This is a genomic window from Streptomyces sp. NPDC002574 (assembly GCF_042889545.1).
Taxonomy (GTDB): Bacteria; Actinomycetota; Actinomycetes; order Streptomycetales; family Streptomycetaceae; genus Actinacidiphila.
The window spans coordinates 243,666-296,735 of the sequence record NZ_JBIARB010000011.1 but is presented as its reverse complement, the minus strand read 5'-3'; the positions used below and the strand labels follow the sequence as shown (position 1 = coordinate 296,735).

General features: G+C 72.9%; 58 protein-coding genes and 1 riboswitch (2 of these 59 running past the window's edge). Of the genes, 31 read left to right on the top strand and 27 right to left on the bottom strand.

Annotated features, from left to right (window positions below; translation table 11 throughout):
- A protein-coding gene (locus tag ACFYXS_RS27615; protein ID WP_389252880.1) for an ArnT family glycosyltransferase crosses the window boundary here: on the bottom strand, positions 1-169 show its 5' portion. Its footprint begins 1,508 nt before the window's first position; 169 of the gene's 1,677 nt are visible here — the first part of the coding sequence; it begins with the start codon at positions 167-169; its stop codon lies off the left edge, out of view.
- A gap of 247 nt (positions 170-416) precedes the next feature.
- On the opposite strand from ACFYXS_RS27615, the gene ACFYXS_RS27610 reads away from it, so the two are divergent.
- From ACFYXS_RS27610 to ACFYXS_RS27600, 3 genes are all read left to right on the top strand, one after another.
- The gene (locus tag ACFYXS_RS27610) at positions 417-665 is read left to right on the top strand and encodes a hypothetical protein (protein WP_389252878.1); all 249 of its coding nucleotides are present in this window, start codon (positions 417-419) and stop codon (positions 663-665) included.
- A gap of 159 nt (positions 666-824) precedes the next feature.
- A complete protein-coding gene (locus ACFYXS_RS27605) occupies positions 825-1,172 on the top strand; it encodes a hypothetical protein (RefSeq protein ID WP_389252876.1) in 348 nt (115 codons plus the stop codon).
- 10 nt (positions 1,173-1,182) lie between these two features.
- Entirely contained in the window at positions 1,183-1,449 is a 267-nt protein-coding gene (locus tag ACFYXS_RS27600; RefSeq protein ID WP_389252874.1) for a DUF4235 domain-containing protein, read from the top strand.
- 46 nt (positions 1,450-1,495) lie between these two features.
- Here ACFYXS_RS27600 and ACFYXS_RS27595 read toward each other — a convergent pair whose 3' ends face one another.
- Positions 1,496-2,254, bottom strand: coding sequence for an MBL fold metallo-hydrolase (locus ACFYXS_RS27595; protein ID WP_389252872.1), 759 nt, complete (start codon positions 2,252-2,254; stop codon positions 1,496-1,498).
- Positions 2,255-2,398: 144 nt separating this feature from the next.
- Here ACFYXS_RS27595 and ACFYXS_RS27590 point away from each other — a divergent pair, with 144 nt between their 5' ends.
- Positions 2,399-3,670, top strand: a complete 1,272-nt coding sequence (locus ACFYXS_RS27590; RefSeq protein ID WP_389252870.1) for a heparan-alpha-glucosaminide N-acetyltransferase domain-containing protein — start codon at positions 2,399-2,401, stop codon at positions 3,668-3,670.
- 88 nt (positions 3,671-3,758) lie between these two features.
- On the opposite strand, the gene ACFYXS_RS27585 is transcribed toward ACFYXS_RS27590, so the two are convergent.
- A complete protein-coding gene (locus ACFYXS_RS27585; protein ID WP_319663955.1) occupies positions 3,759-4,427 on the bottom strand; it encodes a response regulator transcription factor in 669 nt (222 codons plus the stop codon).
- A 147-nt stretch (positions 4,428-4,574) separates the two neighbouring features.
- On the opposite strand from ACFYXS_RS27585, the gene ACFYXS_RS27580 reads away from it, so the two are divergent.
- A complete protein-coding gene (locus ACFYXS_RS27580; protein WP_389252867.1) occupies positions 4,575-5,708 on the top strand; it encodes a PP2C family protein-serine/threonine phosphatase in 1,134 nt (377 codons plus the stop codon).
- Positions 5,709-5,733: 25 nt separating this feature from the next.
- Here the strand turns inward: ACFYXS_RS27580 and ACFYXS_RS27575 are convergent, their stop codons facing one another.
- Positions 5,734-7,194 (bottom strand): dihydrolipoyl dehydrogenase family protein, encoded by a 1,461-nt coding sequence (locus ACFYXS_RS27575; RefSeq protein WP_389252865.1) that lies wholly within the window; start codon positions 7,192-7,194, stop codon positions 5,734-5,736.
- Between the two features lie 222 nt (positions 7,195-7,416).
- Between ACFYXS_RS27575 and ACFYXS_RS27570 the strand changes: the two genes are divergently transcribed.
- Entirely contained in the window at positions 7,417-7,869 is a 453-nt protein-coding gene (locus ACFYXS_RS27570; protein ID WP_389252863.1) for a DUF3662 domain-containing protein, read from the top strand.
- Here ACFYXS_RS27570 and ACFYXS_RS27565 read toward each other — a convergent pair.
- A complete protein-coding gene (locus ACFYXS_RS27565) occupies positions 7,787-8,644 on the bottom strand; it encodes a YihY/virulence factor BrkB family protein (RefSeq protein WP_389252861.1) in 858 nt (285 codons plus the stop codon). The two genes, ACFYXS_RS27570 and ACFYXS_RS27565, sit on opposite strands and share 83 nt — an antisense overlap.
- 332 nt (positions 8,645-8,976) lie before the next feature.
- Between ACFYXS_RS27565 and ACFYXS_RS27560 the strand changes: the two genes are divergently transcribed.
- Together ACFYXS_RS27560 and ACFYXS_RS27555 are read left to right on the top strand one after the other, a co-directional pair.
- Positions 8,977-9,246 carry a hypothetical protein gene (locus ACFYXS_RS27560; protein ID WP_389252859.1) on the top strand — a complete coding sequence of 90 codons (270 nt, stop codon included), beginning with the start codon at positions 8,977-8,979 and terminating at the stop codon, positions 9,244-9,246.
- A 157-nt stretch (positions 9,247-9,403) separates the two neighbouring features.
- Complete coding sequence (locus ACFYXS_RS27555) at positions 9,404-9,583, top strand: hypothetical protein (protein WP_389252857.1); 180 nt, start codon at positions 9,404-9,406, stop codon at positions 9,581-9,583.
- Here the strand turns inward: ACFYXS_RS27555 and ACFYXS_RS27550 are convergent.
- On the bottom strand, positions 9,576-10,403 hold the full coding sequence (locus ACFYXS_RS27550) for an aldo/keto reductase (RefSeq protein ID WP_389252855.1): 828 nt from the start codon (positions 10,401-10,403) through the stop codon (positions 9,576-9,578). The genes ACFYXS_RS27555 and ACFYXS_RS27550 overlap by 8 nt on opposite strands.
- Before the next feature lie 299 nt (positions 10,404-10,702).
- Here ACFYXS_RS27550 and ACFYXS_RS27545 point away from each other — a divergent pair, with 299 nt between their 5' ends.
- Positions 10,703-11,923, top strand: coding sequence for an MFS transporter (locus ACFYXS_RS27545; RefSeq protein WP_389252853.1), 1,221 nt, complete (start codon positions 10,703-10,705; stop codon positions 11,921-11,923).
- Positions 11,924-11,988: 65 nt separating this feature from the next.
- Positions 11,989-12,996, top strand: a complete 1,008-nt coding sequence (locus tag ACFYXS_RS27540; protein WP_389252851.1) for an aldo/keto reductase — start codon at positions 11,989-11,991, stop codon at positions 12,994-12,996.
- Positions 12,997-13,071: 75 nt separating this feature from the next.
- Here the strand turns inward: ACFYXS_RS27540 and ACFYXS_RS27535 are convergent, their stop codons facing one another.
- The 4 genes from ACFYXS_RS27535 to ACFYXS_RS27520 all read right to left on the bottom strand — a co-directional run bounded on the left by ACFYXS_RS27535 (position 13,072) and on the right by ACFYXS_RS27520 (position 15,872).
- Complete coding sequence (locus ACFYXS_RS27535) at positions 13,072-13,491, bottom strand: SRPBCC family protein (RefSeq protein WP_389252849.1); 420 nt, start codon at positions 13,489-13,491, stop codon at positions 13,072-13,074.
- 65 nt (positions 13,492-13,556) lie between these two features.
- Positions 13,557-14,576, bottom strand: coding sequence for an aldo/keto reductase (locus ACFYXS_RS27530; RefSeq protein ID WP_389252847.1), 1,020 nt, complete (start codon positions 14,574-14,576; stop codon positions 13,557-13,559).
- 161 nt (positions 14,577-14,737) lie between these two features.
- Complete coding sequence (locus ACFYXS_RS27525; protein WP_389252845.1) at positions 14,738-15,202, bottom strand: MarR family winged helix-turn-helix transcriptional regulator; 465 nt, start codon at positions 15,200-15,202, stop codon at positions 14,738-14,740.
- Between the two features lie 85 nt (positions 15,203-15,287).
- Complete coding sequence (locus ACFYXS_RS27520) at positions 15,288-15,872, bottom strand: ester cyclase (protein ID WP_389252843.1); 585 nt, start codon at positions 15,870-15,872, stop codon at positions 15,288-15,290.
- A 128-nt stretch (positions 15,873-16,000) separates the two neighbouring features.
- Between ACFYXS_RS27520 and ACFYXS_RS27515 the strand changes: the two genes are divergently transcribed.
- A complete protein-coding gene (locus ACFYXS_RS27515) occupies positions 16,001-16,615 on the top strand; it encodes a TetR/AcrR family transcriptional regulator (protein WP_389252841.1) in 615 nt (204 codons plus the stop codon).
- Positions 16,616-16,783: 168 nt separating this feature from the next.
- Positions 16,784-17,884: an NADH:flavin oxidoreductase/NADH oxidase gene (locus tag ACFYXS_RS27510; RefSeq protein ID WP_389252839.1), complete on the top strand. Its 1,101-nt coding sequence runs from the start codon at positions 16,784-16,786 to the stop codon at positions 17,882-17,884.
- Positions 17,885-18,192: 308 nt separating this feature from the next.
- On the opposite strand, the gene ACFYXS_RS27505 is transcribed toward ACFYXS_RS27510, so the two are convergent.
- Complete coding sequence (locus ACFYXS_RS27505; protein ID WP_389252837.1) at positions 18,193-18,987, bottom strand: SDR family NAD(P)-dependent oxidoreductase; 795 nt, start codon at positions 18,985-18,987, stop codon at positions 18,193-18,195.
- 306 nt (positions 18,988-19,293) lie between these two features.
- Here ACFYXS_RS27505 and ACFYXS_RS27500 point away from each other — a divergent pair, with 306 nt between their 5' ends.
- The 8 genes from ACFYXS_RS27500 to ACFYXS_RS27465 all read left to right on the top strand — a co-directional run bounded on the left by ACFYXS_RS27500 (position 19,294) and on the right by ACFYXS_RS27465 (position 28,388).
- Positions 19,294-20,589, top strand: coding sequence for an extracellular solute-binding protein (locus ACFYXS_RS27500; protein WP_389252834.1), 1,296 nt, complete (start codon positions 19,294-19,296; stop codon positions 20,587-20,589).
- Entirely contained in the window at positions 20,586-21,488 is a 903-nt protein-coding gene (locus ACFYXS_RS27495; protein ID WP_389252832.1) for a carbohydrate ABC transporter permease, read from the top strand. Before ACFYXS_RS27500 ends, ACFYXS_RS27495 begins: the two co-directional genes overlap by 4 nt.
- A gap of 53 nt (positions 21,489-21,541) precedes the next feature.
- A complete protein-coding gene (locus ACFYXS_RS27490) occupies positions 21,542-22,306 on the top strand; it encodes a carbohydrate ABC transporter permease (protein ID WP_389252926.1) in 765 nt (254 codons plus the stop codon).
- A 175-nt stretch (positions 22,307-22,481) separates the two neighbouring features.
- A complete protein-coding gene (gene yicI, locus ACFYXS_RS27485) occupies positions 22,482-24,758 on the top strand; it encodes an alpha-xylosidase (protein ID WP_389252830.1) in 2,277 nt (758 codons plus the stop codon).
- Between the two features lie 47 nt (positions 24,759-24,805).
- Entirely contained in the window at positions 24,806-25,816 is a 1,011-nt protein-coding gene (locus tag ACFYXS_RS27480) for a LacI family DNA-binding transcriptional regulator (protein WP_389252828.1), read from the top strand.
- Positions 25,817-25,966: 150 nt separating this feature from the next.
- Positions 25,967-26,803 carry a polysaccharide deacetylase family protein gene (locus tag ACFYXS_RS27475; RefSeq protein ID WP_389252826.1) on the top strand — a complete coding sequence of 279 codons (837 nt, stop codon included), beginning with the start codon at positions 25,967-25,969 and terminating at the stop codon, positions 26,801-26,803.
- 134 nt (positions 26,804-26,937) lie between these two features.
- Positions 26,938-27,372, top strand: a complete 435-nt coding sequence (locus ACFYXS_RS27470) for a hypothetical protein (protein WP_389252824.1) — start codon at positions 26,938-26,940, stop codon at positions 27,370-27,372.
- Between the two features lie 23 nt (positions 27,373-27,395).
- Positions 27,396-28,388 carry an alpha/beta fold hydrolase gene (locus tag ACFYXS_RS27465; RefSeq protein ID WP_389252822.1) on the top strand — a complete coding sequence of 331 codons (993 nt, stop codon included), beginning with the start codon at positions 27,396-27,398 and terminating at the stop codon, positions 28,386-28,388.
- Between the two features lie 34 nt (positions 28,389-28,422).
- On the opposite strand, the gene ACFYXS_RS27460 is transcribed toward ACFYXS_RS27465, so the two are convergent.
- Positions 28,423-30,561 (bottom strand): SpoIIE family protein phosphatase, encoded by a 2,139-nt coding sequence (locus ACFYXS_RS27460; protein ID WP_389252820.1) that lies wholly within the window; start codon positions 30,559-30,561, stop codon positions 28,423-28,425.
- A 154-nt stretch (positions 30,562-30,715) separates the two neighbouring features.
- Positions 30,716-31,510 carry an FAD-dependent oxidoreductase gene (locus ACFYXS_RS27455; RefSeq protein ID WP_389252817.1) on the bottom strand — a complete coding sequence of 265 codons (795 nt, stop codon included), beginning with the start codon at positions 31,508-31,510 and terminating at the stop codon, positions 30,716-30,718.
- A gap of 20 nt (positions 31,511-31,530) precedes the next feature.
- Between ACFYXS_RS27455 and ACFYXS_RS27450 the strand changes: the two genes are divergently transcribed.
- Positions 31,531-31,728: a helix-turn-helix domain-containing protein gene (locus ACFYXS_RS27450; RefSeq protein ID WP_389252815.1), complete on the top strand. Its 198-nt coding sequence runs from the start codon at positions 31,531-31,533 to the stop codon at positions 31,726-31,728.
- A gap of 27 nt (positions 31,729-31,755) precedes the next feature.
- Here the strand turns inward: ACFYXS_RS27450 and ACFYXS_RS27445 are convergent, their stop codons facing one another.
- From ACFYXS_RS27445 to ACFYXS_RS27435, 3 genes are all read right to left on the bottom strand, one after another.
- Positions 31,756-32,226, bottom strand: a complete 471-nt coding sequence (locus ACFYXS_RS27445) for a Fur family transcriptional regulator (RefSeq protein WP_389252812.1) — start codon at positions 32,224-32,226, stop codon at positions 31,756-31,758.
- Positions 32,223-32,465, bottom strand: a complete 243-nt coding sequence (locus ACFYXS_RS27440; protein ID WP_389252810.1) for a DUF2180 family protein — start codon at positions 32,463-32,465, stop codon at positions 32,223-32,225. Before ACFYXS_RS27440 ends, ACFYXS_RS27445 begins: the two co-directional genes overlap by 4 nt.
- Before the next feature lie 99 nt (positions 32,466-32,564).
- Entirely contained in the window at positions 32,565-33,785 is a 1,221-nt protein-coding gene (locus tag ACFYXS_RS27435; protein ID WP_389252808.1) for a PucR family transcriptional regulator, read from the bottom strand.
- Positions 33,786-34,112: 327 nt separating this feature from the next.
- On the opposite strand from ACFYXS_RS27435, the gene ACFYXS_RS27430 reads away from it, so the two are divergent.
- On the top strand, positions 34,113-34,505 hold the full coding sequence (locus ACFYXS_RS27430; protein ID WP_389252806.1) for a hypothetical protein: 393 nt from the start codon (positions 34,113-34,115) through the stop codon (positions 34,503-34,505).
- A 26-nt stretch (positions 34,506-34,531) separates the two neighbouring features.
- Positions 34,532-35,401, top strand: coding sequence for an alpha/beta fold hydrolase (locus ACFYXS_RS27425; RefSeq protein WP_389252804.1), 870 nt, complete (start codon positions 34,532-34,534; stop codon positions 35,399-35,401).
- 104 nt (positions 35,402-35,505) lie between these two features.
- Here the strand turns inward: ACFYXS_RS27425 and ACFYXS_RS27420 are convergent, their stop codons facing one another.
- The 3 genes from ACFYXS_RS27420 to ACFYXS_RS27410 all read right to left on the bottom strand — a co-directional run bounded on the left by ACFYXS_RS27420 (position 35,506) and on the right by ACFYXS_RS27410 (position 37,202).
- On the bottom strand, positions 35,506-35,760 hold the full coding sequence (locus tag ACFYXS_RS27420) for a YciI family protein (RefSeq protein ID WP_389252802.1): 255 nt from the start codon (positions 35,758-35,760) through the stop codon (positions 35,506-35,508).
- 92 nt (positions 35,761-35,852) lie between these two features.
- On the bottom strand, positions 35,853-36,533 hold the full coding sequence (locus ACFYXS_RS27415; protein WP_389252800.1) for a flavodoxin family protein: 681 nt from the start codon (positions 36,531-36,533) through the stop codon (positions 35,853-35,855).
- Between the two features lie 51 nt (positions 36,534-36,584).
- Entirely contained in the window at positions 36,585-37,202 is a 618-nt protein-coding gene (locus ACFYXS_RS27410; protein ID WP_389252798.1) for a cysteine hydrolase family protein, read from the bottom strand.
- A 189-nt stretch (positions 37,203-37,391) separates the two neighbouring features.
- Between ACFYXS_RS27410 and ACFYXS_RS27405 the strand changes: the two genes are divergently transcribed.
- Both ACFYXS_RS27405 and ACFYXS_RS27400 read left to right on the top strand, forming a co-directional pair.
- Positions 37,392-37,997, top strand: a complete 606-nt coding sequence (locus ACFYXS_RS27405) for a TetR/AcrR family transcriptional regulator (protein ID WP_389252796.1) — start codon at positions 37,392-37,394, stop codon at positions 37,995-37,997.
- 121 nt (positions 37,998-38,118) lie between these two features.
- A complete protein-coding gene (locus tag ACFYXS_RS27400) occupies positions 38,119-39,093 on the top strand; it encodes an NAD(P)-dependent alcohol dehydrogenase (protein WP_389252794.1) in 975 nt (324 codons plus the stop codon).
- Between the two features lie 2 nt (positions 39,094-39,095).
- Here the strand turns inward: ACFYXS_RS27400 and ACFYXS_RS27395 are convergent, their stop codons facing one another.
- From ACFYXS_RS27395 to ACFYXS_RS27385, 3 genes are all read right to left on the bottom strand, one after another.
- The gene (locus tag ACFYXS_RS27395) at positions 39,096-39,611 is read right to left on the bottom strand and encodes a protein phosphatase (protein ID WP_389252792.1); all 516 of its coding nucleotides are present in this window, start codon (positions 39,609-39,611) and stop codon (positions 39,096-39,098) included.
- Between the two features lie 63 nt (positions 39,612-39,674).
- Positions 39,675-40,541, bottom strand: coding sequence for a hypothetical protein (locus ACFYXS_RS27390; protein WP_389252790.1), 867 nt, complete (start codon positions 40,539-40,541; stop codon positions 39,675-39,677).
- Positions 40,538-41,461, bottom strand: a complete 924-nt coding sequence (locus ACFYXS_RS27385; RefSeq protein WP_389252924.1) for an NAD(P)-dependent oxidoreductase — start codon at positions 41,459-41,461, stop codon at positions 40,538-40,540. The genes ACFYXS_RS27390 and ACFYXS_RS27385 overlap by 4 nt, the downstream gene beginning before the upstream one ends.
- Before the next feature lie 150 nt (positions 41,462-41,611).
- Here ACFYXS_RS27385 and ACFYXS_RS27380 point away from each other — a divergent pair, with 150 nt between their 5' ends.
- On the top strand, positions 41,612-42,202 hold the full coding sequence (locus tag ACFYXS_RS27380) for a TetR/AcrR family transcriptional regulator (RefSeq protein ID WP_389252788.1): 591 nt from the start codon (positions 41,612-41,614) through the stop codon (positions 42,200-42,202).
- Positions 42,203-42,798: 596 nt separating this feature from the next.
- Entirely contained in the window at positions 42,799-44,724 is a 1,926-nt protein-coding gene (locus ACFYXS_RS27375; RefSeq protein ID WP_389252786.1) for an FHA domain-containing protein, read from the top strand.
- 39 nt (positions 44,725-44,763) lie between these two features.
- Here ACFYXS_RS27375 and ACFYXS_RS27370 read toward each other — a convergent pair whose 3' ends face one another.
- The 4 genes from ACFYXS_RS27370 to ACFYXS_RS27355 form a co-directional block, all read right to left on the bottom strand.
- Entirely contained in the window at positions 44,764-45,537 is a 774-nt protein-coding gene (locus ACFYXS_RS27370) for an SDR family NAD(P)-dependent oxidoreductase (protein WP_389252784.1), read from the bottom strand.
- Positions 45,534-46,088 (bottom strand): cupin domain-containing protein, encoded by a 555-nt coding sequence (locus tag ACFYXS_RS27365; protein ID WP_389252782.1) that lies wholly within the window; start codon positions 46,086-46,088, stop codon positions 45,534-45,536. The genes ACFYXS_RS27370 and ACFYXS_RS27365 overlap by 4 nt, the downstream gene beginning before the upstream one ends.
- An 84-nt stretch (positions 46,089-46,172) precedes the next feature.
- Positions 46,173-47,051 carry a helix-turn-helix transcriptional regulator gene (locus ACFYXS_RS27360; RefSeq protein WP_389252780.1) on the bottom strand — a complete coding sequence of 293 codons (879 nt, stop codon included), beginning with the start codon at positions 47,049-47,051 and terminating at the stop codon, positions 46,173-46,175.
- 89 nt (positions 47,052-47,140) lie between these two features.
- Complete coding sequence (locus ACFYXS_RS27355) at positions 47,141-48,019, bottom strand: alpha/beta fold hydrolase (protein ID WP_389252778.1); 879 nt, start codon at positions 48,017-48,019, stop codon at positions 47,141-47,143.
- Positions 48,020-48,183: 164 nt separating this feature from the next.
- Positions 48,184-48,336, top strand: a riboswitch (cobalamin riboswitch).
- Between the two features lie 230 nt (positions 48,337-48,566).
- Between ACFYXS_RS27355 and ACFYXS_RS27350 the strand changes: the two genes are divergently transcribed.
- Complete coding sequence (locus tag ACFYXS_RS27350; RefSeq protein WP_389252776.1) at positions 48,567-49,061, top strand: acyl-CoA thioesterase; 495 nt, start codon at positions 48,567-48,569, stop codon at positions 49,059-49,061.
- Positions 49,062-49,122: 61 nt separating this feature from the next.
- Here ACFYXS_RS27350 and ACFYXS_RS27345 read toward each other — a convergent pair whose 3' ends face one another.
- A complete protein-coding gene (locus ACFYXS_RS27345) occupies positions 49,123-50,679 on the bottom strand; it encodes a N,N-dimethylformamidase beta subunit family domain-containing protein (RefSeq protein WP_389252774.1) in 1,557 nt (518 codons plus the stop codon).
- A 184-nt stretch (positions 50,680-50,863) separates the two neighbouring features.
- On the opposite strand from ACFYXS_RS27345, the gene ACFYXS_RS27340 reads away from it, so the two are divergent.
- The 3 genes from ACFYXS_RS27340 to ACFYXS_RS27330 form a co-directional block, all read left to right on the top strand.
- Complete coding sequence (locus ACFYXS_RS27340) at positions 50,864-52,177, top strand: PP2C family protein-serine/threonine phosphatase (RefSeq protein ID WP_389252772.1); 1,314 nt, start codon at positions 50,864-50,866, stop codon at positions 52,175-52,177.
- Between the two features lie 83 nt (positions 52,178-52,260).
- Positions 52,261-53,034: a hypothetical protein gene (locus ACFYXS_RS27335; protein WP_389252770.1), complete on the top strand. Its 774-nt coding sequence runs from the start codon at positions 52,261-52,263 to the stop codon at positions 53,032-53,034.
- Positions 53,031-53,070, top strand: the start of a protein-coding gene (locus tag ACFYXS_RS27330) for an NUDIX hydrolase (RefSeq protein ID WP_389252768.1). The gene runs 752 nt beyond the window's last position; 40 of the gene's 792 nt are visible here — the first part of the coding sequence; it begins with the start codon at positions 53,031-53,033; the stop codon falls past the right edge of the window. The genes ACFYXS_RS27335 and ACFYXS_RS27330 overlap by 4 nt, the downstream gene beginning before the upstream one ends.

Sequence of the window (53,070 nt, the reverse complement as noted above, 5' to 3'; positions counted from 1 at the left end):
TCACCATGGCGACCGCCATCTGCGCCAGCAGCGCGACCACGGCCAGGACGAACAGCCACTGGTACCGGGGCCGCGCGCGCTGCGCCGGTCCGGGCCCCGGTGCGGCAGCGGGCGCACCCGCCGCGCCCGGTGCGGTCAGGGGGTGGTGTGGTCCTGGCCCTGGTCTCATCGCTCCCGCACCCCGTGCCGTGCCGCGCGCACAAGGCCGTCCCTGTGCCTGTCCGCCCCGCATCATGGCACGCGGCCCGGCGGCGTACGCCGGCTTCTCAGCCGCGCAGCACCTTCCGGCCGAGCTCCCGGCGCGCCGGGTCGAGCCCCGCGTCGATCTCCTTGGCCCGTGCCAGGGCTCCGGTGCGGGCGCGAGGTTCACCCCGGGTTGGTTGTCCCGTCCCTGCCCCGCAACGGAACATGGGGGCATGAGCCGTGACGAACGCCCCGCCGAGGGACACCACGAGGGGGTCCGCGACCTTGTCGCGCGGATCGCCGAGCACCATTGGGACGCCGTACGACGCCATGACGAGGACGAGTTGACGCAGGCGGTCGACGAGGCCGCGTTCGACCTCGGAGCGGACATCGCCCACCCCGGCACCGGGCACGGGCCGGTCGGTTACGACGTGGAGACCGACCTCGGACGGGAGAAGGAGCCGCCCGAACTGCGCCCGTGACGCGGTGGCCCGGGCCGCGCCTCCCGCATGCCGTGCCCGCCCAGGGGTAGCCGCGCAATGAGGGCCGAGGGGCGGGGAACATCCGCTGACGATCCATCAGCATCGCGAAGCCCGCGCTGCGAGGGCCGGTTCGGCCGGGATCACGGAAAGGGCGGAGCGATGACGGACAAGGAAGAGGCGGGCGGGGCGGCGTCGACCCCGACGCCCGAGCAGCTGCGCGAGGACGTGGCGCGCGCCCGGGAGGAAGTCGGCCGTGCCGCGGCGGAGTCGGCGGCCCACGCGCACGAACGCGTGGCGGCCGCGCGGCAGCAGATCGACGAACGGACGGCGCAGGCCAGGGACAAGGCCGCCTGGGCGTTCAAGCGCGTCCAGGAGCACACCCCGGAGCGCTTCCGGCAGCAGGCCGAGGAGGCCGCCACGGCGGCGGGCCGCAACCGCGGGCAGATCCTCGCCGTCGTCTCGGGTTTCGTGCTGATCTACCTGGTCGTGCGCCGCACCAGGCGGTGAGCGCCGGGCCATGAGGAAGTCCAAGGTTCTGTACCGGCCGGTGGGGCTGGTCCTCGGCGCGCTCGGAGGCGCGGTGGCGGGTGCGCTGTTCACGAGGGCGTGGAAGCTCGTCGGAAGCGAGGGCGAGGCCCCCAGGGCCACCGACGAGGACCGTGCGTGGCGGGAGATCCTGATGGCCGCCGCGCTGCGCGGCGCGATCTTCGCCACCGTCAAGGCCGCCGTCGACCGGGGCGGCGCGGTCGGCGTGCGGCGGCTGACCGGCACCTGGCCCGGCTGACCGTGATCGCCCGGACGGCCCGGACGGCCACCCGGGCGCGGGCGCACTACGCCTCGTCCGCGGCCGTTCTGCGCAGGTAGGCCCGCGCGACGTCGCGCAGTCGCGCCCGGTCGAGACTGCGCCCGTGCCCCGGGTGCACGACGGACACGTCCAGTCCGCACAGGAACTCCAGGCTGCGCCGGTAGGCGGCAACGTCGGACTCGGGCAGATCGTCCACCAGGTACCCGTCGTAGACGACGTCACCGGAGTACAGCGCCCCGGTGTGCTCCTCCAGCAGCGCGACGGACCCGGGCGTGTGGCCCGGCAGATGCAGGACGGTGAGCGTCCGGCCGCCGAGATCGATGCGGTCACCGTCCTCCACCGGGTGGGTCAGCGTCACCCCGCCGAGGCGGTACGCCGCAGGGTCGTAGCCCGGTTCGGGGAGCGTGTCGATCATCAGGTCGGGGAAGTCCGCGCCCACGTCCTCGGTGCCGAGCAGACGGGCGAGTTCTGGCCCGTCCAGGCTGGCCGGGACACCCGCCGCCAGGGCGGCCGCGTCGGCGGGGTGCCCCGCCCGCTCGCGGAACTCGTACGCCCCGCCGACGTGGTCCAGGTGCGCGTGGCTGAGGACGACCAGCGGATCGCGCGCGAAGAGCGCCGGCACCGCCTCGCGCAGCGCGACCACGCCCAGCCCCGCGTCCACCACGACGTCGCGGTCCGTGCCCCGCAGCCACCACACGTTCGACCTGAGGATCTCGTGGACGTGCGGCTCGGAGAGGCGGACCAGGCCGTCCCCGAACCGCAGTTGCTCGAACCAGGGGCTCATGGCGGCCCATTGTGCCCGGTGCCCGGTGCCGCCCGCGGCGCCGGGTCCCGCCAGGCGGCGGGGGGTGGGCACCTCCGCCCGGCGGGGCAGGACCGGACGCCTGCCGGATACCCGTCGGCGGTCCCCGGCGGGGAGTATCGAGACATGGCGCACGATGTTCTCTTCACCGTGTCGGCCCCGGGGCGACCGGTAGCGGAGCGGGCGGCTCCCACCGGCGCCCCGGTAGGCACCGCCGGAAACACTTCGGTGGGCCGCATGGTGGGCGTGGACCTCGCGCGCGGGTTGGCGGTACTCGGAATGTACGCAGCCCACGTGGGTCCCGATCCTTCGGTGGGAGGGTTCCAGGGATGGCTGATGGAGGTGGCGCAGGGCCGGTCGTCGGCCCTCTTCGCTTTCCTGGCCGGTTTCTCGATCGTTCTCATCACCGGGCGGTATGCCCCCGCCACCGGCCGTGCCGGCCGGCAGGCGGTCGTCCGGGTGGTGGTCCGCGCGGTGATCCTGGTGGCCCTGGGTACCGCGCTGACCCTGCTGGGCACCTCGGTCGAGGTGATTCTCGCGTATTACGGCGTGTGCTTTCTGCTCGTTCTCCCGCTGTACCGGCTGCGCCCCGCCGTCCTCGCGGCGATCGCGGCGGGCAGTGTGCTGGTGCTGCCCCAGGCGCTCTTCGTGGTGCAGCGCTCGATCGATCAAGGCTCGTGGGCCGAGGTGGTCACGCGGCACGACCTCCTGGCCCACGTCGGCGGCACGGACGGCGTCATCGGGCTGATGTTCACCGGTGACTATCCCGTCCTCGCGTGGGTGCCGTTCCTCATCGCCGGCATGGCGGTTGCCCGTCTCGACCTCCGGTCGGCGGCCGTTCGTGCGCGGCTGGCGATGACAGGTGGAGCGCTGGCCCTGGTCGGCTACGGCGGATCATGGCTGGCGCTGCACTTGATTCCCGGCGTGGTGCCGGGAATCTCCACGTTCGGGGTGGATGCGGAACGCGGCGGAGCGCGGTCGGCCTGGTGGTCGGACGCCGCGGGCTTCCCGAGCGGCGACGGTGATTCCGCGTCGTGGCTGTGGGCGGCCTCCCCGCACAGCGAGACCACGCTCTCGGTGGTCGCCGGCACGGGTGTCGCCCTGCTGGTGCTCGTCGGGTGCACGGACGCCGTCGCCCGCGGGCGTACCGTCCGGCGGGTCGCGACGCCGGTGATCGCGGTCGGCTCCATGTCGCTGACGTTCTACGTCGGGCACATCCTCGCCATCAAGGCACTGGGCCTGAACCTCGACGACCTTCCCGGCCCGCCGATGGGGGTCCTTCTCGCGTTCGTCGCGGCGGCGCTGCTGCCGGCCTTCGTCTGGTCGTCCTTCTTCCGGCGGGGCCCCCTGGAGTACGCGCTGAACAGGGCGACCCTCATCAGCCGCTACGTGGCCTGAGCCCCGGCCCGGGCGCGCCGTTCACGTCCCGCGGGCCGGCAGCCCCACCCGCAGACGGAAGCCCCGGCCGGCGGTCGGCGCGCCGGGCTCACGGCGCGCGCCCGTCCCCGTGGCGGTGGCGCAACAGCCCCGCGCGTTCGGCGAGGAGCGCGGCCTGCACCCGACTGCCCACCCCCAGCTTGGTGAGGATGGCGCTGACGTGGTCCTTCACGGTGCCGGTGCTCAGGTGCACCCGGGTGCCGATGTCTGCGTTGGACAGCCCTTCGGCGACGAGAACGAGCACGTCGCGCTCCCGGTCGGTCAGCGCGGCCACCGCGTGCGCCGCGCTGACCTGCTCCTCGCCCTCCAGGTAGCCGTCCACGACGGTACGGGTGACCTCGGAGGCGAGCACGACCCCGCCCGCCGCCAGGTTCCGCACCAGGTACGCCAGCTGCTCGGGGTCGGTGTCCTTCAGCAGGAAGCCCGCCGCCCCGGCCCGGAGCGCGGCGGCGACGTACTCGTCGGTGTCGAACGTGGTCAGCATCGCCACCACCGGGGGCGCGGGCATCCGGCGGATCTCGGCGAGGATCGTGAGACCGTCCACGTCGGGCATCCGGATGTCGAGGAGCACGACGTCAGGACGCAGCTCCTCCACCGCCCGCAGCGCCCGTCCCCCGGGCACCGCGGCGACCGTCTCGATGTCGTCCGCCGCGTCGAGGATGTGCTGGAATCCCGTGCGGATCAGCGCCTCGTCGTCCACGACCAGTACCCGGATCATCCTCGATCCCTACCCCGCACCGCCGCGAGAGCTGCCGGGTATGGTGCTTTTGGTCGGGAAGAGAATGTTTGGTCTCTTTGTTGGATGCCCTGCACGATGGTGGGTGCGGCGCCCGGCCGGTCGGGTCCGGGGCGGAGAGGAGCCAGGATGTGGACGTGGTGGCGTGACGGACCCCGTGGCGCGGGGGACCGGGAGACCGCCGCCTGGCGCGCCCGTGACTACGTCATCACCGCCGTCGCCGCCCTGCTGATCGTGGCTGTTCCGGTGGCGGACCTGTTCCTGCCGATGAACATCCACGTCGCGCACGTCCTGGTGGTGCCGGTGGCCCTGGTCGCCGCCTTCGCCGGGCCCCTGCGCGGCTCCCTGGCCGCGCTGCTCGCCGTACTGGCGCTGATCGCCGCCGCCCTCGAACGCGACGCACTGACCACGGAGAACGTCCTGGTGCAGCTGGCGTCGCTGGTGCTGGTGTCGGTGCTGCTGGTGGTCTTCGCCCTGTCGAGCGAGCGGGGACGGCACGAACTCGCCGGTGAGCGCCGGATCTCGGAGGCGGCCCAGCGGGTCGTCCTGCGGCCGCTGCCCGGCCGCTCAGGACCGCTGACGATCGCCTCCGCCTACCGCTCGGCCGACGACGGAGCCCGGGTCGGCGGCGACCTGTACGCGGTCGCCCGCACCGCGAACGCCACGCGCCTGCTCATCGGGGACGTGCGCGGCAAGGGACTGAACTCGCTCGGCGAGACCGAGACCGTGCTCGGCGCCTTCCGTGCCGCCGCCCACCGCCAGGAACCGCTGCCGGAACTGGTCGCCTCGCTGGAGGGCAGCGTGCGCTGGGGCCTGGCGGAGTTCTGCGACACACCCGCCGAGGCCGACGTGGGGGAGCGCTTCGTGACGGCCGCGGTCGTCGAGATCCCCGACGACGAGCCGTACGTCCACGTGGTCAGCTGCGGCCACCTGCCGCCGCTCCTGCTGCACGAGGGCCGGGCGACGCTGCTCGACGTGGCCGATCCCGCGCCGCCGCTCGGCCTCGGCGCCCTGGCCGAGAGCACGTACGCCCCCAGCACCTTCCCCTTCGCCGGCGGCGACCAGCTGCTGCTCTACACCGACGGTCTCACCGAGGCCCGCGACGCCGAGGGCGGCTTCTACCCCCTGCTGGAACGCGCTGCCGGTCTGCCCGGCTCATGCCCGGCCACCCTGGTGCGGGAGGTGACCCGGGACCTGCTGGGCCACGCCCACGGGCCGCTGGGCGACGACATGGCCGTCGTCGCCCTCCAGCGCGCCCACTGAAGCCCGTGCGGCCGGACGCCCCGGCTCATTCCTCCGCGTAGGCCTCCAGCAGCCGCAGCCACACCTCGCTGATCGTGGGGAAGCACGGGACGGCGTGCCACAGCCGGTCGACCGGTACCTGCCCGGCGACGGCCACGGTCGCGGAGTACAGCAGTTCGCTGACATTGGGCCCCACGAAGGTCACGCCCAGCAGCCGGCCGCTGTCCTCGTCCACGACCATGCGGGCCCGGCCCGTGTAGCCGTCGGCGTACAGGTTCGCGCCCTGAACCGAACGGCCCGGGTCCACGTCCACCGCGCGCACCCGGTGCCCGGCACGCTCCGCCTCCGCCACGGACAGGCCCACCGCGCCGGCCTCGGGGTCGCAGAAGAACACCTGCGGCACGGCGTGCACGTCGGCGGTGGCCGCGTGCCGGCCCCACTCCGCGGTGTCCAGCTCCCGGCCGGCCGCCAGGGCGCCGATCGCGGCGCCTGCGATGCGCGCCTGGTACTTGCCCTGGTGGGTCAGCAGGGCGTGCCGGTTGATGTCGCCGAGCGCGTACAGCCACCCGCCGTCGACGCCGCGGACCCGGCAGCTCTCGTCGACGTCCAGCCACGCGCCGGGGGACAGGCCCACGGTGTCCAGGCCGATGTCGTCGGTCAGCGGCAGCCGGCCGGTGGCGTAGAGGACTTCGTCGACCTCCAGGGTGTCGCCGTCGTCCAGCGTCACGGTGACCGGCCCGGTACCGCCCGGCCGGGACAGCGCCTTCACCGCCACCCCGGTCCGGATCATCACGCCCGCCTCGGCCAGTCCGGCCGCGACCATCTCGCCGGCGAAGGGCTCCATGCGCGGCAGCAGACCGCTGCGGCGCACCAGGAGCGTCACCTGCGAACCGAGCCCCTGCCAGGCGGTGGCCATCTCCACCGCGACCCCGCCGCCGCCGACGATCGCCAGCCGCGGCGGCACCGTGTGGGAGTCCGTCGCCTCGCGGTTCGTCCACGGCTTCGCCTCGTCGAGCCCGGGGACGGCGGGAATCGCGGGTTTGCTGCCGGTGGCGACGGCGACGGCGTGCCGGGCGGTAAGAACGCGCCGCTCGCCCTCGGGGGTCTGCACGGCGACGCGCCGCGGGCCGTCCAGCCGCCCGTGGCCGCGCACCAGTTCCGCGCCGATGCCGTGGACCCAGTCGGCCTGTCCGTCGTCCTTCCAGCCCGTGACGAAGCCGTCACGGCGGGCGAACGCGCCGTCGGCGGCCACCGGCCCGGTCACGGCCTGCCGCGCGCCGTCGACCCGGCGGGCGTCCGAGACGGCGATCACCGGCCGCAGCAGCGCCTTGCTGGGAACGCACGCCCAGTACGAGCACTCGCCGCCGACCAGTTCGCGCTCCACCACCGCCACGCTCAGCCCCGCCGCCCGGGTCTTCTCGGCGACCGTCTGGCCGACCGGGCCCGAACCGACGACCACCACGTCGAAGGTGTCCTGAACCGCCGCGCCCTGTGCTGCTTCGCTCATTCGACTGCTCCCGGTGTCTGGTTCCGCCGCCCCGGCGATCGGGGCGCGGACGCACGCCCTGCCCGGGCCCTGCCCGCAGGTGCCGTCGCTTCCGCCGCTTCCATCGCAGCACACCTCCCACCGGGTCGCAGTTCCGGCTGTTCGTCCCGCCGCACCGCCCGTTTCCGGCCGCGGTCGCGGCGCGACGGCATCAGGCCCGGCACCCCGGGCAGGCGCGGTGACATGGGGATGCTGCGACGCTGGGAAAGGGCGATCGAGCGCTGGGAGCACGCGCTGTACGCCAAGGCCTTCGACCACGAGCCGGTGGAACTGCTCGACGCACTGCGACGCGAGTGCGACGACCGCGCCGTGGTGTGCAGTGCCCGCCGGGTGGTGGTGCCCAACGTCTACACCGTCGAGCTGGCCGTCACCGTCCACGAGGAACTCGGCCAGGACCGCGGCCGCGTGGGGGAGGCCCTCACGGACGCACTGCAACGCCACGCCGAACGCCGGGACTACGAGTGGGCGGGCCCGCTCACCGTGCACATCACCGGCGCCGCGGCCCGGCTGCCCAACGGCCGTTACCGGGTGGTCAGCAGCCCGATGCGGCAGATCAGGGCCGACGTGATCGCGCCACGTCCCGGCCGGCGGCGCACGGGCCCCCGCCCGTCCGGTGGCGCCGCAGCTCCGCGTTGAAGTGCGCGCCGCTGAGCAGCGCGAGGTTGGACACCCACAGCCACATCAGGAACACCACCGTGCCGGCCAGCGGCCCGTACAGCCGGCTGTACGTCCCGACGTGCGAGACGTACAGCGTCAGCACGGGAGTGGACGCGAGCCACAGCAGCACCGCGAGCACGCCGCCGGGCAGCATGGCCCGCACCGGGCGGACCTGCGGCGGCCCGGAACGGAAGAGGACCAGCACCAGCAGTGTCGTCAGGCCCAGCAGCAGCGGCCACTTGACGACGTTCCACGCGGTCACCGCCACCCCTGACACGCCGAGCAGTTCACCGGACCGACGGGCCAGCCGGCCCGTGAGCATCAGGGTCAGCGGGCCCAGCGCGAGCAGCGTCAGCAGCACCGAGGCCGTCGCCGCGATGCGCGGCGCGGTGCGCCAGGACGGCCGGTGGTCCCGCACCCGGTTCATCGCGTGCAACGCCCGCCGGAAGACGGCCAGATAGCTGACCGCCGACCACAACGCGGCCGTTCCACTGGTGACCGCCAGCACCCAGGCGGCCGACCGCTCCCGCGCCACACCCCGCATCGTGCGTGCCAGCATCTCGCCGGACCCGGCGGGGGCGAGGGCACTCACCCGCGCGATCAGGTCACCGGTGGCCGACGCGTCGGCCAGGCCGATGACCGACACCGTGAGCAGCATGCCGGGGAAGAGCGTCAGCACGCCGTAGTACGTGAGGGCGGCGGCTTTCTCCGACGCGTCCTCGTCCCAGAGCGCCACGGCGGTGCGGCGTGCCACCGTCAGCAACTCCGCGGCCAGGTAAGGGCGGTCCCGCGATCGCGGGCTCCCGGTCCCGCGGAGCCCGCCCGCCACACTTCGCTGCTCCGCCATGGTGTTCCCGTCCGCTCCCGCTCGGTTCCGTCCGTTTCCATCCGTTTCCGTCCGGCCGTGCCGTGTCCCGGGCGGGCCCGTCCCGCGTGACGCGTCTGCCCGGACCGGGGTGCGACATGCGCCGTTTCCCTCGGTTCGACCGGCGCCGCGGCGGGGTTCACCCATGGAGACCATCCTTGGAATAACCGGCGCACGAGCGGGGCAAGGGTGGTGACGAAAGCGAAAGGGAGTGACTCTTCGTGGATTTGAAGATTCGCAGGCTCGTTTTCTGCGCGGCACTGGGCGGCGGCGTGCTCGGGGCCCTCATCGGTGCCGTGTCGGCGGGCAATGTGTTCAACGCCTTCTTCGCCGCAGTGCTGTGCGCCACGACCGCGGTCGCCGGTGTTCTGCGCTGGAGCGAGCACGGCGGGTCGCGCGGCCGCCCGGCACGCCGCGCCCGGCGTCCCGATCAGATTCCGCACCAGCGTCGCGTCGGACACGTCGGCGGACAGGACGCGCTGCGCTGGTGACCCGGGACGAGGGACCGGCACGGATCGTGCCGGAAGACGCCTGACGACGGCCGGCCGCCGCGGGGGCGGGCGGCGGCCGGACATCGTCGGTGGGGGAGTGCCATGGATCGCGCGGCGGGGGAAGGCGCGAGGGCGACCCCACGTGGAGGAGGCCCCGATGATCGCCGCACTCGTGCTGGGACTGCCGGTGTTCCTGCCGGGTCTGCTGCTCGTGCTCTCCGCGGTGGAGGACCGGCTGTTCAGCCCGCCCGCCGCCCCGCCTCCGGCCGGGCCTCCCGCCGGCGTCCCGCCGACGCCCTGGGGGACGGCCGACCGGGCCGCGCGGGCGGTCAGTTGAAGGTGGCGGGGTCCGGTCCGATGCGGCCGCCGTCGTCGAGGGCGTCGATCGCCGCGATGTCGGAGTCGGTGAGGTCGAAGCCGAAGACGTCGAGGTTCTGACGGATGCGCTCGGGTGTCACGGACTTCGGGATGACGACATTGCCCTGCTGCAGGTGCCAGCGCAGGATCACCTGGGCCGGCGTCCTGCCCAGGCGGCCGGCGATGGAGGTGACGGCCGGGTCCCCGAGCAGAGCGCCCTGGGCGAGCGGGCTCCACGCCTCGGTCGCGATGCCGTGCCGCGCGTGGAAGGCGCGCAACTCGCGCTGCTGCAACCGCGGGTGCAGTTCGACCTGGTTGACCGCCGGGGTGACACCGCTCTCGTCCATCAGGCGCCGCAGGTGCTCGGGCTGGAAGTTGGAGACGCCGATGGCACGCGCCCGCCCCTCGGAGCGGATCTTCTCGAAGGCACGCCAGGTGGCCGGGTAGCGGTCGTGGGCGGGCGCCGGCCAGTGGATCAGGTACAGGTCCACATGGTCGAGGCCGAGCCGCGCCAGGGAGGCGTCGAAGGCGGCCAGGGTGCTGTCGTACCCCTGGTCGGCGTTCCACAGCTTGGTGGTGACGAAGAGCTCGTCGCGGGGGATGCCGGAGGCCGCCAGGGCCTGGCCGACGCCGGCCTCGTTGCCGTAGATCGCGGCGGTGTCGACGCTGCGGTAGCCGCTCTCCAGTGCGGTGGTGACGGCGGCGGCCGTCTCGTCGTCGGGCACCTGGAAGACGCCGAAACCGAGCTGCGGCATGGTGACGCCGTTGTTCAGCGTGAGGTGGGGGATGGGTGTCGTCATGGCGCTGATCCTTTCGCGTCACGGCCTGCCGGGGCCGTGGGAGCGAGTGCGGACGGGTGAACGTCCGGGCGGAGGGGGGGAACCTTCCGCGCTTCGGGCCGCACGCTAGTTGCGTCCGCCAGTATTTGCAAACGCGGCATACGTGAGAGGGTGGGCAGAGTGCGTCCGCCGTATATCGATACCCCGGGGGCGTCGAGGGGGGCCGGCCCGGATGGCCCGCGTTTGACGTTATGCAGCGTGTGCAAATATTGTGGACGCCAGCTAGGCGCCATCGCAATCTTTGAGAGGTCGTCCTCACCATGCCCATCGCGCTCCTGGCCCTCGCCATCGGGGCCTTCGGGATCGGAACCACCGAATTCGTGATCATGGGCCTGCTGCCGCAGGTCGCCTCCGACTTCGGCGTGTCCGTACCCACCGCCGGCCTCCTGGTCACGGGCTACGGCCTCGGCGTCATGATCGGCGCGCCGATCATGACGCTGCTGGGCACCAAGGTGTCCCGCAAGAACATGCTCATGCTGCTCATGGTCCTTTTCGTCCTCGGCAACCTGGTGTCCGCGTTCGCCCCGGTCTTCGGCGTCATGCTGGCCGGGCGCATCCTGGCCTCCTTCACCCATGGCGCCTTCTTCGGCATCGGCTCCGTGGTCGCCGCCGAACTGGTCGCGCCCGAGAAGAAGGCCCGCGCCATCGCGCTGATGTTCACCGGGCTGACCGTGGCGAACGTCGTCGGTGTGCCGCTGGGGACGCTCATCGGCCGGAGCGCCGGATGGCGGGTGACCTTCGTGCTCGTCGCCGCCCTCGGCGTCCTCGGGCTGGCCGGCGTCGCCAAGCTGGTGCCGGACCTGCCCAAGCCCGAAGGCGTGAGCCTGCGGCACGAACTGCGCGCCTTCCGCAACGCGCAGGTCGTGCTGGCGATGGCGATGACCGTGCTGGGCTTCGGCGGCGTCTTCGCGGCCATCACCTACATCGCGCCGATGATGACCGACGTGGCCGGCTTCGCCGGCTCCTCGATCACCTGGCTGCTCGTCCTGTTCGGCGCCGGCATGGTCGTCGGCAACCTGATCGGCGGCAGGTACGCCGACCGGGCCCTGATGCCCATGCTCTTCACCGCGCTCGGCTCGCTGGCCGCCGTGCTCGCCCTGTTCACCCTCACCGCGCACAGCCGGCCCGCCGCCGCCGTGACGGTCTTCCTGATCGGCGCCCTGGGCTTCGCCACCGTGCCGCCGCTGCAAAAGCGGGTCCTCGACCAGGCGTCCGGAGCCCCGACCCTGGCCTCGGCCGTGAACATCGGCGCCTTCAACCTCGGCAACGCCCTGTCCGCCTGGCTGGGCGGCATCGTCATCGCCGCGGGGCTCGGCTACACCGCGCCCAACGTGGTCGGCGCGGTGCTCACCGGCTCCGCCCTGGTGCTGGCCGTGATCTCCGCGGGACTCGACCGGCGCCGCGGCCACGGCGGCGGCCCCAGCCGGGTCGTCGCCGACTCCCGGGGCCCGGAGCGGCCCGCTCTCGCCGCCCGGCACTGACCCACCGAATCCGGCGGGCGCCGCGTCAGCGATCCCGCGATCCCGCAATCCGAGAAGGAACCCCCATGGACTTCACGCGCACCCTGCCCGACCGGATCGGCTTCGGCACCGCGCCGCTGGGCAACATGTTCCGGGCCATCCCCGAGGACGAGGCCGCCGCCACCGTGCAGGCGGCCTGGGACCAGGGCATCCGCTACTACGACACGGCGCCGCTGTACGGGGCGGGCCTGGCCGAGATCCGGCTGGGCGACGCCCTCGCGGACAAGCCGCGCGACGCGTACGTCCTGAGCACCAAGGTCGGCCGGATCATCCTCGACGAGGTCGACCCGGCGGCGCGTGAACTGGGCGAGAAGGGCAACCTCTTCGAGCACGGCCGCCCCAACACGATCGTGAACGACTACACCGCCGACGGCACGCTGCGCTCCGTCGAGGAGAGCCTGAAGCGCCTGCGCACCGACCGCGTCGACATCGTGTGGGTCCACGACATCGCGCAGGACTTCTACGGCGACGCGTGGCTGGAGAAGTTCGAGGAGGCCCGCACCGGCGCCTTCCGCGCCCTGTCCCGCCTCCGGGAGGAGGGCGTCATCAAGGCCTGGGGCATCGGCGTCAACCGCGTCGAGCCCCTGGAGACCACCCTCGACCTCGACGAACCGCGCCCGGACGCGTTCCTGCTGGCCGGCCGCTACACCCTGCTCGACCACGAGCGGGCCCTGCAGCGCCTGATGCCCGCCGCCGCGGCGGCCGGTGTGGGCGTCGTCGTCGGCGGCCCGTACAGCTCGGGCGTGCTGGCCGGTGGGCGGCACTTCGAGTACGCGGAGGCCTCCCCGGAGATCCTGGCCAGGGTCGGGCGGATCAGGGAGATCGCCGACCGGCACGGCATCGGCGTCAAGGCCGCGGCCCTGCAGTTCGTCCTCGCCAACCCGGCGGCCGCCGCCGTGATCCCGGGCGCCACGAAGCCCGGCCGCATCGCGGAGGACCTGGCCGCGCTGCGGGAGCCGGTCCCCGCCGGCTTCTGGCGGGAGTTGCGTGCGCAGGGCCTGGTCGCGCAGGACGCCCCGCTGCCCGCGGTCTGACCACGGGCGTACCGCGCGGCGGGCACACACCGCCGGTGCCGGCCGCGCTTCGGGGTGGTCCGTGGTGGTCGCGCGTCAGCCCGAGAGGGCCTTGAGGAGGCCGTCCAGGCCGTCGCGGTAGATCCCGGTGAAGAGAGCGATCACGTCGTCGTCCTCGACCCCCTGCGGGACGAACCGGCCGGACCACTGAACCTCGGCCGCGTCCTTCTCGCCGGGGACCTCGTGCACCCGCAGCGTGGACAGGTAGCCCGTGATGGGGAAGGGGCTCTCGTCGATGGTGTAGGCGTAGGACCGCTGCTGCGCGTCGAAGGCCACCAGGCGTTCGATGACGACCTCGCCCTGGGAGGTCGTGAGCCGGCGGACCCGGCCGCCTTCCAGGAGGACGCAGTCCGGGATGGTGGGGATCCAGTCGGGCAGGGAGCCGAAGCCGCCGATCAGCCGCCACACGTGCTCGGGGGAGGCGGGGACGACCTGGCTCGTCGAAGTCGATGCCATGGGGGTTCTCCTGGTGTCGTCGGCGGGTGCGCGCGGAGGGTGACGCCGCGGCCGGGGGCGCGGATTCAGGCGCCGTCGGGGAGCGGCGCGAAGGGACTGACGAGTCCCGCCGCGCGCAGGTCGTGCCAGAACGCGGCAGGGATCTCCTCCCGTGCCGCGGCGATGTCCTCGGTGATGCGGCTCGGCCGGGTCGCCCCGGGGACGACGGCGCACGCGACCGGGTGGGCGAGCGAGAACTGCAGTGCGGCCGCTTTCATACCGACGCCGTGCCGGTCGGCGATCTCCCTGATCCGCCGGACCTTGTCGCGCACTTCCGTGGACGCGGGCCGGTACTCGAAGTGCTCGCCGCCCGCCAGCACCCCGGAGCTGTAGGGTCCCCCGACGACCATGCCGAGGCCCTGCTCCTGTGCGGTGGGCAGCAGTCGCTGGAGGGCGCGCTCGTGGTCCAGCAGGGTGTAACGGCCGGCGAGCAGGAAACCGTCGGGCTGCGGCTCCTCCAACTCCAGGGCCAGTTCGATGGGTTCGACGCGATTGGTGCCGATGCCCCAGGCCTTGATGACACCGTCGTCGCGCAGCCTGGTCAGCACCCGGAAGGCGCCGGTGCGCGCCTCGTCGAACTTCTGGAGCCACGTGTCGCCGTGGAAGTCCTGGGCGATGTCGTGGACCCACACGATGTCGATGCGGTCGGTGCCCAGCCGCTTGAGGCTGTCGTCGAGCGAGCGCTCGGTGGCCTCCGCGGTGTACTCGGTCACCATCGTCAGGCGCCGTCCGTGCTCGAACAGGCCTTCCTTCTCGCCCAGTTCGTGTTCACGCGCGCCCGGGTCCTCCCTCTCGTCGAAGACGACCCGTCCGACCTTCGTGGACAGCGCGTAGGTGTCCGAGGGCTGACGGGCCAGGAGTTCACCCAGGCGCAATTCCGCCAGGCCGGCTCCGTAGAAGGGCGCCGTGTCGTAGTAGCGGATGCCCTGGTCCCAGGCGGCCCGGAGGGTTGCCCGCGCCTCCCCGTCCGGTACGGCGCGGAACATGTTGCCCAAGGGGGCGGTGCCGAAGCCGATGCGGTCGGGAAGGATCGAGGCGAGCCTCATGACGGGTCCCTTCAGCGGTGCCGGACAGTCCAGCCTGACACGGCAGAACAAACGATCGCAAAAGGGGCGTAACGGTGAGGATATCCCGAACGGCGGCGCTTCTCACGATGAGTTGAGGCCGGTCGCGCAGCGCGACCGGCCTCCGGTGATCCGCTACGGGCTCAGACGGCCGCCGGGAGGTGCAGCCCCTCGACCGTCCTGACCAGCGGGGCCAGGTTCGGGTTCTTCGCGGCCTCGTCCAGCGCGTCGCGCAGCGCCGCGTCATTGGTCGGCCGGGCCTCGGCGAGCAGCGCCAGGCCGGGCTCCGTGACGTCGGTGTAGATCCCCCGGCGGTCGGTGACGCACAGGTAGCGGCTGAGCAGCCCCCGGTCCTCCAGGCGGGTCACCAGGCGCGTCGTCGCGCTCTGGCTGAGCACGACGGCCTCGGCCACCTGCTTCATCTGGAGGTGGCCGCCCGGTCCGTCGTGCTGCCGGCTGAGGACCTCCAGCAGGGAGTACTCGCGCACACTCAGTTCGTGTCCCGCCTGCAGGGCGCGCTCGATGTGCGCCTCGATCCTGCCGTGCAGGGCCGAGAGGGCGTACCAGCTCTGCGAGAGCCCGGTCAGGGCCGGATCCGTCGCGGTCATGGCCGCCTCCCGATGATCTACGTCTGCAATAATTAACGTCTGCAACTATTGTGGACGTCACGCTGCCCCGGCGCAAGCATCCTGGTCAGCCCCGATGGCCGGCGGCGCTGAGGCCGTCCACCGCGCGGGCCGCCTCGGCCGCCGCGGCCGTGACCTCCGCGGCGGCGCGTGCCGCGCGCCCCGAGATCTTCCACGCGGCGACGCGCAGCGCGACGGCCGGTGAGGGCGGGAAGACCCCGAGCTGGCCGAGCATCGTCAGGTCGTCGCGCAGGGCCTCGTGCCGGACCACCTTGCCGTCCCGGATGTCGAGCAGGTGCACCTGCTCGAAGTCGACCTCCCGCCCGGTGGGCGGCACGGCCTGGTCGAGCGCCCCGTCCTTGAAGCGGACGAACGGGCCCGTGTGCCGCCCCTGCATGCGCAGTCGCACCCACACCTGGTGGTCGTTGGCGGCCACCCCGACGAACGGGAAGCGCAGGCCGTCGAAGGCCGACCGCAGCCACACGCCCGACGCCAGCGTGCCGGCGGGGCCGGGGATCGCGCAGGCCGCTGGGGCGACCGCGGCCTCGCGGTTGTGGTTGTCCGCGCCGACGACCTCGGCGGCCAGGGCGGGATCGCCCGTCTCGAGTATCCGGAAGAGTCCGTGTGCCAGTTCCGCGGCATCCATCGCCATCGTTGTGTGCCTTTCGCCCGCGTCGGGTGGGTTCGGTGGCGCGGGGTGTTCCGCGGCCGCACATATTGAGGTTACTGAGCACTCATTGAATAGGTCAATGTTGAGATCATTTTGGCTAGGATGGTCCGGTGAACCAGAAGCGCGTCTACGTATCCCCCCTCCGCGAGCAGGCCGCGGCACGCACCCGCGCGCAGATCCTCGACCGGGCCGCCGCGCTGTTCGCCGAGCGCGGCTACGGGCGCGTCACCGTCGCGGACATCGCCGCGGCGGCCGGCGTGGCGTCGAAGACGGTGTTCGCCAGCGTGGGGAGCAAGGGCGACATCCTCGACCGGATCGTTGACGCGGCCGTTGTGGAGTCCGGGTACGGGGACGCCGTCGCCCGCGTGCTCACGCTGCGCACCCCGGACGAGGCGCTGCGCGCCGTCGCGCACGGCACGCGCGCCGGGAACGAGAGCCAGTTCCGGGTTCACGAGGCCATCCACAAGGCGCTGCCGGTCCACGAGAACGGCGAGGCGCTGTGGGAGCGGGCCACCACCGCGTACCGTGCGGCGCTGCGCACCGTCGCCGTCCATCTGCACGGGCTCGACGAGCCGCCGCGCCACTGTGTCGTCGAGGAGACGGCCGACCTGCTGTGGTTCTGGTTCGGGCCCACCGGCTGGCGCACGCTCGTCGTCGAGAACGGCTGGCCCTGGGGGCGGGCCGAGGACATGCTGCACCGCACCGCTGTCGCCACGCTCTACTGACCGCTCTCTGTCGGCCGCCGGGGCGGCGCGAGTGAAAGCATGCGTTTGCATTTATAGGCGTCTGCAATTATTGTGGTTGCTTGTAAGGCGCTGTTGCACTGATATGGCGGCCTGGACGCCCGCGCCATTGCCCCAGGCCCCCCGACGCCATCAGAGGAGACACCCCGCGTGACCACCCTGTTCGAGCCGTACACCCTCAGGTCGCTGACCGTCCCCAATCGCATCTGGATGGCGGCCATGTGCCAGTACAGCGCGGCACCGGACGGCGCTGACGCCGGCGTGCCGAACGACTGGCACTTCGCCCATCTCTCGGCCCGCGCGGCCGGCGGCACCGGCCTGATCATCACCGAGGCCACCGCCGTCAGCGCAGAGGGCCGGATCAGCCCCTACGACCTCGGCATCTGGAACGACACCCAGGTCGCCGCGTTCCGGCGGATCACTGAGTTCCTGAAGTCCCAGGGCACCGTCCCCGGCATCCAGCTCGCCCACGCCGGCCGCAAGGCCTCCACCGAGCGCACGTGGGTCGACCGGGGCGCGCCGATCCCGCCCGGCGAGCCGCACGGCTGGACCCCGGTGGGCCCGAGCCCGCTTCCCTTCGCCGAGCACTCGACGCCCCCCGTGGAGCTGACCGCCGAGCGGATCGGGGAGATCGTCCAGGAGTTCGCCGACGCGGCCCGCCGGGCGCTGGCCGCCGGTTTCCAGGTCGCCGAGATCCACGGTGCGCACGGCTACCTGATCCACCAGTTCCTCTCGCCCTACAGCAACCGGCGCACCGACGCGTACGGCGGCTCCTTCGAGGGCCGTACCCGCTTCGCCCTGGAGGTCGTCGACGCGGTCCGCGCCGTGTGGCCCGAGGAACTGCCGCTCTTCTTCCGCACCTCCGCGACCGACTGGCTCGCCGAGAACGCGGACGACGACCGTGAGGGCTGGACCGGCGAGGACACCGTGCGCTTCGCCAAGGAACTGCACGCCCGCGGTGTGGACCTGCTGGACGTCTCCACGGGCGGCAACGTGCCGGACGCCAGGATCGAGGCCGTCCCCGGCTACCAGGTGCCCTACGCCGAGCGCGTGCGCAGCGAGACCGGCATGCCGGTGGCGGCCGTCGGCCTGATCACCGAGCCCGAGCAGGCGGCGGCCATCGTGGCCTCGGGGCGTGCGGACGCCGTGCTCCTCGCCCGGGAGCTGCTGCGCGACCCGTACTGGGCCCGGCACGCAGCGCGCAAGCTCGGCGGCGAGGTCGGCACTCCCGTCCAGTACCACCGCGCGTAGGACGGTACGGAGCCATACGACGAGGGGCGGGGCGCGGAACGCGCTCCGCCCCTCGCGCGTGTCCGGGCGGGCCGCCGCGGCATGCGCGAGGCGGCGGGACGATGACCTTCGGGGGCCGGGACAACTTCGGCAACGTCGGCGGAGCGCGGCCCAACTGGAGCTGACGGCCGAGGACATCGACCGACTCGACAGGGTCAGCGCCCCCGAACTCATCGATCCGCACTGGCACCAGGCCAACCTGGTCTCCTCGCGGTTCGGCGAGCGGGACCTCGGCCTGCACGGGCCCGCCCGCTGACGGGCCGCCGCCGTCAGGGCAGGATCGCGTCCACGTAGCCGCCGTCGACCCGCAGCGCGCCGCCGGTCGTCGCGGACGCGAAGTCGGAGCTGAGGTAGACCACCATGTTGGCGATCTCCTCGGGCTCGATGAGCCGTTGCAGCAGGGACTGCGGACGGTGCTCCCGCATGAAGACCCGCTGCGCCTCGTCCCAGGGCAGGTCAGGGTCGACCATCTGGTGGACGAAGTCCTCGACGCCCGCCGTGTGCGTGGGGCCGGCGATCACCGAGTTCACGGTGACGCCGGTCCCGGCGGCCTTCTTGGCGAAGCCGCGGCCGACGGCGAGCAGGGCGGTCTTGGTCATGCCGTAGTGGATCATCTCGACGGGGGTCACGACCGCCGAGTCGCTGGCCACGTACTGGACGCGGCCCCAGCCGCGTTCAGTCATCCCCGGCAGGTAGTGGCGGGTGAGGCGGACCGCCGCGAGCACGTTGACCTCGAAGTAGCGCCGCCACTCGGCGTCGGTGATGTCGAAGGCGTCCACCGCCCCGAAGACGCCGAGGTTGTTGATCAGCACGTCGACGTCGGGCAGCGCCGTCAGCACGCGGGACGTCCCGTCCTCGGTCGCGACGTCGGCACTGACGGGTACGAAGTCGCCGTCCGGGACCTCGCCGCGGAGCCGTTCGACCGCTTCGTCGACCCGCTTCGACGTCCGGCCGTTCACCCCCACCCTGGCGCCCGCGCGGGCGAGGCCCGCGGCGACGGCGGCGCCGATCCCCTGTGTTGATCCGGTGACCAGCGCGGTGCGTCCCGTGAGGTCGATGCGCATGTCCGACTCCCTGCGATGCCGACGGCCCCGATGACCGGTCACGTACCCGGTCCGGGCGCGGGCAAGCGCTTCGCCGGCTCCGTGCGGGTGCCGCAGGGAGGTCCGCGCTGGTGGCCGGGGTGGCGGCGGTGCCGCTCACCTGCTGCCGGCCGCCCGCTGGAAATCGCTGGTCGTTGATTTGTTAACACCATTGACATATGACCCGCCCCTGCATACGGTCCTGCGTCGAAGCGCTTCGACGCGTCCCATCGAATCCATTCGACGGGACGTCTCTCCGTTCGTACAGCCCAGGTGGAGGTCACTTCAATGTTGAAGGTGCGCAGACCGGCAGCTCTCGCGGCAGCTGCCCTGGCGGGCGTCCTGCTCATCACGTCGTGCGGAAGTTCCGGCGGCAGCGAGGAGGGCGACGGCAAGACCCTCAAGCTCTGGCACTACGAGGCCCCGAACAGCGCGATGGGCGTCGCCTGGGACCAGGCGATAGCGGAGTTCAAGAAGTCGCACCCCGGCGTCAAGGTGGAGTTCGAGGCGAAGGGCTTCGAGCAGGTCCAGAAGACCGCCTCGATGGTGCTCAACTCCAGCAACGCCCCTGACGTCATGGAGTACAACAAGGGCAACGCCACCGCCGGCCTGCTGGCCAAGCAGGGCCTGCTCACCGACCTCACCCCGCAGGTCACCAAGTACGGCTGGGACAAGCTGCTCAGCCCCAGCGTGACCACCACCAGCCGCTACGACGCCAAGGGCGTCATGGGCTCGGGGAACTGGTACGGCATCCCCAACTTCGGCGAGTACACGATGGTGTACTACAACAAGGACCTGTTCAAGAAGAACGGCGTCCAGGTCCCCACCACGTTCGAGGAGTTCGAGCAGGCGCTGGCCGCCTTCAAGGCCAAGGGCATCACCCCGCTCGCCAACGGAGGCGCGGAGTACCCGGCCCACCAGTACCTCTACCAGCTGGCGCTGACCAAGGCCGACCGCAGCTGGGTCGACTCCTTCGAGCTCTACAAGGGCAAGACCGACTTCCACGACGCCGCCTGGACGTACGCCGCCAACACCCTCTCGGACTGGGTGAAGAAGGGCTACATCGCCAAGACGAGCAGCGGCGCCAAGGCCGAGGACGCCGGTGTCTCCTTCATCAGCGGCAAGTCCCCGATCTTCTTCTCCGGCAGTTGGTGGTACGGGCGCTTCCGCGACGAGAACAAGTTCCAGTGGGGCTCGTTCCTCTTCCCCGGCAGCAAGCTCACCCTCGGCTCCGGCGGCAACCTCTGGGTCGTCCCGAAGAACGCCAAGAACAAGCAGCTGGCCTACGACTTCATCGACATCACGATGAAGAAGGGGATCCAGAACACCCTCGGCAACAACGGCGGCGTGCCCGTCGCGGCCGAGCCCACGGCGATCACCGACCCCAGCTCCAAGGAACTGATCGAGAACTTCAACAAGGTCTCGTCCCAGGACGGTCTGGCGTTCTACCCGGACTGGCCGGTCCCCGGCTTCTACGACGTGCTCGTCTCCGAGACCCAGAAGCTGATCACCGGCAGCGGGAGCCCGGACGAGGTGCTCGACGACCTGCAGAAGGCCTATGACGCGGGTGCGCCCACGTCATGAGTGCCCGACCCCTCCGGCTGCGCAACCCGTACGCGCTGTACCTGATCCCCGGTGTCCTCGCCTTCCTGGCGGTCATCGTCGTGCCGTTCGTGATGAACATCTACTTCAGCTTCACGCACTGGCAGGGCGTCGGCTCCCCGGCATGGGCGGGCCTGGACAACTACCGGGAGCTGATGAAGGACTCGCGCTTCTGGGAGTCCTTCCGGCACAGCCTCGCCATGGTCGTGGCGATGGCGGTGATCCCGACCGCCGTCGGCCTCGTCGTCGCCGCGACCCTGTTCGACTTCATCGGCAAACACTTCGGATCGAAGCTGGCCAGCGTGCTGCGCGCCTGCTTCTACCTGCCCCAGGTCCTGCCCATCACGGTCGCCGGCATCGTGTGGAGCTGGATCCTCGCCCCCGAGAACGGCTCGCTCAACGAGCTGCTCAAGGCGGTGGGCCTGGGCTCGCTCCAGCAGGACTGGCTGGGCGACCCGAAGTTCGCGCTCTGGAGCGTGATGGCCGTGATGGTGTGGGTGCAGCTGGGCTTCCCCGTCGTGATCTTCATGGCGGGACTCCAGCGGGCCGACCCGGCGCTCTACGAGGCGGCCGAGCTGGACGGGACGAACTGGTGGCAGCGTTTCTGGCACGTGACGCTGCCCCAGATCCGCCCCGAGATCTACGTGGTGATGCTCTGGTGCACCATCGCCGCGCTGAAGGTCTTCGGTGCCGTGTACGTCCTCACCAAGGGCGGACCGGCGGACGCGACCATCGTCCCGTCGTACTTCTCGTTCGCCACGTTCTTCGAGAAGACCGACGTCGGCTACGGCTCGACGATCGCGACGGTGCTCACCTTGATCATCCTGGCGCTGACCATGGTCGGCCTGCGCTTCCAGACCCGCGCGGAGGACGCCCAGTGACCGCGGCAAAGCGCTACCCCGTACTGGTGGCGATCATCCTCGGCGCGATCTTCATGGTGCTGCCGCTCCTGATCGTGCTCAACAACGCGCTGAAGTCGCCCGCCGACTACTCCGCGCACGGCCCGCTCGCCCTGCCCCACGGCCTCCACTTCGACGCGCTCTCGGACTTCTGGACGCGGGTCGACTTCGGGCAGATGCTGGTGAACTCGGTGCTGATCTCCGGCCTGGTGGCCGTGTTCGGCGTGGTCCTGTCGGTGCTCAACGCGTACGCGATCGGCATCGGCAGGATCAAGGGACGCGCGTGGATCCTCGCCTTCTTCGTGCTGGCCAACGTGCTGCCGCAGGAGGCCCTGGTCTACCCGCTGTACTACCTGTCCAAGCAGGTCGGCCTCTACGACACCCGGGTCAGCCTGATCATCGTCTTCAGCGTCATCCAGGCGGCGTTCGGCACCTATCTGCTCTCCTCGGTGCTGGGGGCCTTCCCCAAGGAGGTCATCGAGGCCGCCCGGATCGACGGCGCCAACAGCTGGCAGATCCTGTGGCGGATGGTGGTCCCGATCAGCCGGCCCACCCTCGGCGTCCTGATGGTGTTCTTCTTCATCTGGACCTGGAACGAGTTCCTGCTGCCCCTGGTCATGCTGCCGTCGAACGACAACCAGACCGTCTCGGTCGCGCTCGGCGTCCTGCAGGGCCAGCGGCTGATGGACGCGACGATGACCAACGCGGCCGGCCTGCTCGGCGCGCTGCCCGCCATCGTCTTCTTCCTGGTCTTCCAGCGGACCCTGACCCGCGGCATCGCCGTGGGCGCGGTGAAGTGACGCGGCCGCGGGCCGCCACCGGCACCGCCCGCCCGCGGGGCGGCCGACCACCGTCCCGCGGGCCCCGCCCCGCCGCTCTGCCTCCCGCCCTCCCTCCCCGGGCCGGAGGCAGAGCCCCCCATGCCTCTTACACGTACCGAGAACGCCGGTGGCACCCACCGGGAAAGGCATCTCCATGAAGTTCACCGACGGGTACTGGCTGCTGCGCGAAGGCGTCACGGCGGCGTACCCGGCAGAGGTCCTCGATGCCGTCCCCGGAAACGGCACGCTCCGGATCTACGCCCCCACCCAGCACATCCGGCACCGCGGCGACACCCTCAAGGGCCCGGTCGTCACCGTCGACTGCACCGCGCCGATGCCGGGGGTGATCGGGGTGCGCGTCACCCACTTCGAGGGCGGCGCCCCGACCGGCCCGCACTTCGAGCTGCACGAGCTGCCGCACGAGCCCGTGGTGACCGTCGACGACAAGGAAGCCGTCCTCACCTCCGGCGAGTTGAGCGTGCGCTTCGCCCGCGACGGCGAGTGGCGGATGGAGTTCCGCGACGCCGACGACCGCACGATCACCAGCAGCGACGTCAAGGCCATGGCGCTGATGAGCACCGCCGACGGCGGGCACCACGTCCGCGAGCAACTGCGCCTCGGCGTCGGCACCTCCGTCTACGGCCTCGGCGAGCGCTTCGGGCCGCTTGTCAAGAACGGCCAGACCGTGGACATCTGGAACGCCGACGGCGGCACCAGCAGCGAACAGAGTTACAAGAACGTCCCGTTCTACCTGACCGACGCCGGCTACGGCGTCTTCGTCGACGATCCCGGCAAGGTCTCCTTCGAGGTCGCCTCGGAGCAGGTCTCCCGCGTCCAGTTCAGCGCCGAGCGCCAGCAGTTGCAGTACTACGTCATCCACGGCCCCTCGCCCAAGGAGATCCTGCGCAAGTACACCGCGCTCACCGGCCGGCCGGCCCTGCCGCCCGCCTGGTCCTTCGGGCTCTGGCTGACGACGTCGTTCACCACCTCCTACGACGAGCAGACCGTCACCGGATTCGTCGAGGGCATGGCCGAGCGCGACCTTCCGCTGTCGGCCTTCCACTTCGACTGCTTCTGGATGCGCGAGTTCAACTGGTGCGACTTCGAGTGGGACCCGCGGGTCTTCCCCGACCCCGAGGGGATGCTGCGCCGGCTCAAGGAGCGCGACCTGCACATCTGCGTGTGGATCAACCCCTACATCGCCCAGCGGTCCCCGCTGTTCGCCGAGGGCAAGGCCGCCGGCTACCTGCTCAAGCGCCCTGACGGCAGCGTCTGGCAGTGGGACCTGTGGCAGCCCGGCATGGCCCTGGTCGACTTCACCAACCCCGATGCCTGCGCCTGGTACGCGGGCAAGCTCGAGGCGCTGCTCGACATGGGCGTGGACTGCTTCAAGACCGACTTCGGCGAGCGCGTGCCCACCGACGTCGCGTACTTCGACGGCTCCGACCCCGAGCGCATGCACAACTACTACACGCAGCTCTACAACAAGACCGTCTTCGACGTGCTGCGCGAGCACCGCGGCGAGGGCGAGGCCGTGCTGTTCGCCCGCTCGGCCACGGCCGGCGGCCAGCAGTTCCCGGTGCACTGGGGCGGCGACTGCGAGTCCACGTACGAGTCGATGGCCGAGTCGCTGCGCGGCGGCCTGTCGCTCGGCCTGTCCGGCTTCGGCTACTGGAGCCACGACATCGGCGGCTTCGAGGGCCTGCCCGACGCGGGTCTGTTCAAGCGCTGGACCGCCTTCGGCATGCTCTCCTCGCACAGCCGGCTGCACGGCTCCTCGTCCTACCGCGTGCCGTGGCTCTTCGACGAGGAGGCGGTGGATGTACTGCGCCACTTCACCAAGCTCAAGCTGGGCCTGATGCCCTACCTCTACGGGGCCGCCCACCAGGCGCACACCGAGGGCGTCCCGATGATGCGCGCCATGGTGCTGGAGTTCCCGGACGACCCGGGCTGCGCGCCGCTGGACCGCCAGTACATGCTCGGCGGCGACCTGCTGGTGGCGCCGGTGTTCTCCGAGAACGGCGAGGTGTCGTACTACGTGCCCGAGGGCACCTGGACCCACTTCACGACCGGGGAGCAGGTCACCGGCCCGCGCTGGGTGCGCGAGACGCACGACTACCTCAGCGTGCCGCTGCTGGCCCGGCCCGGCGCCGCGATCCCGGTGGGCGCGGTCACCGACCGCCCCGACTACGTGTGGGCGGACGACGTGACCGTCCGGGTCTTCGAACCGGCCGACGGCTCCCGGACCACCGTCCGGATCCCCGGCGATGACGGCTCGGCCGCGGCCGAGATCACCGTCGTGCGCGACGGCGCCACGCTGCGGGCCGAGACCTCCGACGCCCGCTTCCCGTGGGGCGTCGAGGTGGCGGGCGGACCCTCCGCCCGTGCGGCGGCAGGTACGACGGTGCTCACGCTGGACCTCTCCGCCTAGCCGGGGACAAGGGACAAGGGGCAAGGGACGAGGGGCAAGGGAGTCTCATGGTCAAGATCACCGATGTCGCGCGGCACGCGCAGGTGTCCCCGAGCACCGTCAGCTACGCGCTGAGCGGCAAGCGGCCGATCTCGCCGGAGACCCGGGAGCGCATCGAGAACAGCATCCGTGAACTGGGCTACCGGCCGCACGCCGGTGCCCGTTCGCTGGCCAGCAGCAGGTCACGGGTGCTGGGTCTGGTGCTGCCCCTGCGCAAGGGCATCCACGTGCCGGTGGTCATGCAGTTCGCGACCTCCGTGCTGACCGCGGCCCGCGAACACGACCACGATGTCCTCCTCCTCACCCAGAGCGAGGGGGAGGAGGGCATCATGCGGGTCGCCGAGAGCGCCATGGCGGACGCGTTCATCATCATGGACGTCGAGCTGGAGGACCGCAGGCTCCCGTTGCTGCGGACCATGGACCGCCCGTCCGTGCTCATCGGCTTCCCGTCCGACCCGGCCGGACTCACCGGCGTCGACCTGGACTTCGCGGAGGCCGGCGAGGCGTGTGTGGAACACCTCGCCTCGCTCGGCCACCGCACGGTGGCCCTCGTCGGCTCACCCCCCGAGGTCTACGTCCGCGGCACCGGCTTCGCCCGCCGGGTCGCGGCCGGCTTCACGGCGGCCGCCGACCGGCTGGGCCTGCGCTCGTGCGTGCACCCGTGCCCGGAGACGCCCGCCGCCGCCCGGGCGATGGCCGAGCAACTGGTCCGGGAGCAGCCGTCGTTGACGGGGGTCGTGGTCCACAACGAACCGATCACCCAGCCCCTCATCGACGCCTTCACCGCCATGGGACTGCGGGTGCCCGAGGACATCTCGGTCACCGCGATCTGCCCCGACGAGATCGCCGAGCAGACCCCGCTGCCCATCACCTCGGTCGCCCTCCCGACGGCCGAGATCGGCACACGGGCCGTGGGCCTGCTCATGTCCAAGCTCGCCGACGACGACGTCCCCGAGACCACCGTCCTCCCGGCCCGGCTCACCGCCCGGGCCACCACGGCCCCGCCCCCGCGGGGTTAGCGCGGCTCACCAGTGGACCCTGTCGCCCGAGGTGGTGTCACGAGCGGACCTCCCGGGAGAGCCGGTCCGGGCGGGTGGCGGCCGGCACCGGAAACCGTCCGGCCACCCCAGTATGAATTTCATGTATACGGGGTGTGTATAGTCCCCGCCATGCACTTCTCCAGCCTGCGCCGACGCACTTCCGCACGCCCGCAACCCGCCTCGTCGACCCGGCGCCGCACCGCGACGGCCCTGTCCGCCGCCGCGGTGGCCTTGGCCCTGACGCTGACCGGCTGCACCCAGGTGCACACCACCTCCCCGAGCACGGTGCGCGACGCGGCGGGAAGCCACGGCACCGGAAAGTTCGGGAGCGTCGACTGCCGCAAGGCCAAGTGCATCGCCCTGACCTTCGACGCCGGGCCGAGCGCGAACAGTCCCCGCCTGCTGGACATCCTGAAGGAGAAGAAGGTGCACGCCACCTTCTTCCTGCTGGGCAAGAAGCACATCGAGCGCTACCCGGAGACGGTGAAGCGGATGGCCGCCGAGGGCCACGAGGTGGCCAGCCACACGTGGGACCACAAGATCCTCACGGACCTCGACGCCGACGGGATACGCGAGGAACTGAACCGTCCCGACGACGCCATCGAGCGGCTCACCGGCCACCGCCCCACCCTGGTGCGCCCGCCGCAGGGCCGCACCAACGACACCGTCCAGGGAGTCGCCCGCGAGCTGGGGCTCTCCGAGGTGCTGTGGAGCGTCACGGCCAAGGACTTCGCGACCAACGACTCCGCCCTGATCACCAAGCGCGTCCTGGACCAGGCGGACCGTGACGGCATCATCCTGCTGCACGACCTCGTCCCCGCCGCCGGCTCGCCCGGCTACCGGGGCACCCTGCCCGCCGTGCCCGGCATCATCGACGCGCTCAGGCAGCGCGGCTTCACCTTCGTCACCGTCCCGCAGCTGCTCGCCCCGGGCACCCCGGCCCCCGGCGCCGTCTACCGGCCCTGACCCGCGCCCCCGCGCGACCGCGGACCCCGGCGGCGGGATCCGAGGGCACGTCGTCCCGATGCGGAGGGCCGCCGCGCGCCGCGCGGCGGCACCGTGGTCCTGACGGGGGCATCCGCCGCCGGGGAGTGAGGCGGATGGCCGGAAGCGGGGTCGCACCGAACACCGTGGGCCCGCCGCGCGGCTGCCGTTCCCCCGCGCGCCACGGGCGATTCTGGGAGCACGGCGCGCCCTGGCCGGCCGGGCTCCGGCTGCGGCACCCCCACGGCGTGCTGATCCGCGTCCACTTCCTGGTCGCCGGTGACGCCACCGCCGTGCAAGCGGAGTTCCGCGCCCGGCTGTGGGCCTCGCGGCTCGTCGACCTCGCGCGGTGGCGGGACGCACTCGTCGACGCCCCCTGGGCCGAGGTACGGCGGCTGCGGCAGGACCTCATCGGGAACGTGGAGCTCACCGGTCCCTTCCCCGGAGCGTCCCGGCGCGCCGGACTCACTCCGATGCCGCGCCGTTTTCACCCGGTCGGACAGCATGGCCGGGCCCGGACCCGCCGATGCCTGAACGCTGGTGTGCCATAGGCCCCAAGGGAAGCGAGAACGGCATGACGGCATCTCCGGTCCTCGGCTCGCGACGGCGTGCGCGCCGCTCCCACCTCGCCGCGGCGGCGGCCGCCGCGGCCCTGTGCGCCGCGGCCGCCACCCCGGCCACCCCTGCCGCCGCCGACGGCGACACCAGCGGCGGCAAGCCCACCGTCGTCCTCATCCATGGGGCGTTCGCGGACGCCTCCAGCTGGAACGGGGTCGCGGAACGGCTCGAACGCCGCGGCTACACGGTCATGGCCCCCGCCAACCCGCTGCGCGGCCTGTACAACGACGCGACCTACATCTCGTCGGTACTGGACTCCGTCAAGGGCCCGGTGGTGCTGGCCGGCCACTCCTACGGCGGCGCCGTGATCAGCTCGGCCGCGGCGGGGCACTCCCAGGTCAAGGCCCTGGTCTATATCGATGCCCTGATGCCCGACGTCGGCGAGAGCGGCGCGTCGCTGGGCGCCCGGTTCCCCAGCGCCCTGGGTACCGCGACCAGGTCCGTCCCCTACCAGGAGGGCCACGGGCAGAGCGGCACCGATCTGTACCTCAAGCGCGACAAGGTGTACCCGGTCTTCGCCGCCTGCCTGCCGGAGAGCCAGGCCGACCTGCTGGGCGTCACCCAGCGGCCCGCGGCCACCACCGCGTTCTCCGAGACGGCCAAGGTCGCGGCGTGGAAGACCATCCCGTCCTGGGCCATGATCGGCCGCCAGGACATGACCATCAGCCCGGAGCAGGAGCGCTTCCAGGCCCGCCGTGCGCACTCGCACACGGTGGAGATCAACTCCTGCCACGTCTCCCTGATCGCCCACCCGGACGCCGTCACCGACCTGATCCTGCAGGCCGCCACCGCGTCCGGGACCGGGTCCGCGGGCCCGTCGCTGGCGGACACCGGTTCCGTCGCGCCCCGGCGTGAACTCACCGGCCTCGGCGGCGTCGCCGGCGTGTCCCTGGTCGCCGGCGCGGGCGCCGTCCTCGTCGGCCGCCGCCTGCGCCGCCGCTCCCGCTGACGGGCCGCCCCGGGGAGCGCGCGGGCCGGGACCGTCACCGGCCGCGCTCCTCGGGGCCGACCAGCAGGAGCGCGATGTCGTCGCGGCCCCGGTCCGTGCCGCGCGCCTCGCGGATGAGTCCGTCCGCAAGCGCGTCGAGGGAATCCGCGGGTGCGGCGGCGAGACGGTCGGCGAGTTCGTGAACTGCGGTGCCGATGTCCGTGCCGGGGCGCTCGACGAGGCCGTCGGTGTACAGCAGGAGCACCGCCCCCGGCGGCAACGGGATCTCGGCGGCCGGGTACTGGGCGTCGGCCTCGACGCCGAGGAGGATCCCCGAGGGCGCCTGCACGATCTCGGCACCGCCGCCCGGGTGGCGCACGATCGCGGGCAGATGGCCCGCGCTGGCCAGCGTCGCCCGCTGCCGGGGGAGGTCGAGCCGTGCGTACAGGCAACTGGTGAACAGATCGGTCTCGAGGTCCTCGAACAGCCGGTTGATGCGTGCCAGGACCTGACCGGGCGGAGCACCGGTGCTGGCGTGGGCGTGGACGGCGGTGCGCACCTGGCCCATGAGCGCGGCGGCACCGACGTTGTGCCCCTGGACGTCGCCGATCACCGCGGCCACCGCCGAACCGTCGAGGCGGATCAGGTCGTAGAAGTCCCCGCCGATGTCCATCCCGCGGGTCGCGGGCAGATAGCGCGCCGCCACGCGCAGCCCCGGGACGTCCGGCAGGGACCGCGGCAGCAGCGCGTTCTGCAGCACGTGCGCGAGCCGGTTCTTGGCGTCGAAGAGCCTGGCGCGTTCCAGGGCCTGGGCGATCATGCCCGCGAGCGAGGTCAGCGCCGCGCGGTCGTCGGGACCGAAGGTGCGGCCGTCGGCATAGCCGAGGACGCAGTAGCCGATCGTCCGTCCGGAGGCGTTCAGCGGCAGGAACGCCCAGCCGTCCATCTCCCGGTAGAGGGCGATGTCGGGGTGGGCGCGGCGGAGCTCGTCCGGCCGGGAGAAGAAGGCGGGCACGCCTGTTTCGACCACCTGCGCGCCCTGGGTGCCGGCCGCCAGCGGCAGGTGCTCGAAGTACGCGGTGCTGCTGGGCGAGAAGCCGCGGGTGGCCAGGATCTCGATGCGTCCCTCGTCGGCGGTCAGCAGCCCGAAGCCGTCGGCGCCGAGCACGGGCATGATCTGGTCGGTCACGGCCGCGGTCACGTCCCGCAGGTCGACCGCCTCGGTGAGCCCCGCCGAGATGTAGAGCAGGTGGTACAGCGCGCCGGCCCGGGAGGGCGCTGTCGCCGAGGGGGCGGAGCGCCAGGCCGGGTTCCCCTCGGGCGCCCCGGCCGGCCGGACCCGGACGCTGATGCCGGTGGCGTCCGGGCTCAGCAGGAACGACAGCCAGCGGTCCGGCGGACGCAGGGCGGTGAACCGGGAGGGCAGCCGGCTGAACAGCGCCCCGAGATACGGATCTTCGAAGGCCGGATCGTCGAGCCAGGGCAGGGTCTCCCAGGGGCGGGTGCGCATGAGGTCGCCCTTCGTCCGGCCCAGCAGCTCCGCCGCGCGGGCGTTGAGGAACGTGACGCGGCCGTCCAGGTCGAGCGAGAGCACCCCCACCGCCAGGCGCTCGGTGAGATCGGCCGCCGCCTGGGCCTCGGCGGGCGGGTGGCGTGCGGGGGCTGCGGCGGGCAGCACCCGGGGCACGGGCGCCGGGCGCAGGGCGTCACCGCTCGCGGCGGCGCGGGCCAATGCCCGGCTCATCCGGTCCGCGGCGGCGGTGACGGCGGACTCCTCGCCGGGAGCGAGGTGTTCGGCCCGCGTGCCCGGCCACAGCATCTGCAGCGCGCCCCACTTCGTGCCGTCCGTCGCCAGCGGCATGACGATCATGGCCAGTTCGTAGGGCAGGGCGTACGCGGTGCGCGCGAACCGCCGGGCGAGTTCCGCGTGGCCGCGCACCCACACCGGGCGTCCCTCGCGGACGGCCGTGGCCACCGGGACGGGAGCCGCCAGCGCGAGCCGGGACCACGGCCCGACCACCCGGGCCGACAGACCCGTCACCACCTCCATGCGGAGCGCCTGCTCCTCCGGGACCAGGAGGAACACGGCCGCCGCGTGCGACCCCGTGGCCCGCACCGCGTCGGCGAGTGCGCGGTCCAGCTCGGCCGCCGCACCACGTGAGCCGTCCGGTCCCGGACGATGCCCGCCCGTCATCGACCCGCCCCTGACGGCGCCACCGCGGACGGTCGCCGCCGGGGAGCGCCGGACCGGCGCGACCGGGGCTCTGCCATAACGGGACGATATCCCCGCCACCCGCCTCGGGGCATCCGGGCCCGGGGCGGGGACGGCGACGGCCCGCCGGGACGGGTCAGGAAGCGGAACGCACCTCGTTGAAGGCGTCGGTGGAGCTGGGGTGGGTGTAGACGGTGTCGCGCCGTTCGCGTGCGGTGACGCCGTGCCGGACGGCCAGCGCGACCGTGTTGATCAGTTCCTGGGAGTCGACGCTGATCAGGGCCGCGCCGAGGACCCGGTCGGTGACCTGGTCGATCACGAACTTCATGAGGCCCCGGGTCTCCCCGACGATCTTCGCCCGGGGCATCGAGGCGATCTGCGCCACGGGCTTCGCGGCCACCCGTACGTCGTGACCGAGGTCGCGGGCCTCGCGTTCGGTGAGGCCGACCCGGGACAGCGGAGGCGTCGTGAAGACGGTGTACGGCACGGCGACCCGGTCGGCCGTGGTGCGCTCGTCCGAGCCGAGGAGGTGGTCCGCGACGATCCGGCTGTCGTCCAGCGAGAGGTAGGCGAACTGCGGGCCGCCGTTGACGTCCCCGACGGCGTAGACGTGCGGCTGGCTGGTGCGCAGGTGCTCGTCGACCTCGATCGCGCCGGAGGGCGTGGTGCGGATCCCCGCCGCCTCCAGGTTGAGTCCGTCGGTGGCGGGCCTGCGGCCGGTGGCGACGAGCACGGCCTCCGCGTCGACGGTGTACTCCTCGTCGCCCAGCAGGTGGTGCACGGTGGCGTGCCCGGGCCCGTCGGTGACCCGGGTGACCCGGGCGCCCGTGACGAACGCGACGCCGTCGTCCTGGAGGATCCCCACGACGGTGCCGGCCACATCGGCGTCCCCGCGCGGCATGACCCGCGGACCCGCCTCCAGCACGGTCACACTTCGACCGCGAGACGGGGATGAACGCCGGGGAGTTCGTCACGCGGCTGCGGATGCTGCTCGCTGCCGACCTGCTCACCGGCACCGACCGCCCGGTGGGGGCGGTCGCCGCGGCCGTCGGGTACGGCTCGGAGTCGGCCTTCGGCCGGGCCTTCCGGGTGGCGACCGGCACCACGCCCGCCAGGCTGCGCAGGTCGGCCCGCGAACGGGAGCGCTGAGGCCGCTGGGCTCAGGCCCCTGAGGCGCTACGACTCGGTGGCGGACTCGCATTGGCACGGTGCGCACAGGCCCCACCAGATGATCTCGGCCTCGTCGATCACAAAGCCCTTGTCCTCCACCGGGTCCAGGCAGGGGGGCACGCCGACGGCGCAGTCGACGTCCTCGATGAGCCCGCAGCCGCGGCACACCAGGTGGTGGTGGTTGTCGCCCACGCGCAGTTCGAACCGCGCGGGGGAGCCGGCCGGCTCGATGCAGCGGATGAGCCTCGCCCGGGTCAGGTCGTCCAGCACGTTGTAGAGGCCCTGCCGTGAGAGGCGGCCGCGCGCGGTGGAGCCCGGGCCGATACGGGCCTCCAGGTCCGAGGCCGAGGAGTGGGGGTGCCCCAGCAGGGCCGTCAGGATGGCGCGGCGCTGTGCGGTGCTGCGCAGCCCCTTGCGCTTGAGCAGGTCGCCCGCGGCCTGCCCCGCCGGCCCGTCCGCAGGTGTGGGCGAGGTCAATTCTGGCCCGCCCCGGCGAGGTCGCCGCCGGTGGCGGACGTCTCGGCGGCGCGGCAGGTGGTGCAGACGAGCCTGCGTGCCGGCAGGCGGCTCGTGGCCCTCCCCAGCCCGTTCGGCTGGTGGACGAGGTGCCGGATGACCAGGGCGTGGTCCGCGCAGACGAACAGGTTGCAGCGGGAGCAGATGCCGATTTCCTCGGTGTCCCGGCGTGCTTCCTGGAGGCAGTCGTAGCACTTCACGTGGGCTCCGTGGGGGAGGTGGGGACGGGGAGGCAGCCGCGCGGGTGGGGGCACGCCTCCATGGCGGTCCTTCGACCGTAGGCCGCAGAATGGACTCGGTCACATCTGACGGGGCCGTTCGTGGCCGTTGCCCTCGAACGCCCCGGCCTCCACCAGGCCGAGCCCGAGCAGGCTCGCCGACAGGCCCGGCCAGGTGTGCACGTCCCAGCCGGTCAGCTCCCGCCACCGCGCCAGGCGGTATTTCACGGTGTTGGGGTGCAGGTGCAGCGCCCGGCCCGTCGCGGTGAGGGAGAAGCCGTTGTCGGCGAAGCCCCGCACCGTGACGGCGAGGTCGGGATGGGACGCGGCGGGCTCCGAGGCGGCCTCCAGCAGCGGCAGGAGCCGGCCGGCCTGCGGGAGCAGCGTCGCCGCGAGCCAGGCGCTGCCGAAGGACACGGGCTTCCCGTCGGCGTCCGCCAGCGCCAGCGCCTCCTGGGCGTCGACGATGCTGGCGGCCGCCCCGGCGAGTCCGGAGCGCAGCAGCCCGGTGCCGATCCGCAGGTGCGGGTCATGGCGGCGCATCGCCTCGATCAGGACGTCGACCGGCATGGACTGCACGACCGCCACCATGGTCGCGCCCCGGTTCGCGCACCGCATGTTGCCCGTACGGCGCCCGACGCGCCCGCGCAGTTCCGCGAGCTGCTCGTCCGCCCAGGCCTCGGACGGGGCGCACACCGCCTGGAAGGTCCCGGCCGGGTCGAATCCGAGGGAGTGCGCGAGCCGGGCCACGTCCACCTCGGCGGGCGACGGCGCGTACAGGCCCTCGAAGAACCGGTACGTCAGGCCGAGTTGGGCCGCCTCTTGGGCCCGGATCGTGTCGTTGTAGGCCTCGGCCGCGGCGCCGGTGGCCTGTTCGACCCAGGTCCACACGGTGCCGACCAGCCGTACCAGCTGCCGGCTGAGGTTCCCGCCGCGCGCGTCGGCGCGGGTGAGCAGGACGTTCCAGATCTCCCGGTAGCCCACGTGGAAGGCGCCGATCAGGGCCTGCAGCGGCAGGCCCTCGCGGGCGCGGTCGCGGCCCAGGGTGCGGGCGTGCTCGCTCTCCTCGGGAGAGGGCCCGCGCCGGGTGATCAGGCCGGTGAGGAGGCCCCCGAACTGCTCGAAGACGCCCGCCTCGTGCTCGTCGCGCGGCACGATGTGGTATTCCGGGATCTCCTCCCGGATGCGGTCGACGATGCCCGCGGTCAGCCGGGGCAGCTCGGCCCGGACCGACGTGCACAGATCGGCGAGGGCCTGCCAGTCGTCCCGCACGGGGCGCGAGGGCAGGGATGCAGTCGTCATGGCGGCTCACCGCTCTTTCCGCGAACAGACGCCCTCCCACCATAAGCCCGCGCATGGCCTGATTCATGTGGTGTGGCCTGCGCCTTTGCGTATTCCGCAGGGCGCCGGCGGCGGAATTCTCGCTTTCGGTGAGCCCCACGGCCCGGCGACGGAGAAAGCTGGACAGGACTTCCCCTTCCCGGGGAGACGCGGTGCGGCTTCGGCCCGCCGGGTGGGCCTGGGAGGGCGGTGCGGCGTGGTCGCGGGCCGAAGTCACCGCAGCCGGTATTGGCTGGGCGGGAAGTGACGTGGTGCGACCAGGACGTGGTGCGACGGAGGAGTGGACTCATGACGACAGCGACGGAGAGCGGCCCGGTGGCGGAGTTCCGCCGGCTCAGTGACGGTGACCCCGAGGTACAGGCCCACGGCGCCTATTTCTCCTGTACCTACCTGCTCGACATGGAGCGGCACAGCTTCCTGGTGCGGATGCACCGCGGCCGGGTGGAGGAACTGGTCACGGACCCGGAGCCGCTCACGGCGTACGACTTCGCCATCAGGGCGAGCGCCGGGACCTGGGGTGAGTTCTGCAAGCCGGTGCCCAAGCCGATGTACCACGGCATCTGGGCGGCGACCTTCCAGCGGGACATGCGCCTGGAGGGCGACCTGCTGGTCCTCATGCAGAACCTGCGCTGCCTGACCCGGCAGCTCGAACTGCTCCGCGTCACCGGGCCGCTGGGCTGACCCGCCGCCTGCCGAAAGGACCCCCGATGAGCACTCCGTCCCGCATCTCGCCGGTGACCGGCCACTACGTCACGATCGACGTGGAGGACGTCCAGTACAAGGTGTTCTACCTGGAGAGCGGCCAGGGCCAGCCGCTGGTCTGCCAGCACACCGCCGGCTGCCACAACCACCAGTGGATGGGCCTCCTGGAGGACGAGGAGATCACCGCGAACCACCGCGTCATCGCCTACGACCTCGCCCGTCACGGCAAGACCGACCCGCCGCTGAACAAGGAGTGGTGGAAGGAGGAGTACAAGCTCTCCGCCGACCACTACGTCGCCTTCATCACCGCCTTCTGCGACGCGCTCGGCCTGGACGACCCGATCTTCATGGGGTCCTCCTTCGGCGGCAACGTGGCCCTGCAACTGGCCCTGCGCCATCCCGACCGCTTCAAGGCCGTCATCCCGGTCGAGGGCGCCGACTACTCGCCCGGCTTCTACCTCGACTGGTGGCAGCACCCGCACGCCAACGCCGCCCAGGTGTGCGCCAGCGGCGTCTGGGACCTGATGGCCCCGCAGTCACCCGACAAGGACCGGTGGGCCACCTGGTTCTACTACAGCCAGGGCTCGGAGGCGTTCAAGGGGGACCTCTACTTCTACTCCGTCGACCACGACCTGCGCGGCCGGCTGGGGGAGATCGACGGCGAGCGCTGTCCGGTGATCATGATGACCGGCGAGTACGACTACCTCACCACGCCCGAGGACGGCGCCCGGACCGCGGAGCGGATCCGCGGAGCGGAGTTCATCGAGATGAAGGAGATCGGGCACTTCCCGATGAGCGAGAACTACCCGCGCTTCGCCGGGTACCTCAAGCAGGCGCTGCGCCGCATCGAGGAGCGCACCGGCGCCTCCCGCTGACCGTCCGGGCCGGCCCCCGGGCGGCAGATGGGCGGGGCGGGACCGAATTGCGGCGGTCCCGCCCCACCCGTGCCGGGCCCGTGCGCACCCGTGGGGCGGCGCGGTCAGAGGGGGCTGACCTCGGCGTACTCCAGGGTCAGGATGCCGTGCGCGACGAACGGGAGACGGCCGAGCCGTTCACGGGCGTCGGCGGGGTCGGCGGCCTCGGCGACGAGGAACGCGCCGCGCCGGTCGTGGCGGCGGTAGGCCGCGAGGACGGTGCCCTCGGCCTGCAACTCCTTGAGGACGCGGAACTCCTCCTCGCGGAACGGCGCGGTGTCGGCCGACTCGTCCATCGTGCCGGTGACGTGCAGAATCATGGGTGGTGCGTACCTCTCGTGCGATCGTGCTGCGGTGCTGCGGTGCTGCGGTGCTGTGGTGCGGTGGTGCGGTGGTGCGTCGAGCCGGGGCGTCAGACGCGGGCCCGGGCCTCTTCGGCACTGCGGGCGGACAGTTCGCGGAACTCCTCCAGCGAGTGCCGTCGCGGCTCGTACGGCGTGCCGTGCACCCAGCGGGCCGTGAGCTCGGCCAGGCGCACGCCGTACCGCTCGGCGGTGGTCCGGTCGCCGTGCGAACTCACCGCGTCGGGGCCCTCGTCGGCGTTGGTCTGGCCCATCACGCCGAGCCACGAGCCGAGGCGGTTCACGTCGTAGCGGGTGCCTCCGGTCCAGTTGTCGCCGGCGGTGTCACCCACCGAGACCCACTGCATGTTCATCTGCGCCGCGAACACGGCGAGTTGCTGCAGGGAGAACAGCTTGTCGCCGTTCTGGGCGGCGGAGTGGGTGAAGCCGCCGGCGAGCTTGTCCTTCCACTCCTGCCCGAGGAAGGGGTGGAAGGCGCCCTCCAGGAACGACTTGAAGACGGCCGACAGGCTGCCCATGTAAGTGGGCGCGCCGAAGACGACGGTGTCGGAGGCCTTGAGGAGGTCCATCGTGGGGGCGTCCGACCAGCGGCCGGCGGTGACCTGCTCGCCGGTGACCTCGGCCAGGTGCGTTGCGGTGCCGGGCACCGTCCGCGCGCCGCGCACGATGTGCTCGGCGAGGGCGCGGGTGTGGCCGTTGGGGGAGTGGTAGACGACGGTCAGGGTTGCCATGGTGGTGCTTTCGGTTCGGTGGTGCTGGTGCGGCGGGCGGGGATCGAGGGGTCAGACGGTCGCGGCGAGGAACTCGTCGACGGTGATCGCCTCGTGGCCGAAGGTGGGGTAGGAGATCTCCAGTGCGGCCCGGTGCGCCGCCTCGGTGAAGTCGGCGACCGCGTCGGTGAGGAACGTGACGTGGTATCCGGCCTCCAGGGCGTGCCGGCCGGTGCCCTCCACGCAGGTCTGCGAGGTCAGCCCGGCGAGCACCACCTTCTCGATGCCGTGGGCCTTCAGCTGTGCGTCCAGGTCGGTCCCGGCGAACGCGTCGAACATGCGGTGGCGTCCGACGACGACGTCCCCGTCGAGCGGTCGCAGCGGCGGGTGGAAGTCGGCGCCGGGGCCGCCCTCCCAGAACACCTGGTTGTCCACGGCGAACTGGAACCGCGGCAGGACGTGCCGGACGTCCGCGAAGACGCCCTCGTGAAGGCCGTGCGGAGCGTGGAAGACGGTGACTCCGGCGGCGCGCGCCCCGGAGAGCAGGCGGGCCAGCCGGGGCCGCAGGTCCAGCGCGTCGAGCATGGGGCCGATCTGACCGCTGAGCTTGCCGTCCTCGGCGAGGAAGTCGTTGAGGAGGTCGATGACGACCAGGGCCGTCCGGTCCGGCTGATAGGCGGGGGTGCGCATGGGTGTGGGGTCCTCTCAAGGCGGGTGGGGGGCTGCTGCGCTCCGTGTGCGGCGTGTTCGCCGGGAATCGGGCGTGCGCCGCGCCGGGAGCGTCGCTGAGCCATTTTTTCATGATGTCCATCATGAATAACTTAATCATGATGTCCGTCATGTAAAGTGTCAAGCGAGACGTTCCCCGGAGGTGTGGCCATGCGTGTGTCCCGTGAGCAGGTGACCGCGAACCGCGAGCAGATCGTCGTGAACGCGGCCGAGCAGTTCAGGCGGCGCGGCTTCGGCGACGTGACGATCGCCGACGTGATGAAGGCGGCCGGTCTGACCCACGGCGGCTTCTACGGCTACTTCGACTCCAAGCAGGCACTGGAGGCCGCGGTCTGCGAACGCGGTCTGGCGGAGAGCGTGGCCGCCGTCGACGCGGTGCGGGACGGCGAGGGGGGCGAGGGGACGGCCGCCGAGGCGCCGCTGCGGCGTTTCGTGGACGACTACGTCTCCGCCCGGCACCGCGACGCGCCCGAGGAGGGCTGCACCGTCGCGGCCCTGGCCTGCGACGCCGGCCGCAGCGGACCGGAGCTCCAGCAGCTCTTCGTCTCCGGCATCACCGGCATGGCGGGCTCACTGGCCGGCCTGCGCGGGCAGGGCTCCGCAGAACCGGCCGAGGACGGCGGTCCCGACTTCGCGACCCTGTCGACCATGGTCGGCGCCGTGATCCTGTCGCGGGCCGTGGCGGCCGCCGATCCGGAACTGTCCGAGCGCATCCTCGCGGCGGCCCGGGAGCGGGCCTCGGCTCCGGTGGAGTGACGGTCCGCCGTCGCGGGTCCCGGAGAAATCCAGGGGTTCGCCCCTGATGCCCCGGCGTGGGTCCTGCCCCTATCGTCTTCGCTGACGCGGCACTTCCGAACCCATCCGTCACGGAGTCCCGATGAAGGCAGTCGTCCAGAACCGGTACGGCTCGACCGACGTCCTGCAGGTCGAGGAGATCCCCACCCCCGCACCCACCGGCGCACAGGTACTCGTCCGCGTGCACGCCGCCTCGGTCAACGCGCGCGACTGGCACCTGATGCGCGGCGACCCCTACCTGGCGCGCCCCTCGATCGGCTTCGGCGGCCCGAGGGTCAAGGTCCGGGGAACCGACTTCGCGGGCCGCGTCGAGGCGGTCGGCCCGGACGTGGTGCGACTGCGCCCCGGCGACGAGGTGTTCGGGGAGGCGGACGGCGCCTTCGCCGAGTACGTGTGCGCCTCGCAGGACGTGGTCGGGACCAAGCCGGCCAATCTCTCCTTCGAGGAAGCGGCGTGCCTGCCGCTGGCGGCGAACACCGCGCTCGTCGGCCTGCGTGATCTGGGGAAGGTGCGGCCGGGACAGAACGTCCTGGTCAACGGCGCCTCGGGCGGCGTGGGGCCGTTCGCCGTGCAGATGGCGGCCGGCTACGGGGCGCAGGTGACCGGTGTGTGCAGCACGCGCAACGCGGACCTCGTCCGGTCCTGCGGCGCCGGGCGCGTCATCGACTACACCCGCGAGGACTTCACGCGCGACGGGCGGCGGTACGACCTCGTCCTCGATCTCGTCGGCAACCGCTCACTGACCGCCCTGCTGCGCGTGCTGGACCCCACCGGCACGCTCGTCCTGTCCGGCGGCGGCGTCTCCAAGGGCGGCAGCCTCGTCGGGCCGATGGGCCTGATGCTGCGCGGGCAGATCGTCGCCCGCCTCGGGCGCCGGCGCGTCCTCGTACTCGTCGCCAATCCCGGCCCGGAGAACCTCGCGACGCTCCGCGAACTCGCCGAGTCGGGGGTCATCGCCCCTGCGATCGACCGCAGTTACCCCCTGGCGGAGGCGCCGGAGGCCATCCGCTACCTGGAAGTCGAGCACGCCCGGGCGAAGGTCGTCGTCACGGTGTGACGCTACGGCCGCGCCGCCGGACCGGCCAGGAGTTCGGCGACGTCGAGACCGCACCGCAGGTACTGCTCGAAGACGGGATTGTTCAGGGCCCACGGCGAGCGCCGCCGCCGGACGAGGGCGATCGCGGAGGGCGCGTCATGGCCGAGTTCGACGAGCGTCCGCACCACGACCAGTCCCGAGCGGTTGTACCCGGCGTGGCACCGGACCAGGGTGGTGCGGCCGTGGCGGACGGCCAGGGCGGCGCCCCGGGCCAGTCGCGCGACCGTGGCGATCTGTTCGGCCGTGAGCGGCGCGTCCGGGAGAGCGGCGACGACGTGCTCGACGCGGGGGTCGCGGGGTCCGTGTCCGGGGAGGTCGACCAGGCTGACGACCAGGTCGAACTCGTCGGTCACGACCACCGGGTGAACGGCGCCGTGCCCGTCCGTCCTGACGTGCCCGCCCATCCAGAGGCCGGGCGTGATCTCGTCCCAGGGCGTCCCCGGGCCGGGCACGCCGCCGGCCCGCTCGCGGGTCTTCATACGAGGTGTCCTCTCCGGACGGTCAACGGGCCGCCGGTCGCCCCCGTTCCCCCGGCCGCACTCTCAAGGCGCCGGAGCGCCCGTGGGGTTGGGGTAGGGGAGCGCCGCGGCGCAGGCGTGCGCCGGGGCGGACAGGACGGTGACGAGCCGGTCGAGGTCGGCCGGGGAGAGCACGGACCAGGGGCGGGCGGCGGCGAGGTCGGTGGCGGCTTCGAGGGACCGGTGGGCGGTGCGGCCGTCGTCGGTGGCGGCACCGTCGGGGTCCAGCAGACCGCGGGCGGCCAGGCGGGCGCGGGCGGCGGTCCACTCGTCGTCGGTCCAGCCGCGGTGGGGCTGGAGTTGGCCGCGGGGCAGATCGATGCCCGAGCGCAGGACCAGTGCTTCGCAGCCGTCGAGGTCCGCCGTGACGAGCGCGGCGACATGACCGTCACCGCGATGTTCGCGGAGCAGGGTCGCATGGTGCCAGAGCTCTTCGAGGGGGTGGGCCGGCAGCGGCAGGGCCGCGTTGGTGGCGGCCAGGACGCGGCCGGCGATGTCGAGCGAGCCGGTGACCGGGCGCAGCAGGGCCACCGCCTCCTCGGCCGCCGCCTCGTGCCCGGCGAGCAGCCGGCGCAGCGCGGCGCTCGCGCCTCGTTGGCGTGCCGTCAACGCCGCGTCCGGCGCGGCCAGTTGCCACACTCCCGGCAAGGCGCGGGCCACCATGCCCGGGGCGAACACGAAGAAGGCGGCGGTGACCGGGGCCGCGCCGACGGCGCCCAGGGGCGCCGCGCGGCAGGCGAAGTAGCCGCGCCAGAAGCCGCGCAGGCCGGCCTCCTCGGAGGCGGCACGTGCCTCGGGGGAGAAGTAGGTGACGGAGTGGACGGGTTCGAGGAGGTGCCACATGCGCCGGGCGGTCGGGGTCACGATTGCGGAGGCGTCGGTGCCGGTCACGGCCGTGCCCCTTCCTTCGGGGCCGCGGTCGCGGCCCCGCGCCGGTCGGTTCCGGTGGTGCGGGCCTCGATCGCGCGGAGCACGGCCACCATGTCCCGGTGGCCGTCGCCCTGTTCGACGGTCTCCTCGAAGAGGGTGTGGCAGACGTCCAGCAGCGGCGAGGCGAGTTCCGCCCTGCGCGCGGCCTCCGCGATGAGGCGGTTGTTGTGCAGCACGTCGGTGGCCGCGGCCTGGGCGGCGAAGTCCCGCTCCCTCAGCTTGGGCGCCTTCATCCGGGAGACGGCGCTGGCCATCGGCCCGGCGTCGAGGACGTCGAGGAACTGCCCGGTGTCCAGTCCCTGCCGCTCCGCGAAGTGGAACGCCTCGGTGAGCCCCGTGACCTGCGTGATCAGGAACAGGTTGACCGACAGCTTCATCAGCAGCGCCCCCGGCACGGCACCGCAGACGAAGGTCTCCCGGCACAGGGGTGCGAGCAGCGGCCGTACCTCCTCGACCGCGGCGGGCTCCCCGGCGAGCATGCCCACCAACTGCCCCGCCTCCGCGGGCCTGCGGGAGCCGGACACCGGTGCCTCCACGTAGGCGCCGCCGGCGGCCCGGACGTCGGCCTCCAGCGCGCGGGAGTACTCCGGCGAGGTGGTGCCCATGTGGACGACGACATGCCCGGCGACCCGGGACGCGAACGCGGGCCCGCCGCGGTCCAGTACGGCGTCGATCGCCGGACCGTCGGCCAGCATGAGGACCACGACCCGGCAACGGGCGAAGACCTCGTCGGGCCCGGCGGCCACGTGGGCGCCGGCCGCGCGCAACGGCTCGCCGCGTTCCGCGGTGCGGTTCCAGACGGCCAGCGGCACTCCGGACCCGGCCAGGTTCAGGGCCATGGGCTGCCCCATGATCCCCAGGCCGATGAATCCCACGTCCATCACGCACCGCCGTTCCGACCGGTCCATCCCGACTGCTATGACAGCTGTCATAATAGTGATCGTGGCGCCCGCCGCCACCCCGTCCGCGGGGACCGCACAGCCCGCGGCGCGGACGCGGGCGATGTCGAGGGCGCGGTAGGGAGGTCGGTCATGGCGGGATCCGGACGCGGGCCGCGCGAGCGCATGGTCTTCAGCGCCGCGCAGCTCATCAGGCGGGGTGGAGTCACGGCGACGGGCATGCGGGAGGTGGCCGTCCACGCGGAGGCCCCGCGCGGTTCCCTGCAGCACTACTTCCCGGGTGGCAAGGAGCAGTTGGTCAACGAGGCCGTCGCCTGGGCCGGCCGCTACGCCGGGAACCGGGTGGCCCGCTTCCTCGCCGGCCTGCCCGAGCCGACACCCGGCGGCCTGTTCGCCGCCATGGTCGCCCAGTGGACCGACGAGTTCCGTGCCTCCGGCTTCGGCGCGGGGTGCCCCGTCGCCGCCGCCACGGTCGACTGCGCCGGCTCCGCCGACTCCGTGCGCGCCGCCGCGGCCGCCGCCTTCGCGACCTGGACCGGACCGGTCGCGGCGGCCCTGCGCGACATGGGCGTGCCGGGGGAGCGGGCCGAACCGCTCGCCACCTTGATGATCAGCGCCCTCGAGGGCGCCCTCGTGATCGCCCGTGCGGAACAGGACGTACGTGCCCTCACCACCGTCGCCGCCGAGCTCGCCCCGCTCCTGGACGCCGCCGTCACGCGATGAGGGCGGGCATCTCCCGGGCGGAATCCCGGGCGGATCCAGGGGCGGAATCCCGGTGTGGAACGGCGGAGTGGAACGCCGGTGCCGGGGCAGACGCTCCCCAGAGCCGCACCGACGACTACCCACCCCCCCCCGGTCGCCGGTGCGGCCCTTTTCCCCTTCGCCACCCGACCGTGGCGCCGCCTCCGGTGTGACGGCACCCCACCGGACGCTCCGGGAGCCCGAGCGCCCTGCGGCGCATCCATGTCGCCCGTACCAGGGGGCACTCGGCGACGGCGTGAGGACGGGTTCCGGGCAGCTCACTTGTCGACTTTCGGACAACTGGAGCTTCGATAAGTCGATTTGGCGCCACTTCGGAGGAAACTGTCGCCCAGGGCTGACAGGTGGCGGTGCGGGGGAGGTGGGCAGGGCTTCCCCGGTGCGGGATGATCAGGGCGGGTCCGGGCCGCGCGGAGAGCCGGTGAACCGATCGGCGACCGGTGCACGTGGACCCAGTGGACGAGGGGTGGCCGTCTTGGGGCGTGACGCGACGCGCAGCGGTTCGGCGGCCGGTGTTCGCGTTGTTCTCATCGGTACTTTGACGTGGAAATGAGTGACCTATGCCTCCTGAGATTGTTGGGCGTCAAGGCTCTCTGGCCGGCGAGAGGTTCGGCATCGGCGAGAAGCCCCTCACCTTCGGCCGCAAGGCCGAGAACACGGTGGTGATCGCCAGTGTGAGCGCCTCGCGGTTCCACGCGGAGGTGCGTCGCGAGAACCACGGCTTCGTGCTCTACGACCGGGGCAGCAGCAACGGGACGCGGGTCAACGGGGAACGCGTGACCTCGCACGTGCTCCAGCCCGGCGACCTCATCGCCATCGGTGAGGAGACCTTCTGCTTCGAGGCGGCCGATCCGATGGAGACGATCCTCGATCTCTCCCTCCTGCAGTCGCTGATGACGCCGGCCGAGCCCGAGGAGCCCGGCCCGGTGCTGAACGTGACGGTGGCGGGCGGCGGCCCGGTGGGCCTGTCGTTCGCCCTGCTGCTGGAGCACCTGATGGGCCGCCGGGTCTCCGTCACCGTCTACGACGGCCGCTGGACGCAGGACGGCGACCAGGTCGTGTGGAAGAGCGAGGGGCAGGGCAACGTCCGCCGGCAGCAGGTCGTCACCGTGCAGAGCCGCCAGTACCTGAACCTCCCCGAGGAGGTCCAGGCCCGGCTGTTCACGGAGGGCACCTACACCGAGATGTGGCCGGCCGGCCCCGACTCCATCCGCGGCTTCAGCCCCCGCAACATACGCATCGCCTACATCGAGGACACCCTGCTCGCCCTCGCCAACGAGAAGCGGGAGCGCATCCGCCTGGTGCCCGCCCGCTTCGACGCGATCGAGCACCACGAGAGCGTCGCCAAGGACCATGTGCTCGCGATCTGCGAGGGCGGCCGCTCCCGCACCCGCGAGTACTTCACGGAGAAGTTCGGCACCGCCGACAAGTCGATCTACTCCCTGGCCGGCGAGCACATCCAGGACGTCGTCCTGGGCCTGCGCGTGAAGTCCGGGCTGTCCGACCCGATGACCGTGCTGCTGACCGTGGCGCAGAATCGTTTCCTGCTCAACGCCCTGCGCGGTGAGGGCTTCCTCAACATGCGCCTCACCGACGCCGAGGCGAAGGAGGTCGTCGGCATCGACCCCGTCCGGCAGGTCTTCGAGGAGTGCATCGCCTCCCGCCCGTGCGTGATGGGCCGCGACGAGCACGGCGACTTCCACTGCTCCACCCACAGCACCCTCTTCCTGCCCGCGCTCATCAGGGGTTCGGCCCTGTGGAAGCGGGTCAAGGAGGGCCTGGCGCTCTTCGGCGTCCCCGAGGACGACCTGAGCGCGGTCACCGCCTTCCGGCTGGACATGGTGCAGCGCCCCCGCTTCACCGCCCGCCTCTACCCGGGCACCCCGTCCACCCCGGGCACGTACGGCTTCCTGCTCGGCGACGCCGCCAACGCCATCCACTTCTGGCCCGGGCGCGGCCTCAACAGCGGGCTGGGCTCGGCCATTTCACTGGCCCGTACGCTCAGCGGCACCTGGCGCGGCCGGCCGCTGCGCGACGCCGACTTCGTCCGGCACGAGGCTGCCATGTCGATGCTCCAGTACCGGCACAAGAGCCGCGCCTGGAACGCCATGATCACCACGGACGAGAACGGCGTCAGCCGTGCCATCAAGGAGGTCATCGCCCAGAGCATCGCCGAGACCGCCGCCCTGGACGGGGAACTGGACCGCGAGTCCGACATCGACGGCCTCATGGAGCAGCTCCGCGCGATCCGCGACCGCCTCGCGCCGCGCATCCCCGGCATGCCCGACGACGAGACGCTGCGGGCGCACCTGGAGACACTCAGGAGCGAGACCCTGCGCACCCTCATCGACAGCGGGCCGTGGGACACGGTGATCGTCGGCGGCGAGGAGGTCGACATCGACATCTTCTACCGCGACGAGCAGTCGGCGACGCCCGCGAAACCCGCGGCGCCCGCCGCGAAGCCGGTCCCGGCCGCCACGGCGTGACGACCGGCCGCCCCGGACCGGTGGGTACGGGGCGGCCCGTCACCAGCCGGGACGCGTCCCGATCCCGCCGTCGACCACGAGGTCGTGGCCGCTGATCCAGGAGGCGGCGGGGGAGGCGAGGAAGACGCAGGCGGCGCCGACGTCCGCGGGAGTGCCGAGGCGCTGCAGGGGCGCGGCCGCGGTCCAGCGGCGCACCCCGTCGGGCCAGTCCGCAGCCAGGCCCGGGCGGTCGACGAGACCGGGGGAGACGGTGTTGACGCGGACGCCCGCGGGGCCGTACTCGCCTGCGGCCGCCCGGGCGAACATGATCAGCGCGGCCTTGGCGGCGCTGTAGTGGGCGTGCCCGTGGGCGGGGCGGCTGCCCTCGACGGAGGCGATGGCGGTGATCGAACCGCCGCCCTGCCGGGACATGTGCGCGGCAGCGGCCTGCACCACCCCGAACGCCGCGTGGAGATTCGCGTCGATCACCTCGCGCCAGGCGGCGTCCTCCATCCCGGCGAGTTCCCGCACCGGCTGCACGCCCGCGCAGTGGACGACCGCGTCCAGCCGCCCGCCCCAGGCGGCCGCGGCCGCGACGAGTTCGCGCGTCCCGTCCGGCCGGGTCAGGTCCGCGCTCAGGGCGTGGGCGCTGCCGCCCGCCGAAGCGATTCCGGTGGCCAGGTCCGTGACGGCGTCGCCCCGGCGGTGGGCGTGCAGCACGACTGACGCGCCCGCGTCCGCGAGGCTCCGGGCGACGCCCGTCCCGATGCCGCCACTGGCCCCGGTGACGAGGGCGACCTGTCCGGTGAGGCCGAAGCCCGGGCTGCCCGTCATTCCCGCTCCCTGTGCGTGCTGTGCGTGCTGTCGGATACCGAGGTCCCGGCGGCGCCCACCGGACGGCTCAGAGCCCGGATCAGCGCGGCGTGCGCCGGATAGCGGGCGGCCAGCGCGTCGGGGTCGCCGCCCTCGAAGTCCGCGGGGAGGAAACCGGGTGCCATGGTCGTCCCGCACAGCGACCAGCGTCCGCCGGGTGCGACCCGGGCCGCCATCCACGTCCCCGCCGGCACCGTCCACTGCACCCGGCGGTCGGCGTCGTCGCCGAGCAGCACGGTGTGCGAGCTGCCGTCCGGCGCGAGCAGCAGGAGTTCCGCCGGGTCGCCCCGGTAGAAGTGCCACACCTCGTCGGCGGGCAGCCGGTGCGGTGCGGAGAAGCCGTCCTCGTCGGGGCTGAGCAGGAACAGGATCGCGGAGCCCGCCGGGCGCCCGGTTCCGTCCCGCGGCCCCGCCCAAGTGCGGCGGAACCGCCCGCCCTCGAACGGCAGCGGCTCCAGCCCGTAGCGGGCCGCCACCTCGTCGGCGCTCTCGTCGTCGTGGTGCTGCGGCATCGTGCCCCTGCCTCCCGCCCCTGCCGGTCCGCTGTGCCGACCCTACGAGACGGGTGAGCGCCCGCGGGTGCGGCGCGCGTGCGGTCAGGAACCGGTGAACCGGGGCCGCGGGGCCGGGTCGCCGCTCCAGGAGGCGAGGAGCGCGAGGGCCTGCTCGGAGGACGAACCGGGCTCGGCGGTGTAGATGCCGAGGACCTGATCGGCGTCCCCGGTGACCGCCAGGGCCTCGTAGTCGAGGGTGAGGTCGCCCACCACCGGGTGATGGAACAGCTTCCTGCCGAAGGTGCGGCGCTCCACGTCGTGCGCAGCCCACCATGTGCGGAAGTTTCGGTCCCGCAGGGAGAGTTCGCCGACGAGTTCGGTGAGGCGGGCGTCGTGCGGGTGCTCACCCGCGTAGAGGTGGAGGGCGGCCACAGTGGTGCGGGCGACGCCCTCCCAGTCGTCGTACAGCGTCCGTGCCTCGTCGTGCAGGAAGATGAACCGCGCCATGTTGCGCTCGCGCTGCGGCAGCGCGTCGAAGTCGGTGTAGAGGGCGCGGGCCAGCCGGTTGGTGGCCAGGACGTCGGTGCGGCGCCCCACGACCAGGGCGGGGACCTCCGTCAGCGTGTCGAGGATCCGGTACAGCCCCGGGCGCACCCGCTGCGCCGGCACGGGACGCGGACGGCTCCGCACCGGCTTGGCGATCCGGAACAGGTGACCGCGCTCGTCGCCGGTCAGCTGCAGTGCGCGGGCGATCGCGTCGAGCACGCCCTCGGAGACGTTGACGGCACGGCCGCGCTCCAGGCGTACGTAGTAGTCGACGCTGACCCCCGCCAGCTGGGCGACTTCCTCGCGGCGCAGTCCCGGCACCCGACGCGAGGTGGGTGCCGGTGTCAGGCCCGCCCGTTCGGGGGAGATCTTCGCCCGGCGGGAACGCAGGAACTCGCCGAGTTCGCCCCCGCGGGCGTCCGCTTGGTCGTCCATGGCTCCACGCTACGCCGCGCCTCCCGCCCGCCCCGGTGGCAAAGGGGTACTGCCGGACCCCCTTGCCGGAACCCCGGGGCGGCCGCGCCTCACCCCGCCCGGGAGGCGTTGCGCGCGATGGCGGTGATGATCGACGGCCACAGCGCCTCGGGCAGGTCGTGGCCCATGCCGGGGAAGAGCAGGAGTTCGCTGCCGGGGACGGCGGTGGCCGTCGCCTCGCCCCCGCTGCGGTCCACCAGGCAGTCGTCCTCGCCGTGCACGACCAGGGTCGGGACGGTGACCGAGCGGAGCCCGGCGGTGCGGTCGGGGGAGGCGAGGATGGCGGCGTACTGGCGGGTGTAGCCGTCCGGGCGGTGCGCGCGGTCGAGGGCGGCGGTGACGCGCTCGCGGAGCGTGTCCTCCGCGACGGGGTAGCCCGGCGAGCCGATCACCGCGGAGCGCCGGACGCCGGCCGCGATGACCCCGTCGCGGTCCAGGGACGCGGCGTCGGGTCCGGGCATGACGGCACGGGCCCGCTCGGAGGCGCGGCCCACGGAGCGCTCCCCCGTGGTGGACATGATCGAGCACAGCGACAGCACGCGCTCCGGGTGGTCGATCACCAACTGCTGGGCGATCATGCCGCCCATGGAGGCCCCGACGACGTGGGCGGCCGGGATGTCGAGGGCGCCGAGCAGGTCGGCGGCGTCCTGTGCCATGTCGGCGAGCAGATAGGGCACGCCGGAGGTGTCGCCGCGCAGGACCGTGCCGATGTCGGGTACGCCGTGCCCGTCGAGGCCGGTCGACAGTCCGCTGTCGCGGTTGTCGAAGCGGACGACGAAGAAGCCCTGCTCCGCCAGGGCGGTGCAGAACTCCGGCCGCCATGTGGTCATCTGCGCGCCCAGACCCATGACGAGCAGCAGGGCGGGATGCCCGGGGCTGCCGAAGGTGTCGTACTCGATCTCCATCCCGTTGGCTTTCGCACGCGGCATGCGGGGCTCCTCGGTCGGGTCGTGGACCATCAGGCGGGGTACCGTCCAGTCGGTACGGTACCGGCCCGGCGGCCGGTCGGCGGCGGTGGCCGCCCCGTCCGGCGCATCACGTAGGCTGACCGGGCAGCTGGTTCGCCCCCCGTCCGCCGGGCGGGGCGCGTCGCAAGAGGGAACCCGGTGGGAATCCGGGACTGCCCCGCAGCGGTGAGCGGGAACGACCGCTGTCATGAGCACTGGACGCGCACGCGTCCGGGAAGCGACAGCCAGTAGGTGGCGGACGGTTCGGCCGTCCGGTGCGCCCGCGAGTCCGAAGACCTGCCACTGCCCGTGCCCCGTGGTGGGTCACGGCATCACCGGGACCTCGTGGGCGGGTCGGCGGCGGCCCTCGTGTGCCTGTCGTGCATCCCGTGCCCCGGGGTCCGTGCGAACGCGCGAAGGACAGCTCCATGGCACAGACCCCCATCGGCACGATTCCGGCCGCCCGGCCGCGCCGGGCAGCCGGCACCACCCCCGCGCGCCCCGGCGCCGAGGCCCGCCGGGTGCGGGGATGAGCGCCGTGCGGAAGCCCGCCAGGACCCCGTCCGACTCGGAGGTCACGCTCGCGCACATCATGAGCGAGCACGACACCAATCTCTACGGGACCGTCCACGGCGGGGTCGTCATGAAGGTCGTCGACGACGCGGCCGCGGCGGCCGCGGCCCGTCACGCCGCCGGACCCGCCGTCACCGTCTCCGTCGACGGCATGACCTTCCTCCACCCCGCCCACGCGGGGGACCTGCTGACCGTCCACGCCCGCGTCGAGTACGCGGGCCGCAGTTCCATGGACGTCGGCGTCCGCGTCACCGCGGAACGCTGGGACACCCCGGGCCCCGCCGTCGACATCGTCGTCGCACGCCTGGTGTTCGTCGCCACCGACGCGGACGGCAGGCCCCGCCCGGTGGCGGAACTCGTACCGGTCACCCCCGACGAGCGGACCCGCCACGCCCAGGCCCTCAGGCGCCGCGCCCAGCGGTCCGGCCTGCACGAGGTGAACGCCGTCTAGCAACGGTCCGGACGCCCTTCGGCCCGGGCCCCCGTCGCCGGGCCGGCGGTGGGCTCCGCGCTCACCACAGGTCGTGCCGCTCCGCCACGGCGTCGCCCGGGTACGGACGGAACCGGTCGAGGTTGTCCCGGGCCGGGTGGCGGCGTCCGGCGGGGCCCTCGGCGAAGGCGCGCAGCAGGTTCGTGGTGACGCGCCGGGTGAAGACCGCGGCCGCCGGGGGCATGCCGTGGTCGCCGTCCCCCTTCAGGGAGCCGACCCAGCGCATCGTGCCGGCGTTGAACACGCCAGCCCCGCCCGCGGTCGTGTAGTAGGCGGTGTCCTGGAAGCTGCGCACGCCCCGGCAGACCAGGGGCGAGTGGGCGATGATCTCGATCGGACGCGGGGTGGGCGGTGCGCCGGTGACGCGGTCGTACTCCGTGCCGACGAGGTGCGGGAAGCGGGTGGCGCCCGTGGCGCCGGTCCCCTCCAGCAGCCAGTGGCCCGGTTCGGCGACGGCGTACGCGGCGCTGGTGCCGTTGGACTCGTAGAGCGTGCCGGTGAGGGAGTTCTCCGGACGGGGGTGCGGGGGCTCGCGCCAGTCCGTGGTGACGGCGGCGTCGTCCTTGCCGTTGAGGGGGTCGCGCGGCCAGTCGCTCTTATAGCAGACGACCAGGCGCCGTTCGCCGTGGGCGGTGGGTTCCAGGCGGATGCGCCGGAAGCAGGCGTTGGCGCCGAGGAACGCCACGTTGGTCCCGCTGTCGCGGGCCGCCGTGACCCGGCCGCGCATGGCGGGCGTCCAGTACTCGTCGTGGCCGAGGGACACCACCGCGCGTGCCCCCGCGAGCAGTTCCGGATCGCGGTCCAGGTCCATGCCGGTGGCGTAGGCGAGCGGCAGCCCGAGGCTCTCGGCGAGCGCGACAGCGGGCTGCTCGTACGTCAGGAACAGCGGCGCGCCGTCGCGGTCGTAGGGGCGGTCGCAGCTGACGGCCAGCGAGCGGCCCGCGTAGTCCGCCTCGCCGCCGGGGCCGTGGTAGAGGCTGCGGCCGCCCCAGGTGTTGTACGCCTGCCAGGTCGCGACCGCGTTGACCAGGACCACGCGCCCGGCCGCCGTCCGCGACCGCACGGTGACGGGGACGTAGCGCTGCGCCCCGGAGCCCCCGGCGGTGAGCCGGACCAGGTAGGCGCCCTCGGGCCAGCCCCGGGTGGGGACCCGGACCCCCGGGTCCCACCGTGCCGCCGACACCGTGCGGGTGGCCCCCTGCGGTCCGGGGACCGGCTGCTCCCGCCCCGGCAGGTCGCCGGACGCCCAGACCCGGCGGGCGTGCGCGCCCCCGTACCAGCCCATGCGGAACGCCTCGGCGCGGTAGGTCCGGCCCGTGGTGGACACCAGCAGCCGGAACTCCTCGCCGGGCAGGACGCTGACCCGGTCGGCGAACCCCTCGATCGCACGGTCGTCACCGCGGGTCCGCAGCTCCCAGTCGCGGTGACCGGGTCGCGCGTTCTCGGCGCGTACGTCCAGGCCGGTCCTCGCGCGCACCCGCGGCGGGGGCCCCGAGGCGGAACAGCCCCCGGCGACGGCCGTCGCACCCACCGCCGACACCCCTTCCAGGAAACGTCTGCGGTCCCAGGGAGCGATCACACCGCGAGGCTAGGCAGCGGGTCCGCGGACGGCCCGCCGGACGGGGCCGGGCGGAGGACGGCGCACGCGGCACCGGGACGACTTCGTCGCCGGATGCCAAATAAACCCGCAAAGGGAAATATTTCTGACATTCCACCGTGCTGACCAAAGGAACAGCGCCTCGACAGCGCGGTCGGAGGTACCTATGACGAGTTCGGGTCAGTCACGAACCGCGGCGGGCTGGGTCGAGCCTGCCGCGCCCCGGCAACCGGTGTACAAGATCCTCGGGCCGCTCCTGCGACGGCAGGCGCCCCTCGTCCTCGCCGCGGCCGTGCTGCTCGTCATCACCGTGCTCAGCCTGCTCATCCCGATGGACATCCACCTGGCCTCGCTGCTCGTGGCGGTGCCCGCCCTCACCGCGACGCTCTACAGCGCGCTCGCCACCATCCACATGACCGTCCTGGCGTGTGCCGGCTCCGTCGCGGTGGACCTCCACGACGGGCTCGGCCACTCGCCGATCCTGCCCATCCACGTGCTGGACGTGCTGGTGGTGTGCGGACTCGTGCTGGCCTTCTGGCGTATGCGGCACACCGACCGGCAGACGCTCAGGGCCGTCCGCTCGGTCGCGGAGACCGCGCAGAGCGCACTGCTGCGGCCGCTGCCGTGCCGCGTCGGGTGCGTGGACATGGCCACCGCCTACCGCTCGGCCGCCGCGCACGCGCGCATCGGCGGCGACCTCTACGCGGCGGAGCGGGTCGAGGGCGCCGTGCGCCTGCTGATCGGCGACGTACGGGGCAAGGGCCTGGCGGCGGTCGACGACGCCTCCACGGTCCTGGGCGCCTTCCGCGAGGCAGCGCACCGCGACACGTTCCTCAAGGGGGTCGCCATGGCGCTCGAAGCGAGCATGGCCCGCCATTTCGGGCAGGCCGGCGAACGGGACGCCCATGCGGGCGAGCGCTTCGTCACCGTGCTCGTGGCCGAGATCCCCGACAACGTCCCCGTGGTCCGCGTCATCAGCTGCGGCCACCCGCATCCGATGCTCGCGCGCGGCCACGAGGTGGACGTGCTCGACCTGACCCACCCGGCGCCCCCGCTGGGCGTCGCGAACCCCGGCGAGGACTACCGCGTCGACACCTTCCGCTTCGAGGTCGGCGACATCCTGCTCCTGCACACCGACGGCCTCCTGGAGGCCCGTGACTCCGCGGGCGTCTTCTACCCCGCCCTGGACCGGTTCGCCTCCCTGTCCAAGAACGGCGGCCCGGACCGCGTCATCGAGCGCCTGCTGGCCGACCTCACCGACTACACGGACGGGGAACTCCACGACGACGTGGCGCTGGTGGCGGTCCGCCGCCGCTGCGCCGACGCCCGCTCCGCCGAACAGCAGTTGGGAGCGCCCACCACGGCCTCCCGGGAACGGCGCGTCCCCGCGGCGCACGCGACCGGGGCGAGGACCGCGGCCCGCGCCGGTGTCCCGCACCGGCGGGGCGACGAGGAGGCCGCCCGCAAGGGACCGGCCTGAGCGGCACGCCCCCACCGGCCACCGGATCGGAACCGTTGCCCGCGGCTCACCTACCGCACATCCGCGCGCGCCATACTGCGCGCATGACACCGCCGGCCTTGCGCCTCACCGGCCCCGCGGCCCTGGCCGCCCTGCTCGTCCTGGCGGGCTGCGACGGTCCGCCGGACAGCGCGGACCCGCGCCCGCCGCGCACGGTGGCGCCGCTGCCGGACTCGGCCGTGGGACAGGCCCTGGCCCGGCGCGCCGCGCATCCCTACTCGGCCCGCGTCCGCACGGAGAAGGTGCCCGGCGCGCCGTCCGCGCCGGCCCAGCGGGTCGAGGGAACCCTGAACCTCGGCGCCCGCACGACCGGCGCGTTCTCCATCTCCTCCGTGGAGCCCGACCGGTACAAGGAGGCCCAGGAGGTGCTGCTGCCCACCGGTGCCTGGGTGCGCGAGGTCGACGACCGCGGACGGACCGTACGGGGCTGGTGGCACGACCCGCTCGAGAAGGCTCCGCCGGGAAACCAGATCATGCAGGTCCACGCCGTCGCCCAGTTGCTGGCCCGCCAGCCCGCCAACGCCCGCCGGCAGCTCCGCGAGGACGCCGGCGGCCGGCCGCTGTACCGGCTCACGGGCTGGATCGCCGCCGGGGCGTTCGCGGACGTCGACCCCCACACCTACGCGACACTCGCGCCACGCGAGGACGTCCCGGGAACGAAGGGCGTGACGTGCACGGCCTGGGTGGACGCCGAAGGACGGGTCACCCGCTTCGAGGAGGACCTCGTCTACCCCGACAGCAGCCGCTACCAGAGCGTCATGACGTTCACCGACTTCGCCGGGCCGGTCCCGGTCCGGCCGCCCTCGGCCGCCCCGTGACCGGGCCGGTGCCGCGGCCCGCGCGCGGCGTGGTGC

Bases quoted from the DNA above. Each gene is read 5' to 3' on its own strand.
- ACFYXS_RS27365 (WP_389252782.1), bottom strand. From the start codon at position 46,088: ATGCCGCAGCACCACGACGACGAGAGCGCCGACGAGGTGGCGGCCCGC.
- ACFYXS_RS27585 (WP_319663955.1), bottom strand. From the start codon at position 4,427: ATGATCCGGGTACTGGTCGTGGACGACGAGGCGCTGATCCGCACGGGA.
- ACFYXS_RS27380 (WP_389252788.1), top strand. From the start codon at position 41,612: ATGGCGGGATCCGGACGCGGGCCGCGCGAGCGCATGGTCTTCAGCGCC.
- ACFYXS_RS27355 (WP_389252778.1), bottom strand. From the start codon at position 48,019: ATGCCGCGTGCGAAAGCCAACGGGATGGAGATCGAGTACGACACCTTC.
- ACFYXS_RS27590 (WP_389252870.1), top strand. From the start codon at position 2,399: ATGGCGCACGATGTTCTCTTCACCGTGTCGGCCCCGGGGCGACCGGTA.
- ACFYXS_RS27415 (WP_389252800.1), bottom strand. From the start codon at position 36,533: ATGGCAACCCTGACCGTCGTCTACCACTCCCCCAACGGCCACACCCGC.
- ACFYXS_RS27385 (WP_389252924.1), bottom strand. From the start codon at position 41,461: ATGGACGTGGGATTCATCGGCCTGGGGATCATGGGGCAGCCCATGGCC.
- ACFYXS_RS27490 (WP_389252926.1), top strand. From the start codon at position 21,542: ATGGTGCTGCCGCTCCTGATCGTGCTCAACAACGCGCTGAAGTCGCCC.
- ACFYXS_RS27430 (WP_389252806.1), top strand. From the start codon at position 34,113: ATGACGACAGCGACGGAGAGCGGCCCGGTGGCGGAGTTCCGCCGGCTC.
- ACFYXS_RS27410 (WP_389252798.1), bottom strand. From the start codon at position 37,202: ATGCGCACCCCCGCCTATCAGCCGGACCGGACGGCCCTGGTCGTCATC.
- ACFYXS_RS27540 (WP_389252851.1), top strand. From the start codon at position 11,989: ATGGACTTCACGCGCACCCTGCCCGACCGGATCGGCTTCGGCACCGCG.
- ACFYXS_RS27480 (WP_389252828.1), top strand. From the start codon at position 24,806: ATGGTCAAGATCACCGATGTCGCGCGGCACGCGCAGGTGTCCCCGAGC.
- ACFYXS_RS27550 (WP_389252855.1), bottom strand. From the start codon at position 10,403: ATGACGACACCCATCCCCCACCTCACGCTGAACAACGGCGTCACCATG.
- ACFYXS_RS27575 (WP_389252865.1), bottom strand. From the start codon at position 7,194: ATGAGCGAAGCAGCACAGGGCGCGGCGGTTCAGGACACCTTCGACGTG.
- ACFYXS_RS27535 (WP_389252849.1), bottom strand. From the start codon at position 13,491: ATGGCATCGACTTCGACGAGCCAGGTCGTCCCCGCCTCCCCCGAGCAC.
- ACFYXS_RS27610 (WP_389252878.1), top strand. From the start codon at position 417: ATGAGCCGTGACGAACGCCCCGCCGAGGGACACCACGAGGGGGTCCGC.
- ACFYXS_RS27375 (WP_389252786.1), top strand. From the start codon at position 42,799: ATGCCTCCTGAGATTGTTGGGCGTCAAGGCTCTCTGGCCGGCGAGAGG.
- ACFYXS_RS27370 (WP_389252784.1), bottom strand. From the start codon at position 45,537: ATGACGGGCAGCCCGGGCTTCGGCCTCACCGGACAGGTCGCCCTCGTC.
- ACFYXS_RS27435 (WP_389252808.1), bottom strand. From the start codon at position 33,785: ATGACGACTGCATCCCTGCCCTCGCGCCCCGTGCGGGACGACTGGCAG.
- ACFYXS_RS27335 (WP_389252770.1), top strand. From the start codon at position 52,261: ATGACACCGCCGGCCTTGCGCCTCACCGGCCCCGCGGCCCTGGCCGCC.
- ACFYXS_RS27465 (WP_389252822.1), top strand. From the start codon at position 27,396: ATGACGGCATCTCCGGTCCTCGGCTCGCGACGGCGTGCGCGCCGCTCC.
- ACFYXS_RS27495 (WP_389252832.1), top strand. From the start codon at position 20,586: ATGAGTGCCCGACCCCTCCGGCTGCGCAACCCGTACGCGCTGTACCTG.
- ACFYXS_RS27405 (WP_389252796.1), top strand. From the start codon at position 37,392: ATGCGTGTGTCCCGTGAGCAGGTGACCGCGAACCGCGAGCAGATCGTC.
- ACFYXS_RS27570 (WP_389252863.1), top strand. From the start codon at position 7,417: ATGGGGATGCTGCGACGCTGGGAAAGGGCGATCGAGCGCTGGGAGCAC.
- yicI (WP_389252830.1), top strand. From the start codon at position 22,482: ATGAAGTTCACCGACGGGTACTGGCTGCTGCGCGAAGGCGTCACGGCG.
- ACFYXS_RS27505 (WP_389252837.1), bottom strand. From the start codon at position 18,987: ATGCGCATCGACCTCACGGGACGCACCGCGCTGGTCACCGGATCAACA.
- ACFYXS_RS27605 (WP_389252876.1), top strand. From the start codon at position 825: ATGACGGACAAGGAAGAGGCGGGCGGGGCGGCGTCGACCCCGACGCCC.
- ACFYXS_RS27470 (WP_389252824.1), top strand. From the start codon at position 26,938: ATGGCCGGAAGCGGGGTCGCACCGAACACCGTGGGCCCGCCGCGCGGC.
- ACFYXS_RS27545 (WP_389252853.1), top strand. From the start codon at position 10,703: ATGCCCATCGCGCTCCTGGCCCTCGCCATCGGGGCCTTCGGGATCGGA.
- ACFYXS_RS27360 (WP_389252780.1), bottom strand. From the start codon at position 47,051: ATGGACGACCAAGCGGACGCCCGCGGGGGCGAACTCGGCGAGTTCCTG.
- ACFYXS_RS27450 (WP_389252815.1), top strand. From the start codon at position 31,531: ATGAACGCCGGGGAGTTCGTCACGCGGCTGCGGATGCTGCTCGCTGCC.
- ACFYXS_RS27600 (WP_389252874.1), top strand. From the start codon at position 1,183: ATGAGGAAGTCCAAGGTTCTGTACCGGCCGGTGGGGCTGGTCCTCGGC.
- ACFYXS_RS27520 (WP_389252843.1), bottom strand. From the start codon at position 15,872: ATGGCGATGGATGCCGCGGAACTGGCACACGGACTCTTCCGGATACTC.
- ACFYXS_RS27595 (WP_389252872.1), bottom strand. From the start codon at position 2,254: ATGAGCCCCTGGTTCGAGCAACTGCGGTTCGGGGACGGCCTGGTCCGC.
- ACFYXS_RS27525 (WP_389252845.1), bottom strand. From the start codon at position 15,202: ATGACCGCGACGGATCCGGCCCTGACCGGGCTCTCGCAGAGCTGGTAC.
- ACFYXS_RS27340 (WP_389252772.1), top strand. From the start codon at position 50,864: ATGACGAGTTCGGGTCAGTCACGAACCGCGGCGGGCTGGGTCGAGCCT.
- ACFYXS_RS27555 (WP_389252857.1), top strand. From the start codon at position 9,404: ATGATCGCCGCACTCGTGCTGGGACTGCCGGTGTTCCTGCCGGGTCTG.
- ACFYXS_RS27475 (WP_389252826.1), top strand. From the start codon at position 25,967: ATGCACTTCTCCAGCCTGCGCCGACGCACTTCCGCACGCCCGCAACCC.
- ACFYXS_RS27500 (WP_389252834.1), top strand. From the start codon at position 19,294: ATGTTGAAGGTGCGCAGACCGGCAGCTCTCGCGGCAGCTGCCCTGGCG.
- ACFYXS_RS27400 (WP_389252794.1), top strand. From the start codon at position 38,119: ATGAAGGCAGTCGTCCAGAACCGGTACGGCTCGACCGACGTCCTGCAG.
- ACFYXS_RS27460 (WP_389252820.1), bottom strand. From the start codon at position 30,561: ATGACGGGCGGGCATCGTCCGGGACCGGACGGCTCACGTGGTGCGGCG.
- ACFYXS_RS27425 (WP_389252804.1), top strand. From the start codon at position 34,532: ATGAGCACTCCGTCCCGCATCTCGCCGGTGACCGGCCACTACGTCACG.
- ACFYXS_RS27580 (WP_389252867.1), top strand. From the start codon at position 4,575: ATGTGGACGTGGTGGCGTGACGGACCCCGTGGCGCGGGGGACCGGGAG.
- ACFYXS_RS27530 (WP_389252847.1), bottom strand. From the start codon at position 14,576: ATGAGGCTCGCCTCGATCCTTCCCGACCGCATCGGCTTCGGCACCGCC.
- ACFYXS_RS27350 (WP_389252776.1), top strand. From the start codon at position 48,567: ATGAGCGCCGTGCGGAAGCCCGCCAGGACCCCGTCCGACTCGGAGGTC.
- ACFYXS_RS27420 (WP_389252802.1), bottom strand. From the start codon at position 35,760: ATGATTCTGCACGTCACCGGCACGATGGACGAGTCGGCCGACACCGCG.
- ACFYXS_RS27395 (WP_389252792.1), bottom strand. From the start codon at position 39,611: ATGAAGACCCGCGAGCGGGCCGGCGGCGTGCCCGGCCCGGGGACGCCC.